Source organism: Adlercreutzia caecimuris B7, from assembly GCF_000403355.2.
In the GTDB taxonomy this organism is placed as follows: domain Bacteria; phylum Actinomycetota; class Coriobacteriia; order Coriobacteriales; family Eggerthellaceae; genus Adlercreutzia; species Adlercreutzia caecimuris.
The window spans coordinates 188,191-243,933 of the sequence record NZ_KE159646.1; the positions used below are offsets into that span (position 1 = coordinate 188,191).

The 55,743-nt window shown below is 57.1% G+C and carries 41 protein-coding genes and 2 pseudogenes; 28 read left to right on the forward strand and 15 right to left on the reverse strand.

Features of this window, described 5'->3' with window-relative positions; all coding sequences use genetic code 11:
- The first annotated feature begins 1,196 nt into the window (after positions 1–1,196).
- The 5 genes from C811_RS0102655 to C811_RS05045 all read left to right on the forward strand — a co-directional run bounded on the left by C811_RS0102655 (position 1,197) and on the right by C811_RS05045 (position 8,803).
- Positions 1,197–2,825, forward strand: coding sequence for a glycosyltransferase family A protein (locus tag C811_RS0102655; protein WP_022926365.1), 1,629 nt, complete (start codon positions 1,197–1,199; stop codon positions 2,823–2,825).
- A 48-nt stretch (positions 2,826–2,873) separates the two neighbouring features.
- A complete protein-coding gene (locus tag C811_RS05030) occupies positions 2,874–5,486 on the forward strand; it encodes a glycosyltransferase family 2 protein (RefSeq protein WP_016308405.1) in 2,613 nt (870 codons plus the stop codon).
- A 136-nt stretch (positions 5,487–5,622) separates the two neighbouring features.
- Positions 5,623–6,399 carry a UbiA prenyltransferase family protein gene (locus tag C811_RS05035; RefSeq protein ID WP_084811415.1) on the forward strand — a complete coding sequence of 259 codons (777 nt, stop codon included), beginning with the start codon at positions 5,623–5,625 and terminating at the stop codon, positions 6,397–6,399.
- Complete coding sequence (locus tag C811_RS05040) at positions 6,396–6,959, forward strand: haloacid dehalogenase-like hydrolase (protein WP_016308406.1); 564 nt, start codon at positions 6,396–6,398, stop codon at positions 6,957–6,959. Before C811_RS05035 ends, C811_RS05040 begins: the two co-directional genes overlap by 4 nt.
- 50 nt (positions 6,960–7,009) lie before the next feature.
- Positions 7,010–8,803: a hypothetical protein gene (locus tag C811_RS05045; RefSeq protein WP_016308407.1), complete on the forward strand. Its 1,794-nt coding sequence runs from the start codon at positions 7,010–7,012 to the stop codon at positions 8,801–8,803.
- A 113-nt stretch (positions 8,804–8,916) separates the two neighbouring features.
- Here C811_RS05045 and C811_RS17230 read toward each other — a convergent pair whose 3' ends face one another.
- Together C811_RS17230 and C811_RS05050 are read right to left on the reverse strand one after the other, a co-directional pair.
- Entirely contained in the window at positions 8,917–9,546 is a 630-nt protein-coding gene (locus C811_RS17230) for a DUF6270 domain-containing protein (RefSeq protein WP_425304016.1), read from the reverse strand.
- Positions 9,491–9,724, reverse strand: a complete 234-nt coding sequence (locus C811_RS05050) for a DUF6270 domain-containing protein (protein ID WP_016308408.1) — start codon at positions 9,722–9,724, stop codon at positions 9,491–9,493. Before C811_RS05050 ends, C811_RS17230 begins: the two co-directional genes overlap by 56 nt.
- A gap of 123 nt (positions 9,725–9,847) precedes the next feature.
- On the opposite strand from C811_RS05050, the gene C811_RS15625 reads away from it, so the two are divergent.
- From C811_RS15625 to C811_RS17235, 4 genes are all read left to right on the forward strand, one after another.
- On the forward strand, positions 9,848–11,062 hold the full coding sequence (locus C811_RS15625; protein WP_016308409.1) for a hypothetical protein: 1,215 nt from the start codon (positions 9,848–9,850) through the stop codon (positions 11,060–11,062).
- Positions 11,063–11,530: 468 nt separating this feature from the next.
- Complete coding sequence (locus C811_RS05055; protein WP_016308410.1) at positions 11,531–13,168, forward strand: glycosyltransferase; 1,638 nt, start codon at positions 11,531–11,533, stop codon at positions 13,166–13,168.
- 52 nt (positions 13,169–13,220) lie between these two features.
- Complete coding sequence (locus tag C811_RS05060) at positions 13,221–14,945, forward strand: glycosyltransferase family 4 protein (protein ID WP_016308411.1); 1,725 nt, start codon at positions 13,221–13,223, stop codon at positions 14,943–14,945.
- Positions 14,946–14,981: 36 nt separating this feature from the next.
- Positions 14,982–15,323, forward strand: coding sequence for a glycosyltransferase family 2 protein (locus C811_RS17235; RefSeq protein WP_156997040.1), 342 nt, complete (start codon positions 14,982–14,984; stop codon positions 15,321–15,323).
- A gap of 536 nt (positions 15,324–15,859) precedes the next feature.
- On the opposite strand, the gene C811_RS05065 is transcribed toward C811_RS17235, so the two are convergent.
- Positions 15,860–17,806, reverse strand: coding sequence for a DUF6020 family protein (locus C811_RS05065; protein ID WP_016308413.1), 1,947 nt, complete (start codon positions 17,804–17,806; stop codon positions 15,860–15,862).
- Between the two features lie 537 nt (positions 17,807–18,343).
- Here C811_RS05065 and C811_RS16425 point away from each other — a divergent pair.
- Both C811_RS16425 and C811_RS05070 read left to right on the forward strand, forming a co-directional pair.
- Positions 18,344–18,919: a hypothetical protein gene (locus C811_RS16425; protein WP_016308414.1), complete on the forward strand. Its 576-nt coding sequence runs from the start codon at positions 18,344–18,346 to the stop codon at positions 18,917–18,919.
- On the forward strand, positions 18,916–19,914 hold the full coding sequence (locus tag C811_RS05070; protein ID WP_016308415.1) for a Kiwa anti-phage protein KwaB-like domain-containing protein: 999 nt from the start codon (positions 18,916–18,918) through the stop codon (positions 19,912–19,914). The genes C811_RS16425 and C811_RS05070 overlap by 4 nt, the downstream gene beginning before the upstream one ends.
- 263 nt (positions 19,915–20,177) lie before the next feature.
- Here C811_RS05070 and C811_RS05075 read toward each other — a convergent pair.
- Both C811_RS05075 and C811_RS05080 read right to left on the reverse strand, forming a co-directional pair.
- A pseudogene (locus C811_RS05075) lies at positions 20,178–21,337 on the reverse strand (IS256 family transposase).
- A gap of 169 nt (positions 21,338–21,506) precedes the next feature.
- Positions 21,507–21,842, reverse strand: coding sequence for a hypothetical protein (locus tag C811_RS05080; RefSeq protein WP_016308418.1), 336 nt, complete (start codon positions 21,840–21,842; stop codon positions 21,507–21,509).
- 125 nt (positions 21,843–21,967) lie between these two features.
- Here C811_RS05080 and C811_RS05085 point away from each other — a divergent pair, with 125 nt between their 5' ends.
- The 5 genes and pseudogenes from C811_RS05085 to istB all read left to right on the forward strand — a co-directional run bounded on the left by C811_RS05085 (position 21,968) and on the right by istB (position 27,339).
- Complete coding sequence (locus C811_RS05085) at positions 21,968–23,377, forward strand: IS3 family transposase (RefSeq protein WP_016308419.1); 1,410 nt, start codon at positions 21,968–21,970, stop codon at positions 23,375–23,377.
- 222 nt (positions 23,378–23,599) lie between these two features.
- Positions 23,600–24,817 carry an IS110 family RNA-guided transposase gene (locus C811_RS05090; protein WP_016308420.1) on the forward strand — a complete coding sequence of 406 codons (1,218 nt, stop codon included), beginning with the start codon at positions 23,600–23,602 and terminating at the stop codon, positions 24,815–24,817.
- Between the two features lie 16 nt (positions 24,818–24,833).
- Positions 24,834–24,992, forward strand: a pseudogene (locus C811_RS16150) (IS3 family transposase); the annotation flags it as partial.
- Between the two features lie 146 nt (positions 24,993–25,138).
- Positions 25,139–26,587 carry an IS21 family transposase gene (gene istA / locus C811_RS05095; RefSeq protein ID WP_084811567.1) on the forward strand — a complete coding sequence of 483 codons (1,449 nt, stop codon included), beginning with the start codon at positions 25,139–25,141 and terminating at the stop codon, positions 26,585–26,587.
- 2 nt (positions 26,588–26,589) lie between these two features.
- The gene (istB, locus tag C811_RS05100; RefSeq protein ID WP_016308422.1) at positions 26,590–27,339 is read left to right on the forward strand and encodes an IS21-like element helper ATPase IstB; all 750 of its coding nucleotides are present in this window, start codon (positions 26,590–26,592) and stop codon (positions 27,337–27,339) included.
- Between the two features lie 208 nt (positions 27,340–27,547).
- Here istB and C811_RS15630 read toward each other — a convergent pair whose 3' ends face one another.
- The 5 genes from C811_RS15630 to C811_RS05115 all read right to left on the reverse strand — a co-directional run bounded on the left by C811_RS15630 (position 27,548) and on the right by C811_RS05115 (position 33,525).
- Positions 27,548–28,000, reverse strand: coding sequence for a hypothetical protein (locus C811_RS15630; RefSeq protein ID WP_156997041.1), 453 nt, complete (start codon positions 27,998–28,000; stop codon positions 27,548–27,550).
- 74 nt (positions 28,001–28,074) lie between these two features.
- On the reverse strand, positions 28,075–28,596 hold the full coding sequence (locus tag C811_RS16430) for an IS1/IS1595 family N-terminal zinc-binding domain-containing protein (protein WP_016308424.1): 522 nt from the start codon (positions 28,594–28,596) through the stop codon (positions 28,075–28,077).
- Between the two features lie 320 nt (positions 28,597–28,916).
- Positions 28,917–30,203 carry a UDP-glucose 4-epimerase GalE gene (galE, locus tag C811_RS05110; protein WP_016308425.1) on the reverse strand — a complete coding sequence of 429 codons (1,287 nt, stop codon included), beginning with the start codon at positions 30,201–30,203 and terminating at the stop codon, positions 28,917–28,919.
- A gap of 767 nt (positions 30,204–30,970) precedes the next feature.
- On the reverse strand, positions 30,971–31,786 hold the full coding sequence (locus tag C811_RS0102690) for a hypothetical protein (RefSeq protein ID WP_022926372.1): 816 nt from the start codon (positions 31,784–31,786) through the stop codon (positions 30,971–30,973).
- A gap of 461 nt (positions 31,787–32,247) precedes the next feature.
- The gene (locus C811_RS05115; RefSeq protein ID WP_016308427.1) at positions 32,248–33,525 is read right to left on the reverse strand and encodes an IS256 family transposase; all 1,278 of its coding nucleotides are present in this window, start codon (positions 33,523–33,525) and stop codon (positions 32,248–32,250) included.
- Between the two features lie 71 nt (positions 33,526–33,596).
- On the opposite strand from C811_RS05115, the gene C811_RS17240 reads away from it, so the two are divergent.
- A complete protein-coding gene (locus C811_RS17240; protein WP_156997043.1) occupies positions 33,597–33,863 on the forward strand; it encodes an SMEK domain-containing protein in 267 nt (88 codons plus the stop codon).
- A gap of 10 nt (positions 33,864–33,873) precedes the next feature.
- Here C811_RS17240 and C811_RS16155 read toward each other — a convergent pair whose 3' ends face one another.
- The gene (locus C811_RS16155) at positions 33,874–36,264 is read right to left on the reverse strand and encodes an HTH domain-containing protein (RefSeq protein WP_016308428.1); all 2,391 of its coding nucleotides are present in this window, start codon (positions 36,262–36,264) and stop codon (positions 33,874–33,876) included.
- A gap of 184 nt (positions 36,265–36,448) precedes the next feature.
- Between C811_RS16155 and C811_RS05120 the strand changes: the two genes are divergently transcribed.
- Entirely contained in the window at positions 36,449–37,420 is a 972-nt protein-coding gene (locus C811_RS05120; RefSeq protein ID WP_016308429.1) for an IS481 family transposase, read from the forward strand.
- Here the strand turns inward: C811_RS05120 and C811_RS16440 are convergent.
- Both C811_RS16440 and C811_RS05125 read right to left on the reverse strand, forming a co-directional pair.
- Positions 37,400–37,549, reverse strand: coding sequence for a helix-turn-helix domain-containing protein (locus C811_RS16440; RefSeq protein ID WP_156997044.1), 150 nt, complete (start codon positions 37,547–37,549; stop codon positions 37,400–37,402). The two genes, C811_RS05120 and C811_RS16440, sit on opposite strands and share 21 nt — an antisense overlap.
- A 22-nt stretch (positions 37,550–37,571) precedes the next feature.
- On the reverse strand, positions 37,572–38,087 hold the full coding sequence (locus C811_RS05125) for a DUF6680 family protein (RefSeq protein ID WP_016308430.1): 516 nt from the start codon (positions 38,085–38,087) through the stop codon (positions 37,572–37,574).
- Between the two features lie 628 nt (positions 38,088–38,715).
- Between C811_RS05125 and C811_RS05130 the strand changes: the two genes are divergently transcribed.
- Positions 38,716–39,945, forward strand: coding sequence for a hypothetical protein (locus C811_RS05130; protein ID WP_016308431.1), 1,230 nt, complete (start codon positions 38,716–38,718; stop codon positions 39,943–39,945).
- A 213-nt stretch (positions 39,946–40,158) separates the two neighbouring features.
- Positions 40,159–41,229 (forward strand): Abi family protein, encoded by a 1,071-nt coding sequence (locus C811_RS0102705; protein WP_198010013.1) that lies wholly within the window; start codon positions 40,159–40,161, stop codon positions 41,227–41,229.
- A gap of 261 nt (positions 41,230–41,490) precedes the next feature.
- Here C811_RS0102705 and C811_RS05135 read toward each other — a convergent pair whose 3' ends face one another.
- Positions 41,491–42,321: a fibronectin type III domain-containing protein gene (locus tag C811_RS05135; protein ID WP_016308433.1), complete on the reverse strand. Its 831-nt coding sequence runs from the start codon at positions 42,319–42,321 to the stop codon at positions 41,491–41,493.
- Between the two features lie 274 nt (positions 42,322–42,595).
- Between C811_RS05135 and C811_RS05140 the strand changes: the two genes are divergently transcribed.
- Positions 42,596–43,021 carry a hypothetical protein gene (locus tag C811_RS05140; protein ID WP_156997045.1) on the forward strand — a complete coding sequence of 142 codons (426 nt, stop codon included), beginning with the start codon at positions 42,596–42,598 and terminating at the stop codon, positions 43,019–43,021.
- Positions 43,022–43,116: 95 nt separating this feature from the next.
- Positions 43,117–44,208 carry a CapA family protein gene (locus C811_RS05145; protein ID WP_016308435.1) on the forward strand — a complete coding sequence of 364 codons (1,092 nt, stop codon included), beginning with the start codon at positions 43,117–43,119 and terminating at the stop codon, positions 44,206–44,208.
- Between the two features lie 118 nt (positions 44,209–44,326).
- On the opposite strand, the gene C811_RS15645 is transcribed toward C811_RS05145, so the two are convergent.
- Complete coding sequence (locus C811_RS15645) at positions 44,327–45,520, reverse strand: acyltransferase family protein (protein ID WP_016308436.1); 1,194 nt, start codon at positions 45,518–45,520, stop codon at positions 44,327–44,329.
- A gap of 303 nt (positions 45,521–45,823) precedes the next feature.
- Here C811_RS15645 and C811_RS05155 point away from each other — a divergent pair, with 303 nt between their 5' ends.
- The 6 genes from C811_RS05155 to C811_RS05175 form a co-directional block, all read left to right on the forward strand.
- Positions 45,824–46,534 carry a flavin reductase gene (locus tag C811_RS05155; protein WP_016308437.1) on the forward strand — a complete coding sequence of 237 codons (711 nt, stop codon included), beginning with the start codon at positions 45,824–45,826 and terminating at the stop codon, positions 46,532–46,534.
- 116 nt (positions 46,535–46,650) lie between these two features.
- A complete protein-coding gene (locus C811_RS05160) occupies positions 46,651–47,961 on the forward strand; it encodes an LCP family protein (protein WP_016308438.1) in 1,311 nt (436 codons plus the stop codon).
- A 133-nt stretch (positions 47,962–48,094) separates the two neighbouring features.
- Entirely contained in the window at positions 48,095–51,160 is a 3,066-nt protein-coding gene (locus tag C811_RS15650) for a fibronectin type III domain-containing protein (protein WP_022926375.1), read from the forward strand.
- Between the two features lie 87 nt (positions 51,161–51,247).
- Positions 51,248–52,627 carry a hypothetical protein gene (locus C811_RS05170; RefSeq protein WP_016308440.1) on the forward strand — a complete coding sequence of 460 codons (1,380 nt, stop codon included), beginning with the start codon at positions 51,248–51,250 and terminating at the stop codon, positions 52,625–52,627.
- A gap of 178 nt (positions 52,628–52,805) precedes the next feature.
- A complete protein-coding gene (locus C811_RS16815) occupies positions 52,806–53,993 on the forward strand; it encodes a L,D-transpeptidase family protein (protein WP_016308441.1) in 1,188 nt (395 codons plus the stop codon).
- Between the two features lie 325 nt (positions 53,994–54,318).
- Positions 54,319–55,743 (forward strand): InlB B-repeat-containing protein (locus C811_RS05175; RefSeq protein ID WP_016308442.1); only part of this gene is annotated, 1,425 nt, incomplete at its 3' end.

A 55,743-nucleotide genomic window follows, 5' to 3' on the forward strand; every position in this document is an offset into this window, starting at 1 on the left:
ATGGGGGAGTACATGGCCCGGCGCTACGGCCAGTTCATGAGGGACTGGTACATGGCCAAGCTCGCGCAGGTCGCCCCCGCTGACGCTCCCAGGGCAGCGGAGGTGGTCGGGGAGATAGCCGCGCTCTACGAGTAGGGTCCGGCCCCGGCGAAGTGGCAGGTTTCACGGAGGATTGGAAGAAGATGGGTTATCGGAATAAAAGTGCCAAAGCTGATAGTGAAGAGATCTTGCGGGAACGCGGCGGGATGCTCATGGATCGGCTTAACCAGGAGGCCCAAAAGAAGGAGCAGCGCATTTCGCGAATCAATCAGATTTCACGGCGGTTTGAAAACGAGTGGGCGGGTCTGCAGGAACACGCCCTTATCCGTTGGTGGCTGAAGGTTCGGAAGTTGCTTGGCCGCTCGACCCCTCGGGCTCTCTGCGAGCATCGCGTTTCGTTGCCTGTTTTCGGATCCAATCAGTTTCTCAATGGCTTTCTCTATAACTTCCCGCGCTACTTAAACGCTATTCACGAAAGTAACGGTAGCGGTTATTTTGCCCCTTTGGATATTAAAGTGGGCATTATCACCGATGAGTTCATGTTCGATATATACAAGGATGCATTTTCCTGCGTCTACATACCGCGCGCCAATTACAGAAAAGTGATCGACGAGCAGGATATCAGCTGCCTTCTCTACATAACAGGGTGGAGGGGCCGCGAGTGTCCTGAGTATCCTATGGGAGACTATCGCGGCGACGAGGGGCATAGGGCCGCTGCAGATGCACTGACATACGCAAGATCTAGAGGGATCAAAACGATCTTTCAGTCTATCGAGGATCCTCCGAACTACGCAGTGTTTCTTCCGATCGCGAAAGGCTGCGATTACATCTTTACTTCTGCCGAAGAGATGATTCCGCAGTATAAGAGGGACACGGGAAACCCCCATGTCTTCCTTTTGGAATATTCAGTTAATCCGCTGATGCACAATCCTATTGGGTTTTTGCGTAAAAATGACATATCGCCGAACTTCATGAAGCGGGGCGTTTTTTTCGCGGGGTCATACATGGGAAAATATCCCGAGCGATGTGCGGCGATGGAAAAAATATTCGATGGCATCATAGAGGGATCGGATCATCGCCTATTTATTGCCGATAGAAACTACGGGCTTAATCTGGGTGAATTATATGATTACCCAGAGCAGTATCGGGACTATCTTATGCCCTCGATTCCCCATGACGACCTCCAGAAGGCCCACAAGCTGTTCGACTACTCCGTCAACCTCAACAGCGTGACCACGAGCCCCACCATGTGCGCCATGCGGACCTACGAGGTCCAGGCGCTCGGGGGCCTCATGCTGTCCAACTACTCCCTGGCGGTGTCCAACCAGTTCCCCGAGATACCCATCGTGCTGGAGCCCTCCGAGGTGGGCCGCATCCTGGGCGGCCACACGCCCGGCGAGGTCCTGAACATGCAGCTCGACGGCATCCGGCGCATGTTCGGCGGCTGCACCGTCTACGACCGCCTCAACCGGATGTTCTCCCTGTGCGGCATCCCCGCCTCGTTCCCCGACCGCCCGGTCTACGTGCTCTGCGAGGACCCCGCCGCGCTGGCCGGGCCCCTGGCGGCCCAGTCCCTGGCCGGCGCCGAGGCGGTGGCCCTCTCCGAGGCGCCCGCGCGCCTGGCCGGCTCCGACGGTTTCGCGGTGGTGTGGGACGGCTCCGGCTCCAACCCGCACTTCCTCCAGGATCTGGTGAACGCCTTCAAGTTCGTGGACGTCGACTACGTGCGCTACGCCGGGGAGGGGGAGGCCGGCTACGACTACGTCGAGGGGGAGCCCCCCGCCGAGGGGGCCCTGTTCAACCTGTCCCGCGTGCCCGTGGCCGAGGTCGCCTCCGGCTCGGCGGCCGGCCGCCGCGAGGGCTTCGCCCTGGCCGAGCCCGCCCCGCCGCGCCCCGTCTCGCCGGGCCCCAAGGACCTCGCCGTCATCGTGCCCGTCCACGACAACGGCCGCTACCTGGAGGGCCGCTGCTTCCGCAGCCTGCTGCGCAGCTCGGCCTTCGACCGCATGCGCGTCTACCTCGTCGACGACGGGTCCACCGATCCGGGCACCCTCGCCGCGGTCGAGCGCCTGGCGGCCTCCTACCCCAACGTGGTGGCTCACTTCTTCGGCGACGGCGGCTCGGGGAGCGCCTCCAGGCCGCGCAACAAGGGCCTGGAGATGTGCGCCGAGCCCTACGTCACGTTCCTCGACCCTGACAACGAGGCCATAAACGACGGCTACGCGAGGCTGCTGGGGGAGGTCCGTCGCGGCGGCTGCGACTTCGCCATGGGCACCGTGCTCATGGTGGACGGGACCGGCGGCGAGGCGTTCCCCCTGCGCTTCTGCGGGTCCGACGCCGCCTTCGACGACCCCCGCGCCGCCCTCGTCGAGAGCTCCTTCAAGGCCCAGAGCATGCAGGCGTGCGTGTTCGACTCCGCCTTCCTGCGACGCTCCGGCATCTCCCTGGTCGAGGGGGGCGTGGGCCAGGACACCCTGTTCTCCTACGAGGTGATGGCCGCGGCGCGGTGCATGGTGCACCTCGACCTCCCCATCCACGTCTACTACGCCGAGCGCTCCGGCTCGGCCGTGAACGCGGTGGGGGTGCGGTTCTTCGAGAAGAGCCTCCTCGTCGAGCGCGCCCAGGCGGCCTTCCTGGAGCGCGAGGGGCTTATGGGGGAGTACATGGCCCGGCGCTACGGCCAGTTCATGAGGGACTGGTACATGGCCAAGCTCGCGCAGGTCGCCCCCGCTGACGCTCCCAGGGCGGCGGAGGTGGTCGGGGAGATAGCCGCGCTCTACGAGTAGGGTCCGGCCCTGGCGAAGTGGCAGGTTTCACGGAGGATTGGAGAAGTAATGGTGAGGAAAGATTCGGTCGACGGAAAGCCGAAGTCGTCTCCCGTTGAGAGGTCTCTTAAGATTGGGAAAAGATATAAGAAAGAATACGATCGACTTCTTCAATCGCGAGCCGTAAAAGTATGGCTCAAATCTCGTGCGCTGATGGGCAAGAAATACGCTGTCTATGACAAACAGTTTCCAGATTTGTCTCAGGAGGATCTCAAGAGCCTGCGAACAGGTGCCCCTACTCGAAAGGAACGGGCGTTGGGTGCTTTTGACTCAAATTGGCGACATCTCATAGCAGATATTTCGGACAGCAACGGCTCATCCTATTACGAAAAAGCTCCGTTTAGCGCAGGTATCATTACCGACGAGTATATGTACAACTATTACAAGGATGCGCTCGACTTCCACTATCTAAATAAAGACAACTACAAGGAAGAGATCGAGGAGGGAGATTTCCGCTTCGTTCTTTTTGTGAGCTGCTGGCGCGGTCTCGGAGATGGCCAAGATTACAACTCTCCTGGAAAGAGGAAGGTGATCGAAGAGATTTTCCGTTTTGCAAAGCAGAAGGGCATCAAGACGATCTTCCAGTCCATTGAAGATCCTACCAGCTATGATATGTTCCTCGACATTGCAAAAGAGGCTGACTATATCTTTACTTCCGATCGTAACATGGTAGAGCGCTATAAAGCCGATACGGACAACGAGGATGTGCACGTGGCTGATTATGGGATCAACCCCTCGTTTCATAATCCCATCGGGCTCTTTTCCTGCAAGGGAAAAAGGCTGAATTATCTTGATAGCAGCGTATTGTTCTCCGGTTCTTGGTATGGCACCTATCCGCAACGATGCAAAGATACTTCAATGCTCTTTGAAGGTGTTCTGAAAGAAGCATTTCGTAATTTGATTATCGTTGATCGCAACAGCAATTTGCCCGCCAACTTGAAGAAGGATTACGAATTCCCTGCTGTTTTCGAAGACTGCATAACTGATGCGATAGATCATAGAGATCTTCAGAAGGTGCACCGCTTATTCCGCTATTCAATCTGCGTTAATACCGTTAAAGACTCAGAAAGCATGTGCGCCATGCGAGTGTATGAGCTTCAAGCGCTTGGGTCGCTTATGTTCTCCAATTACGCTCTGGCAATTAGTTCTCGTTTTCCCTCGCTGTTTATGATTTTAGAGGGTCGCGAAGTAAAGAACATTGTCGATGGCTATACCGACCGAGAACTCGTGAACATGCAGATCGGCGGCATTCGGCGTATGTACTCGCGGTGCACTGTGTACGATCGTCTGAACGAGATGTTCGAGTATGTTGGTGAGGCTTTCCGATTTGAAAAGCGACGAGTGCTGATTGTCTGCGAGGGAGCCTCGCTTGTTGAATTGCAAAAAGCGTTTGATGAGGATAATTCAGTTACCGTAATCGACAAAAAGGGTGGGGACTCTGTTGCTTCGCTTGCGGCTGAATTCGACTACCTGCTTTACGCTGACGAGGCTTTCGTGCGGCAAGAGCGCTTCCTTGAGGACGCGGTCAATGCCTTTAAGTTTACCGATGTGGACTACGTCTCTTGTACAGATGAGGTAACTTCTCGGTCGTACAACTATGTGAGCGGAACGGCAGAAAGGCACAACACGCTATTTGCATTAGCGAAGGTGGACGTCGATCGGTTACAGGATTCGGGGTATCTGTCTCAGCTTGGTGGATTCGAGATCGTTTGCGAGCGATGGGGGCGCACCACGAAAGCTGATAAAACTCTCGCTGTAATTGTGCCTATTCACAACAATGGACGGTATCTTGTCGACAGGTGTTTCCAAAGCCTGCTGCGAAGTTCGATCTTTGACGACATGATGATTTACCTTGTTGATGACGGCTCGACCGACCCTGGAACACTGAAGACCATCAAGTGGCTTGAAGATCATTATGATAATGTTAAAACGTATCGATTTTCCGACACGGGAAGTGGAAGTGCGTCCCGGCCGAGGAACAAAGGCGTCGAGTTGAGCGTTGAGCCTTATGTTACGTATCTTGACCCCGACAATGAGGCCATAAACGACGGCTATGCGGTTCTTCTCGATAAACTGAAAGGCTCTGAGGCTGATTTTGCGGTGGGAACTATTCTGAAGGTTGCCGCCCCAAGCTACGAGCCAATGGTGCTTACGCCTTCCTATCGTGAGGGGTTGAGCAGCGATCCTCGCAACGAACTGATTCGCACCAACTTCCTAGGTCAGAGCGTTCAGGCCGCGGTGCTGAGGCGCGAATTTTTGGAAGCATCTCAAATACAAAATGTCGAAAGAGCTGTTGGCCAGGACACGCTCTTCTATTACGAGATGATGCTCAATGCCCGGGCTTTCATTTTTGTCAATCTGCCTATTCATGTCTATTATGCCGAGCGGGCTGGAAGCGCAGTTAACGATATTCATAAGCCCTTTTTTGACAAGTCGCTTCTTTTAGAGAAGGAGCAGGTAAAGCGTTTGCGCGAGAAGGGTGTGCTGGATATCTATAAAAAGAATCGTCTTCAAGGCTTTGTCGATGGTTGGTATCGCGAGAAATTAAAGCTTGTGGCAGATGAGGACGAAAGGCTAGCTTGTGATCGGGTTATAGAAGAGATAGTTTTGCTCTATAATTGACGGCATAGAGCAAAATTGAGTTCGATATTGTTGAAAGGATAGATGTGCAGTTTTTGAAACTTATTCGCGCTAAACACTGGGTGAAGAACGGTCTTGTCCTCTTTCCTTATCTTTTCTCAGCTGCGCCTGTTTCCGAATGGGGGGGGGTGCGTGCGCATTCCTGGCATTTAGTTTGGCAGCATCGGTCGTTTATATCGTAAACGACATAAGGGACGCTGACGCTGACAGGCTCCATCCAATCAAATGTGGTCGGCCCATTGCAAGCGGAGCTATCGATCCAAAGGTCGCGATGGTCGTTGCCAGCGTCTTTCTTGCTCTGTCCGTTGTTCTCAGTGTCGCGTTCAGCGTGGAGCCCTTGATTGCTACCGCGATCGTTCTCTGCTATCTTCTGATTAATATGGCCTATAGCTTTGGGCTAAAAAATCATCCCCTTGTTGATGTGTCGATTGTTGCAATCGGTTTTTTGCTGCGCATACTGTATGGGGGAGCCTTCGGGGGAATTGAAGTTTCGCCATGGCTGTTTCTCACCGTCACCTCCTTTTCCTTCTATCTGGCGTTAGGCAAACGGCGAGGTGAAATGAAGGAAGTGGGAACGGGCTCTCGCAAAAGTCTTGAAAAGTATACGATATCTTTTTTAGACGGCAGTATGCATGTATTTCTTTCGTGTACGCTTGTTTTTTATTCGCTTTGGGCTACATCACAATCGAAAGCGCAACCGTTTTTCGAGATCTTTTTCTTTGTGAGTATCTTACTCGTTATGTTCGTGTGTATGCGCTACAGTTTTTTGGTAGATGCTACGCCGTCTGATGGCGATCCAGTTGGAGTGCTATTAGCCGACAAAGGGTTGCTTATACTGGCCGCTGCGTGGTTGCTCTGCATGCTCATTCCGCTTTATGGTGTGCCAGCATTATGAGAGTATTTGATTTTGACGGCACTATTTACCGAGGTGACAGCACTCTAGACTTCTACTTGTTCTGTCTTGGCAGGCAGCCTTCCTTGGCTTGGCAGATTGGACGGCAGTTGCGCTATATGGCGAAAGCGCTTTGGAGAGGCAATGGGCGCACGGTTGTAAAGGAAGGTTTTTATTCCTTCATTCCCTGTGTAACGGAAATAGAGTCGTGCGTGCGTGATTTTTGGGAAAAGAACTCCAACAAGGTAAACAATGTGGTGCTTAAAAGGGTGCGGAAGGGGGATCTGGTGATATCGGCCTCGCCCGAATTTCTGTTGCGCCCCTTTTGCGACGCCCGGGGCTTTCAACTTATCGCTTCCGCCGTTGATCCTATGACGGGTGAATGCATGGGAGCCAACTGTCGAGGGGAAGAGAAGGTCAGAAGGTTTCTGGCCACATACTCTCGGGAGGCGATCGAGGAATTCTACTCGGACTCTACTTCGGATGAGCCTCTTGCCCGATGCGCGCAGCAAAGCTTCCTGGTGAGAAAAAAATCAATCGTTCCCTTTTTCGAGGGTAGCTAGGGTGTTCTGGATGCCCTCCACTTGCTGCGCGTTTATATGAAGGAGAGTGTATGAAATCTTTTCAAAACCACGATGACCAGGATATATGGAACATTCTAATTTGTTCTGGAGTACAAATAGTTGGTTTTTGGGCGGTTGTAATGGCGTTGTGCGCAATCGGTCTTTTTTTCGGTTTCCCGTTGCAGGCGGCCTATGTCATAGTTTCCTTTTGTGTGGTGGTCGCGCTCTCTGCTTTTCTTTCGGAGTGGGCGGGCAAAGTGGTGATGATTTCAGCGGCGGTTTCTCTTTGCGCCATTGCGTTGAGCTGTTTTTTGGCGGGGCAGTTCATTGATTGGTCTTGCGATGGAAACATGTATCATAAAATCGCTGTCGCGGCACTCTCAGAGGGTTGGAACCCTTTTCGTGGGTCTGTTGCAGACGCGGAGGCCTATTCTTTTGTGTATCCAGAGGGTTCAAGCGCGGTTTTGTGGGTAGATCATTATGCTCAGGGACTCTGGGAATTCTCCTCGTGTCTATACGCTTTTACCCACAATATGGAAGCTTCAAAATGCTATACTCTCCTCGCGATGCTGGCTCTCTCTTTTCTAGTGTCTGGTTATTTAGGAGTCAAAGGATTTAAGGGCTGGCAGGCTTGTGTGGCGGGGCTGGTCGCAGGGGCGAATCCCATTGCGTTGGCTCAATTCTCCACGTACTACAATGACGCCTTCCTTGTCCTCAGCCTCGGTATCCTAATTGTGGGCTTAATTATGATTGCTGATTCGGATGCGCTGGCTTTGCGCGGGATCGCGCTTTTGGCGGTTGCGTCAGCGTTTGTTGGCTGCGTGGGTACGAAGTTTACCGGATTGGCGTACGCTGGAATGTTTTCACTGGCATTTGCGTGTCTGTATATCGTGTTTGGTGTGCAGCGACGCAATGGTTTCAGTTTTAGGGAGCTTCTCAAGCTAGGTACGTTTCTGGTAGGGACGGTTCTGGTCTCGGTTCTCGTCATTGGCTTTTCTCCCTATGTAACCAATTACATCCATGAAGGCCACCCTTTCTATCCTCTTTTTGGGGAGGGCGCCGTGGATATTATGACGGGCAATTCTCCGTCTTGGATAACGGGGATGTCGTCTAGTATAGAAAAGGTGATTACCTCGCTGTTTTCTCCCGTATCTAATCCGTATTTGGGCCATGAATCGGCTGAGCCTCTTTTCAAAGTTCCATTCACCTGGGACGAATCTGAGTTGTCATGGCTCAGGTCTTGCGATTTGAGAATGAGCGGGTTCGGCGTTCTCTTTAGTGGATCGTTTATTCTGTGCCTCTTAGTTTGTCCGGTCATGCTGGTTGTCTTGTACCGGCGATGTAGACTGTTCTTTGCGTGCTTTGTAGCATATCTCATTGCGACCGTTGGATTAATGCTCGGCCTTTCTGATAGCTGGTGGGCGCGATATAGCGGTTACGCCTATTATTTTGTTGTCTTTGTACTCGTATTCCTGTTCTTTGATGCCAATTCGCGTAAGAAGGCCTGGTACAGGAGGGTGAGTGCGTTTACGAGTGTGACGCTGTTGGTGTGCCTGCTGGCAAATAGTGCCTTCTTCTTTTCGTACAACATCGTTCCTCATTGGTTGGATTCTCGCGAATGGTATGACACTATCGACTCGCTGGCCGAAGTCACCGAGCGAGACGATGTTGATTTGCATATTGGCGTAAGGGGTGCTCAGCCAGGACTGCTGTATACTCTGCGAGATTGGGGTATCCCGTTTGAGTACGAGGGGATAAACCCCGAAGGATTTGTCGCGGATGGGGAATTGCAACATCTGGAGTATAGATTTAACCCTAAGAGCGGCAATGACGGAGCGGAGTGATGATGCCCGGAGCTATCCAAGCACTGGCCAAGAAAGCAGAATGTTGCTGACCACATAAGAAGACAGAAATCGATCGGCCTCATTGCTCAATATGAGAGAGCGGGTGAATAGCTCTATCGGCGTTTCCTTATTCTGGGCGGCTCAAGGCAAGAGTGTTCCGGAGTTTTTTTTGCCGCAGCGGAGAGGCGGCCACGCCGAATCGCTGAATTTTGGGGAACGACTGCGATTTTTGTAAGCGATGAATTGGGTGGAAGTTCCCCATGACATGCTCGGCTGATGTCATCGGCAACGCGACGGTAGTATTCTGGTTGGTAGTGACAGGTATCTAGCCCCCAGCGATGGGAGCTGTCGGCACAATAGTCGAGCGTATAGTCTAGGCACGCGCACATATCGGGAAAGTGCTTCCGCGCGAGGCTGTACAAGATGGACAGCTTCTCGTTGCGCTCTTCGTTAAGGCGCAGAATACGGTCGTCGAATCGTTTGATGGTTTGGGTGTCCCGATCTACGTAATAGTCAACGAAAAGCGCGGCGTGGAGAATGACGTGGGAAGAAGGGTACAGGCTGGAGAGGCGATTGGCAAACTCATGCATCCTCTCATCGACGGGAACGTCTCGGATGGCTCGGCTTGCCCCTTTCTTTCCAGCTACTTTGTATTCGATGGTTTCGCTTTCGGGAAAAAGGCCGCTTCTAGCGTACTCGTTCGATTTGGTAAAGTAGCAGCCGTTGACTTGTTCGGCGTTCAAAATTGTTGCGGGCAGTGATGTCTTCGATGGGACAAGGGAGGGGGATGGCGTTGTCCACCGCCGACACAAACGATTGTCGCGCAATATAGGTGCTTACGTTGAAAGTATTCTCCAGATGGGCAAATGCGTCTCGCGTTACGCAAGAGCCAAAGATGCTTACATCGGTTTTCTCATCCATGTCGCTTCCTTGCAAGTCCAACGGACGACGGAGGTAGTGTGAGGAGCTAGCTTTCCCTTGACAAGCTGTTCGTATCAATACTAACGTATCTACTGCATATTCGTTCTGCCAGATTGGATTTTAATGGGTGGATTCAAGGAAATAGTTCGTAAAGTAATCCCTTTGAGGGCAAGTGTCTTTGAGGCCTATAGGAAAAAGCAAGAAAATCGTTTAGATAAAATTGCGTTGAGTACGACGCGCCTCAGCAAAAGCGTCAAGCAGATCGAGAAGCAGAACCAACAGATCATTGAACAAAATGTGGCTTTGCAAAAGGCAGTAGTGAGGTTGGCGGAAGAGCTGCGTATCCAATCCGACAGTGCGAAAGCAGAAATTGTGTCGCAGGTAGATCGGGCAACAGCTTCGATTTGCGCAACAACCACCTCCGCCTCCGAATCCGCTGTTAATCTGGAGCGTTTGCAAGGGGTGAAAATTTCAACTGGATTCAAAAGTCTGGAGGCAAAAGTCAATGGGCTGCAGAAAATGGTCGCACAAGCTGCAGCCGAGGGAAGTGGCTCCTTGCTGAGGGAGTGGGAGGAACTGTTGACCCGAGGGGAGGGTGAGGGTAGTCAAGAGGGAGGGGCTGTTGTTTCTCTCACCTCGTATCCTGCGCGAATCGGCACGGTACATAAAGCTGTCGAATCGTTAATGTGCCAGTCTGTGGTCCCATCGAGAATAGAGCTTTGGCTTGCTGTCGAGCAATTTCCTTATGGAGAGGCCGAGCTTCCCCAACCGCTTCTCGATCTTGCTGGAGGTCAGTTTGTGATTCGCTGGTGCGACGACATCAAGGCGCATAAGAAATACTTCTACGCACTGCAAGAGCATCCGAATAGCCCTATTGTCACGGTTGACGACGATCTTTGGTATGCATCGGACACAATAGAGAAGCTGCTAGAGGCTCACCGTCTCTTTCCGGGGGCTGTGTGCGCGCGAAGGGTGAAGAGGATTGGTTTCAAGCCAGATGGTTCCATCGCCCCTTATCGCGAATGGCCCCTTTGTGCTGTTCCGTTGGAGCCACGAACCGATTTGTTAGCAACGGGTGTCGGCGGCGTTCTCTACCCTCCGGGATGCATGGACGACAGGGTTTTCGACAAAGAACTTCTTATGCGTGTGTGCCCGAATAGCGATGATTTATGGTTAAAGGCGATGCAGTTTGTCAAGGGCACTCCCACAGTGTTGTCCGATTCGGGATTTGAGGCAAGGCATCTTGAAGGTACACAAGAAACGTCTCTGTATATCGTAGACGAAGTCTCCCATCGCAACGATTACGACATTCGCAGAATATGCGAGGCTCTTCGGTAGTGCCTCGAAAGTTGGTGCAGGTATCTAGAATCCGATTCGTATTCTAGCTATTCAGAAACACGTGGTGCGGCTTGAATGGGAATTAGGAGGGTTGTCGAAGAATCTCCCGGTTTTTGGTGCAACGGTTGACTGCATCAACAAGGGATGCCTCTACGCAGCAGAAAATGAGGAATCGTCGCTGGATAACGTCGTGGAATCCTCTCGGGAAAACGCCTTCAGGTTTATGGTAAGATTGATGAAACTCTTCGAAAAGTTTATGGGGCACAGGAGTTAACCAGAACCGCCTTCAGTGCGATACTCGAGCTAGCTCGCTCCAAACTGCTCGTGTTGATCGCGTTCGTATTTTAGCACGATAACCGAATCGCTTTGACTTGCGATAATCTGTTATGGAAGTTTCGCTAAAATAGAATACAAGCACAGTTTCTGACGAAGGTATCAATTGGCCTTCCTGAGAAAAGGATTATTTGGATGAACATTCTTCAGGTTTCGGAAAACTATTCGGCGGGGGGGCTCGAGAAGTTTATTGATACCATTTCTGAGGCGCTCGTGGCTTGTGGGCATAGGTCTATTTTAGCCGTTGGCAATCTCAAGGTTCGTGGGGACGGCCCTAAGTTCCAAGAGAAAGTTGCTGACGATTTCGGGTTTAAAGCAAATGCGGCAGAGACGTTGAGGCAATATGTTTCTGATATTGACCGGCTGTGCGCCCTTATCGAAGAGTTCGACATCGATGCTGTGCTGATACACCCTTATTTCTCTCTTTTTCCAGCGATAGCCGCTGCTCGCATAATGAAAGTACCTGTTGCCTATGTAGCGCATGGTATTGGGAGCTGCACTTTTACGACAACCGAAACGCATAACACCCTGTTTCGCATTGCGGTTGATTCCGATGTCGATAAGGTGTTTGTCACGCAGTCGGTCTTCAAGAGTTTCTTCCTGTCTGAGACACCCGTTTCTCTGCTAAGAAACCCCGTCGCTGAGGGAAAAACGAGGAGTTTTGGTTCCGCGCTGCTTCAGGGCAGGCGGTGGGCGCTTTGCTCTCGACTCGACGGTGACAAATTACAAGCGATAGAGCAGATCGTGTCATGGCTGCCTCTGCTGGGTATAGAGGGGCTTGACGTTTTTGGCATCGGAGCGCACGAGGAGTCATTAAGGCAATTCGCCGAGGCCCACGGCGTTGCGGAGAGGATTGCATGGCACGGCTTTCGCGAAAGCTGGCTTGAAGAGGCATTAGAGCTTGATGCCGGTGTAATCGGACTTGGACGTGTGGCTATTGAGGCATTGGCCGCCAACATGCCGGTAATCCTGCTAGGAGTCAATGGCGGCATTTGCGGGCTGGTAGATGACGACCTGTATGATTTGTCTGCGGATAATAACTTCGGCATGGCCGATATCCCGACGCTCAATTCCGCTCAGACGCTCGCCGGCCAGCTCGATGACTACTATGCGGATCCGAGTCGCTACCTATTCGGAGACCGTACGCGTGAATTATTTTCTGCTTCGCGGGCCGTCGCTCAGCTCGAAGTTTTTTACGAGAACAGCGTTCTTACTGCACAATCAAGAAGCGACAGCGGATGGGGGGGATTCGTGAATGCCTTACGAATAGCGCCAGAGCAAGAAACCCCCTATGCGCTTTCGCTGGCCTTCGTCTATCTTCTTAAGAACGAGTTCTCGTTGTCGCTGCCGTTTCCGGCGACGCGCAACTCCTTATTCATTTCGAAAAGATGGGCGGATAGTGTAAATTTTGCCAGGGAGTTAGAAGGGCAACTGTCTATCCTCATCGCCCAACACGACGATTTGTTGCAAATTATGGAGCACCAGGCGTCTTACGTCGAGTCTTGCAACGAGGGTATAGATGCGCGCATCAGGAATCTGGATATTATTTGCTACCAGCAGTCAAAACGCATAAAGGCTCTTGAGGAGACCGTCGCACAGTATCGTACTCTGTTGGATGGGCAGAGCGGGCAAATCGAGCGGAACAAGGCCAGAATCGCCCGAGTGGCCTCCCTGGCGAAGCGGAACAAGAAGGCTGTCGCGTTGCTGAAGGGGTGGTGGCCCTATCGATTCTGGATGGGCATACGAGCCAGAATAAAGCCTTCTCGGCACTAAAATAATGGAATTGTCAGCCCTTTGGCAAAAGCAGATTAAAGGAGAACAAGACGTGGAAGCAAAAGAGGTGTTTCTGGTAGGGTCTTCGGCCGAAGAACTGGCCGTGGCAATGCGGAGCGATGCTATAGACGGCATTATCAAGGATTTCGGAACGAAGATTACTTCGATTTTGCTCACCAATGGCGCAACCGGTGTATCCAATGGTCTCTGGAATTTTGCTGATTTCGAACGTGCTTTTCGGTGGCAGTCCTTCATGTATTACTCGAAAAGCCCGCGCATTGAAAAAGGTGATTACCCTTATGCGGTGTTTTGCGAAGATCTGTCGACTCTGCGAGAGACGGTCGACGCATGGTCGTCCCTGCGTCTCTTCTCGAACTATTCGGCTAAAAACACTGTGGCCGCTAAAACTACTACTTTTTTTGATTTTTACGGGTTGAACGGCTATTGCGGGGGGGCCGAGCGATACTTAGTTGACTTGGACAATATACTTCGCGAAACGGGTAGGGGCGTGTCGCTGGATATCTACCAGCAATCCCTGGTGCCCTTCTTCAGGCGCTTTGGCGCTGCCAATGTGATAGGTCTTGGAAACTTAACCAGCGACGACACGGGAGCGCCTCAGCTGTGGACTGCAGAATCAGTCAATGGGAACGCTGCTCGATTTGAGCAGATGGCCGGGGTTCGGTCTCAGGCCTACATCTATTCGTCGTTTTACGAGTGTCAAAGCGCCGATTTGCGCCCCGCGCTCGGGATTAGCCACGGAGTTTTTTGGGACAGTCCGCATACGACCGAAGAGCAGAGGAAGCGGGTTCTTGACCGGGCGCGTATGTGCGCCGAAATCGTATCTGTTGATACGAACACATGTAATTGGTTGCAGACTGTAGATTTCAATTTCGCGATAAACAACTGCACTTTTGTCCCGAACTACGTTGATACCGAAGAGTTCTACCCCCGCGACGGCTATCTAGAGCCATCAGATAGGATAAGAATTGTATTTCCTCGCCGTCTTTATGCGCCTCGCGGCCTTGATCTTGTGCTTGAGGTTCTTGACTCCGTTCTCGAAGCGCATCAAAACGTTGAGTTTCATTTTGTTGGACGCGGCGAGGCGGATGATTTGGCCCGTATTGACAAGTTCGTCAGTGAATACTCCGGGAGGGTTTTTCGCTATGAGAAGATGCCCGACGAAATGCCGGAAGTTTACAGAATGGCAGACATCAGTTTGATACCTACGGTGAATTCAGAGGGAACGTCGCTTTCGTGCCTGGAGGCGCTCTCTTCGGGCAACCTTGTTATTGCGACGCGGGTAGGCGGATTGGTCGATCTTGTGTTTAACAACTACAACGGTTTACTGGTTGACCCTCGAAGTGAAGCTTTGCTCGGTGCTCTAGAGTACGCGATCGACAATTTACCGCTGATGAGCAGAGTTCGTAAAAAGGCTGTCGAGGTTGCCGAAGCCTTCTCAAAGAGACGGTGGAAGGAAAACTGGCTTCGCGTGCTTGACGGAATGGGCTTGGGAGAGGGGCAAAACTGTGATGAGCTAGAGTTGGTCGAAGTAATTCTCCCCAGTGATTTTGTGCCGACGGAGGCGGCTTGCGACCTGATTCGCTCCGAACTTTGCAAGGGCGCCCTCGTCTACGTTAAAACCTCTTCCTTGAAAGAGTCTTTGCGGCTTCAAGAGGAGTATGGAGGCAACCTGCTTCAGTTCTTGCCGGCTGACACTCCATCGGTGGCTCCCGTGGCCAGAACGTACATCTTGAACCAAGATGGGGTGATGTCCTAGTTTCGTCTGTGCGCCATAGTCGTTTCAGGAGGTATTTTGCTTACTCCGAACAAAATCGTTGCTTGCCTTTGCGTAAAGAACGAGTCCCGTTATTTACCGGGTTTTATGCGCCACATCGATCGCTATGTCGATGCCTTCTGTGTACTGGATGATGGGTCAACAGATACGACCCTTGATATTCTGCGAGCGCATCCAAAGGTTGAGAAAATAATAGAATTACCTGTTCATGAGGATATCGGATACGACGAGAGGGGAAATCGTGAGAGGGTAGTGCGCGCGGCTGCCGACATTGGCGCGGACTGGGTACTTTGCTGTGATCCAGACGAGCGCTTTAGCAAGCGGTTTCTCAAAGATCTCCGGGGGGGGGGTCTGTCTTAGAAAGAAAAACGAGGAGGATATGCCCGAAGGTCCTTCTGCTTATGGACTGAGATTCCGTGAATTATGGGATGGTCCTAAACAATACCGAGATGATGGAATATGGGGCGAGAAACGCAAGTACATACTGTTTCCGCTCCAGAGTCAGATGACTTTCGACTTCCCTCACCAGTATCATACGTATTGGCATTACCGAGAGCTGGATGACTCTATGCGGATGTTGCCATACGATTTATATCATTTGAAGATGATACAAAAGATCGAACGAAAGAAGAGGGCGGCTTTATACAATATGCTAGATCCTGAGTTGAAGATTCAGCCCATAGGGTACGATTATCTAGTCGACGAGGGGGATCTACATTTGTCCCGAATAAAATTTAGAGATCGCTACGACCATTCCACATTGCCTGACGACCTGAAGTCTCTTTAAATCTGTCTCGAGTGAAACCAGAGATAGTTTGCCTATTTCCGCGTTGTGCGATAGCTTGAAACGGCGGGTTGCGATTTCGCGCCTCCCTTGTGGAGCGTTAAATAAAATCTTATCGCTGGTATGTTGCCCTTTGTTGGGGTTGAATTGCGCTGTACCCTGATATGTCGAATTGGGCGAATAGAGGAATTGCAGCCAAGAGGGGTAGTGCAAAGTGTATATAGGCACCATAGCGTGGCCAGTAATACATAGGCGCAGCAACGAAGAGGGTGAAGAAGAGGCCGAGGCATGGCAGCAATACGAGAATCCACTTAATCCGACTCAGGCATACAAGGTAACAAGCAAGGAAGACTACACCCCAGAAAATCCATGCAAGCGGAATTGACCATTCATCAGTAGGGAGCAAGTCACTGCGCAAATCGTCACCCAAAAAGTTTTGGAATTCGATGCCGGCATCGTTCATTTCGGTTTGATAGAGTTCGATTTCGGTGTAATTCATCGGAGTACCCCCCTTTGAAATATTAAATTGATTGTTGTTGACAATCGGTACGTTCACCGCCCAAAAGCCAAAGGTCTCAAGTTCCCACGCTTCGAAAAATGTCAGCGGATTCTTAGAGAACATACTTAACCAGTGCCCGAAAAAATCATCGTTGAGTTTTTCGGCGTTAAACGACGGATCACATTTGACCGAGTCAATCTTGGTAGGATTGTATAGTTTCGAATAGAGCTCCAGCGGTAAGAGTTCGTTTAAGTAGCTTTTGTCGTCTTCGGTCATGTCGCCGCCGGTTGCTGCAGTTCTTGCCATTTGACTTAACAGTACGCCGTAACTTTCAGCCTTGGGGCTTTCGATATTTAGACTTTTGTATATCGGTCCAGTAACAGTGCATACAATTACAGCAACAATTACGCAAGACGAGAGAAACTTTACAGATGTGCGGAGCGGCCTGTTTCTCTTCCTGTTATGGTGGAGGAGGAGAAGCAGGAAAAGCATGATTAACATACAGATGAAAACTCCATTATTTCTCGTAAAGCACGATATAAGCAAGGCCAGAAAGAATACAGGGGCGTTTGGTTTCTCTTGCGAGTGCGATGGATCGTGGCCCGCAAATTCGGCCAGTTGGATTGTTGTAACAAGCAACGCCATCGAGAAGATCGGGTCTTTCCAGCCCGCTATGCTGTAAGTAGCAAAATAAGGCATAGCTCCGAAAACGACGGCAATGAAAATTGCCCACTTGAATGGGACTAGCAAGCGGTTTGTTATCCATAAGATACTGTAGGCCAGACAAGTGGATAGCACTGCCATCTGAACAATACTGTAAATTGCCATTCCGCCGCTGGCGCCCATCCCCACGGCCTCGCCAAACTCTATGCAGGTCTGGATAAAAAGGGTGTATGCCACTGGGTGATGATTGCTAAGCGCTTCGGAGCCAAGGGCTTGCGCGATGGATCGGGCCGTATCACTTAATATGAGGCCTGGCCAGAAACTGAGGAGGTATGGAACCCATAAGAGAAAGATGAGAACGCCAAGTGCGATGATACGTTGTATAAACGGCTGACATGCTGATGCGCGAGATTCCTCGTTTTCACTTTGAAGTATTTTTTGACGGATGAACCAAACGGTTCTAACCGTCGCAGAGAATAGACCGATTGATAGCGCATAAGAGGTGAGCCAGATAGCAACAAGAGCGACAACGTCTCTCTTACCGTAAGACGAAATAAAGTCATCTTGAATTGTACCGACCTCAATAATAATTTGAATGTGATATCCAAGAACCATCGATACCGCAAAGACAAACGAGAACACACCGAACAAGAAAAAAACAAATGCACTTGATTTTGTTCTGCACGGAAGTTGGCTCGGGCGTAGGAACTTATTCGGAGCCACAACCACAACAGAAAACAGCAGCAGGAAAACCGCAAAACGGAAGAGAGGCTCTGGCTCCATCTTGAGGTATTGCGCGGTGAAAGTCGCGCAAATCCAACAAGAAATGATCGATAGCGCCTCAATAATAAAGTGCAGAATTCGGGAGCGGGGAAGATTGCGAAAATTTGACTTCACTCCAGCTTGCCTCTCTTTGGATGTTCGCGTGAATCCAGATAAATTTGATGTCGATAAGTATAATTATAGTCCATCGGTGCGTTGACATCTTTTACGTCTCTGGCGAAACGGCTCTTGCACCAACTTTGGGGGACGCGATCGGACGTCCTTCCCCCAAACACGCCGGGCGCTGGGCTGAATTACAGGGTTGGCCGTACGGGCGGGAACGCTTGCTCGTTCCCGCCCGTACGGCCAACCCTGTAATTCAGCCATTTTCAACCCACCCTTTTCTCTGCCTTACCCATTAACACGGTAGCAAAAGAACTAGCACTCCCTAATATGGAGTGCTAAAATTGAGTTTCTTAATAATTATTTAGTCGGTAACCAGCATAAAGAAATGAAAGGGGATCGTTTGTGAGTCTAAGCGGACGACGCTCATTAAAAAGCTCAACAGACCAAAGCTGTGCTCCAAATCACGGGAGCACTTCGTATAAATCATCAAAGTCGCTTTTACATTCATAGGCAAAGAATCTGGCACATTGATACTGGAGGGTTAAAGTGAAATTTCTACTTGCATTTTCATCATTTATGCCCCTGTATATTTTAGGCGTTGCATATTTGCTACCCGATGTAATCCTGTGTCCAGAAAAAGCCTCCCGCTTGGGCATCTTGTCTGCATACATGCTAGCGGCTCTGGTCGTTATCAGTATCGTTTTCTTGATAATATTCCGGGCCAGTTTCTTCTTTAAAGCAAACTGGTCAGGTGCCAAGGTAGTGTCCGCAACACTTCGAAATGGGAATGCGCTGTCGTTTTACTCGGCCATCCTTATTCCGCTGATTACTTTGTGTCAAATAACAACAGTGGGGGGTACGCTCTGTTTCTGGCTGTCACTCTTGCTTTCCCTTGCTCTAGTTATTGCAGATGGGGTTTATCTATCTAATCCAATCCTCGTTCTCTTTGGACTAAAAACATATGACGTCGAATACGAGAGGGAAAAATCAGCAAAAGAGTCGCCCACGGCTGACGCTGTCATATTAACAAGTAGATCCTTGTCAATCGGGCACGTCCTGTCAGGAAAAAGAATTAGTACGGGCAGCTATTTAGCGTTTAACGAAAGGAGCACGAGAATATGACGCCCGAAGAAATAAACGCGGCCAGGGATCATCTGAAAGAAGTTCGGACCATTATAGCGCCCCATCTGGAAAATGCGGTCTCCATGTTTACTGTGCTGAAGCCAGAATCGAACAAGCAATCCTTCACTTTAAAGTGCATCGATGTGAAGCGAGGTGATGACACCGCCGAATTTGACAGGCATCTGTTTAACAACGCGCTAGATGAGTATCTAAAGGAAGATGTTATACATGCGGATATAAGGGAAGCTCTGGAAGACAAAAACAAGATCGCGGTTGCCTCTGTCGAATTCTTCGCCTCAACCCAAAAAGAAGGGGACGTTAGTAAGGTGTCCGAATTATGCGATAAGGCAAGAGAGTTGTCCAACGATGACAAGCAGTGCGAATCTTTCACCTTGACCGACATCGATCGTGTGTTGGGAATCATATTTAGATACGCTGTTGGTCAAGACACCATTTATGCGTACCAAAAAATACCTCGTATGTGGGTAGCTAAAAAAACAGGGATGCTTATACCCAACGCAAAAGGGTTCAGACTCTACACCAAGGAATCGTTACGATTCGGCGCGCATTTTGACTTTCTAATATGCGCCGACCGTCTTTTCGCTAGAACCATTGCCACGCTAGAGCAGCAATTTGGTTTTACGGAGGTCTTCAGAAACCACGCAACAGTCGTTCGAAACGGGCTATCTTCGCTGATTTGCGACGAAAAGGATTTTTTGCAAGATCAAATCGATGCAGGAAGAATGTCCGTAGTGCGCAAACTTGTGAAGGTACAGTCATCTCCAGTTCTGGAAATGGAGAGAGCCATCCTTAGAAAACGTCTCTCTGAAATTCCCGCCTACCAAAACGCCTTTACATTTGACGAAGACGACAAAATTGTAGTCAAGTTTAAAAAAGATATTGCACCTCTCTTGAAAATGCTTAACGATGAAATAGTGCATTCGCAGTTAACGGATGTCGTATACGAAAGCCCCAATAAAACTCTGCTTCAATGATGTTGGGTTGAATTGCAGAGTCAGCTGTACAGGTGACTAGTTCCAGTCGTTTTCGCAATTAGCCGGACGGCCCCTCGCGGGGCCGTCCGCTGCCTTCCTGCCCCGAGACGGCTCCGACGCACCGCATTCGGTGCGTCCGGCTGAGTTCGGGGGCATGGCTCCGCCGGCCCGCGCGGGGTCGCTCTCGGACTCATCCGGACGGGCTTGGTACTGTCCAGACTCTTGCGCAAATTCCAGCAGCCGGCGGTCAGCCGTCGGCATGATCACTCGCCCAGCAGCGACACGTCCAGGTACCTCCTCGATCCCCACTCGCTGTCGGCCACGTACTTGAGCCTGGCCGTCACCAGCATGAGGGCGCTCTTGCCGTCGGGGAACGTGCCCACCACCCGCGTGCGGCGGCGGATCTCGCGGTTCAGCCTCTCTATGGCGTTGTTGGTGCGGATGCGACGCCAGTGCCGCATCGGAAAGCGCGTGCAGGTCAGCGTCTCCGCGATGCCGTCGCGAACGCACTTGGCCGCCGCCGCCAGCCTCATGCCGTCCAATTTGGCGGCGACGTCGCCGGCTTTCTCCATGCCGGCCCCAGCGACTCCTGGGAGTGGATGGCCTTGAGCATGGCCGCCACCTGGCTCCTCTTCGATTTCGGCACCTTGGCCGGGACGTTGCGGTAGAAGCGCGCCGTGCAGCGCTGATAGGCAGCCTCCGGGAACACCTCGGCGATGGCCCCGGTCATGGCGGCGGCCTTGTCGCCGGCGAGCATGCGCGCGCCGGAGAGGCCGCGGCCCTTCAGCCACGAGAGGAACTCCCGCCAGCACTCGGCGGACTCGGCGAGGCCCTCGGCGGCGCCTATCACCTCGCGGTAGCCGTCGTCGTTGACGCCTATGGCCACCATCACGGCCACGTTCTCGAACGAGCCGCCCCAGGAGCGCTTGAGGTAGATGCCGTCGACGAAGACGTAGGGGTAGGGGCGGGTCAGCGGCCTGCTCCTCCACTCCTCGACGGCCTCGAACGCCCTCTCGTTGAGATTGGACACGGTGGCGGCGGACGCCGACGAGCCCCGGAGTATCTCGGAGACGTCCTCGATGCGCCTGGTGGACACCCCGGCCAGGCGCATCTCGATCATGGCCTCCTCCACGGAGGTCTCCCGGCGCCTGTAGCGCTCGATGATCGCCGTTGCGAACCTCATGCCCTTGAGCTTGGGCATCTTCAGTATGACCTGCCCCGATGTGGTGGTGAGCCCCCGCTCGTAGTGGCCGGCGCGGTACGCCTCGCGGTCGGCCGTCCTCTCGTAGCGGTCTGCGCCTATGAGGTCGTCGGCCTCCTCCTCGAGAAGCGCGTTCAGGGTGTCCTCGACCGTCTGGCGGACGAGTTCTTTGAGCTCGCCGCGCATGGCGGCCTCGTCGAATGTTACGATGGGATCGGACATGGCTCAGCCTCCTAGCATGATTGAATTCGACACTCAAATCATACCGAAGGCCGGAGCCGTGTCTTTTGGTATCTAGACTATGCTGCTGTCAAAGTGCGCAAGAGATTGTACGTTACCAACGAGCTTCGGGAAGCAGGGGCCGCGGGTCGGCCGGGCTGTGTCGGCGGGGCTACAGCAGCGGGCCGAGCCCCCTCTCCGCCCGGGCGCGGTTTAGCGCCGAGACGCCGAGGTCAAGCTCGCCGTAGGGCAGGAGCTCGCAGCCGAGCGCGTCCATGAGCGCCCGGCCGTCCCCCTCGTGGGCCGCCAGCAGCATCTGCGCGGGCGACATGCCGGCCAGCGAGGGCCTGGGCTCGGAGTTCAGCTGCGACATCGCGACGGCCAGGTCGGCCGGCCCCGGGTCGTCGAAGGACGGGCCGCGCCGCTTGGGCAGGAGCTTGCGCAGCTCGGCGTGGTTGCGCTCGCACCCCGCCTTCTGCTGGGACTGGCGCACGTCGCAGTAGTACACTTTGCAGCGGGCCGCCTTGCCGGGCAGCGCCGAGCGCTCGATGGCGTGTGTTTGGCAATAGCAAAGTCGACATTTGGGGATGCCGACGAAAATCCGACCCGAATCAGAGTGATTCGGAGGTCAGCATGTACACGAGAGAAGACAAGATCAGGGCTGTCGAGCTATTCATTGAGTACGACTTCGGTCCCCAGTCCGTCATCAACGAGCTCGGATACCCCTGCAGAGGCTCACTCTACAACTGGTATCGGGAATATCCAGAGAACGGCAACGACATCCCCGATGCCAACCCCTACGAGCGCTACGGCGACGGCCTGAAGGGAGTGGCGGTCGACCATTACTTCGAGCGCGGGCGCTGCCTGTCCAGGACGTGCAGGATGCCAGGGTATCCGTCCAAGGAGCTGCTGGCCAGGTGGATAGACGAGTTGGGGCCAGGGCGCAGGGTCGTGAACCGCACCAGCCGCGGGATAGCGGATGCGGCCAAGGAGAACGCGGTGGTGCGCCTCGTCGCGAGAGCCGAGGCCGCCCAGGCAATCGCCGACGATGTTGGAGTCGAGCGCGCCGCCCCCTGCAATTGGAAGCGTGAGCTTCCAGGCAAGGAGGCGGCGACCAAGATGACCGGCAAGAAGGGGGACATGGCCGTCGAGGAGCCGGAGGCGCTGAGGGCCTCGCTGGAGGCCGACATCGACAGGCTCGAACTCAAGCGGGCGGTGCCGGAGGGGACGGTCGAGCTTCTGGGAAAAGGCCCGAGCGCCGACCCGACGACGCTCACCACCGGGGAGAAGACGATCCTTGTGGAGAGCCTCAGGCCGGCGCATAAGCTCAAGGACCTGCTCGATGCCGTCGGACTCGCAAAGGGCAGCCGCCGCTACCAGGTGGAGGCTCTCTCAAGGCCCGACAAATACGAGCATCTGCGCATCCGGATCTGCGAGATATTCCACGAAAGCCATGGGCGCTACGGCCACCGCAGAATCCATGCGACGCTGAGGGTCGAGGGCGTGAGGGTCTCAGAGAAGGTCGTGAGCAGGATCATGGCCGAGGAGGGGCTTGCCGCCTGCAGGCCGAAGAGGCGCAGGCGCAGCTCCTATAAAGGCGAGATAGGGGATGCGCCAGAAAACCTCGTGAAGAGGAGGTTCCACGCTAGCGCGCCAAATGAGCTGTGGCTTACGGACATCACCGAGCTCTCCATCCCCGCCGGAAAGGTCTGCTTGAGCCCGATTATCGACTGCCTCGACGGAAAAGCGGTGGCGCATGCGGCGTCAACCTCCCCGAATGCAGAGCTCGTGAACACCATGCTCGACGAGGCGGCGGACACGCTGGACCCGGACGACCATCCCGTTAGCCACAGCGACCGAGGGTGTCATTACCGCTGGCCCGGATGGATAGAGCGCTGCGAGAGCCATGGAATCAGGCGGTCCATGCCCGCAAAGGGCTGCTCGCCCGACAACTCGGCAATGGAGGGCTTTTTCGGCAGGCTGAAGGTCACTGATAATGGGAATCGCGCTGTCGGCGAGGACCATCGGCGAAAATGCGCATGAGCCGACGCGATGGCCCATTAAAGGATTGCCGTCGATTCCAGCGACTGGCCTCAACTCGAAGAGCCTCGCGTCGGCCCCGACCAAGGCCGGCCAATGACCTAATAGGAGCATGGGCCTGGGCACGTGGGCCTGGCAATCCGCATGGTACCGCCCCCATCAGTGTTCTGTCTAGCCAGCCTTCGGTTCGGAGCATCGTATAGGAATTGACCTGAAAGGCCGCATATGACCGAGCTGGAGAACAACCTCGTCTTTGCCGGCGTCGACACGCACAAGGACACCCACACTCTCTGCCTCCTCGACTGCATGGGGAGGGCGATCGGAACCTTCAAGTTCGACGCAGACGCAAAGGGCTACGACGCCCTTGCCGGAAAGATAGGCGATCCGGCCACGTGCGCCGGCATCGGCGTCGAGGGGACGGGCTCGTACGGGGCGGGGCTGACTCGCAGGCTCGTCGAGCTGGGATACTGCGTGTACGAGGTGATGGCGCCGGGAAGGGCGAGGCGAAATCCGGGGCGTCCGAAGAGCGACCCTGCGGACGCCGAAGTCGCGGCGCGGCAGGTTATCGCGAGGACCAACCTGTCGAAGCCCAAAGACCAATTCGGCTGGACGGAGGACCTCCGGCAGCTCATGATAGCCCGCGATCGCCTCGTGCGAGCCACATCGGCGATGATAAACGCGGCGAAATCCCTGATCGTAACAGCGCCCGAGGATCTGAGAAGGTCCCTGGCGAAGCTCTCCAGAAAGGACCTGAGGAGCGCTCTCTCGGCGCTTGACCCCGGCGCCGACGGCGTTGTTCTGGCTCTGGGGGCCTTGGGGAGGGCTTGGGATCTCCAGGATCGAGAGGCAGATGCCGTAGAGGGCAAGATGAAGGAGATCCTGGAAGCGAACGCCCCTGCGCTGCTTGCAATCTTCGGATGCGGCACCGTTTCCGCCGCGGCTCTCGCCGTCGCGGGCGGGGGAAACCTGGAAAGGCTGAACAGCGAGGCCGAGTTCGCCTCCTTATGCGGCGTCGCCCCGCTTCTGGCGAGCTCCGGAAAAACGGAGCGCCACCGCCTGAACAGAGGAGGCGACAGGAAGGCCAACAGGGCGCTTTACCAGATCGCGGTGACCAGGATGTCGTACGACCAGAGAACCAAGGACTACGTCGAGAAGCGCAAGGGCGACGGAAAGTCCAAGAAGGAGACCATAAGGTGCCTCAAGCGCTACATAGCACGCGAGGTGTTCAGGGCCCTGCGCCATCCGTTCGAGGTCAAGGGTCCTTCATGGAAGGACCTGCGCCCTGCCAGGCAGGCTTTGGGCATTACTCTGGTCGAGGTTGGCAGCGCCCTCAACGTCGGCTTCCAGAAGGTGAGCTATGCGGAAACGGGACGGCTAATGAACGTTCAGTTCTTGGAAAAGTACGATACCTGGCTGAAGTCTCAGACGAAAGAAGCGAGTTGACATACATAGGAGCTTCGAGTTCTTTTACGGGCGCGACTGGAAGGGTTGGTCCATCGGTCGCTTCATAGAAGCGCTCTGTGACTACATCGAGTGGTACAACAAGGATCGGATAAAGCTATCATTGGGAGGAATGAGTCCGGCGCAATACAGACGCTCGCTCGGGCTTGCGGCATAGGACGTTTTGGGTTGGAAAAACGTCAGCATCCCCGTTTGGCATGTAGGAATTCGACACTTTGGCAGCGAACATGCCGACCATAACCTACGTCTATTCTTGTCTTGCTTCGGTGACGACAAGAAAGGCTGGAAAGGCATATGATCAGCATGTCCAAAGTACATTCTATTAGGCAAATGCGCATGAGGGGGCACAACGTCTCCGAGATCAGCAGAACACTAGATGTCTCCCGCGACACGGTATACAAATATCTCGAAGACCCCGATCTCTCGCCGCAGCCGCCCATCAGGTGCAAGTCGACGAGCGTCATGGATCAATACCGCCCGCTCATCGTCTCTTGGCTGGAAGAAGACGCCAAGAGCTGGCACAAGCAGCGCCACACGGCCAAGCGCATATGGGAGCGCCTGGTGGAGGAGGAGAACGCGAAGGTCTCCGACTCGACCGTCAGGCACTATGTGTGCAAGCTGAAGCGGGAGCTCGGCATCGGCAAGGAGCGCTTCTTGGACTTGGTTTGGGCGCCGGGCGAGGCGCAGGCGGACTTCGGGGAGGCCGATTTCTACGTGATGGGCGCAAGGCGCCGCCTGAGCTACTTCGTGCTCACTTTCCCGTTCTCCAACGTCGGGCTGGCCCAGGTGTTCCCCGGGGAGAACGCGGAGTGCGTGTGCCAGGCTCTCAAGGACATATTCGAGTTCATCGGCGGCGTGCCCGCCAGGATCGTGTTCGACAACGCGGCGGGCGTCGGCAGGCGCATCGGCGGCAGCGTCAGGACAACGGATCTCTTCGCCGCCTTCGCTGCCCATTACGGCTTCGCCTTCTCCTTCTGCAACCCCAATGCCGGGCACGAGAAGGGATCCGTTGAGAACAAGGTGGGATTCATCAGGCGCAACCTGTTCGTTCCCGTGCCGTCCTTCGACACGGGCAGGCGCTTCAACAAGAGCCTGCTCGACCGCTGCATGGCGCTGTCCGAGAAGGACCATTGGGCAAGGGGCGAGGAGGAGCGCGCCTTGTTCGTCGAGGACGAGGTGGCGCTCATAGGCCTTCCCGGGCAACCCTTCGACGTGGTTCGCTACGAGGTTCGCAAGACCGACAAGCTCGGCCGCGTGCGGCTGGAGTCGAACCACATCTACTCGGCGGCGCCGGAGCTGGCGCTGACGGAGGTCGTCTGCGCCCTGCGCGCACGCGAGGTGTCCATCGCCGACGCGAACGGGGCCCTCATCGTCACCCACCCGCGCGCCTACGGGAGCGCCCCCACCAGCACCGCAGATCCGGCAAACCAGCTGGCCCTGCTTGCCAGGAAGCCCGGCGCGTGGGGCAACAGCCAGGTCAGGGTCGCCCTTCCGGATGGGCTGCGCGCCTACATGGACGGCTTGGACAAGGACGCCAGGGCGGAGAGGATCAGGCTCATGCGCAACGTGTCGGCCGATAGGGGGTGGTCGGCCATGGTGTCGGCTGCCGAGAGGGCGCTGGCGCACACGGGGCGCGTGGACGAGGCCGGCATCACGGTGGCGGCCCTCAGGGGCGAGAGCGCGCCGGTAGATTACGACGAGCCGGTGGACCTCGGCGTGTACGACGCGGCGTTCGGGAAGGGGGTGGCGTGACCATGGCCCCGAAGACGAAAGGGAGCACGGAGGCGTTCAAGGCGCTGGCCCGCTCGATGTATTTCTCCAATGAGTCCTGCGAGTGGTTTATACAGGAGGCCTCGGCCGGCCAGATCCAGATCGCCTGCAGGCTCATCGAGGTGGAGCAGGAGGTGAGGGCCCGGCGCAAGAAGGAGAGGCTGTTCCGCAAAGCGGCCTTTCCGCAGATGAAGTCGTTCGACGGCTACGACTTCTCCCAAGTGGGGTTCCCGGAGGGGTACGGCGCCGAGGACCTGAAGTCGCTGGAATTCATAGAGCGCGCCCAAGACTTCGTGTTCCACGGCCAGACGGGGCGCGGCAAAACGCATTTGGCGATTGCCGTCGGGCGGGCCGCCGTGGACGCGGGCAAGTCGGTGAGGTTCTTCGCCACGGCGGGGTTGGTTCTGCAGCTGGCGAAAGCGAAGCGGGAGGGCTGTCTGGACAGGCACTTTGCGGACATAGACAAAAGCGACCTGGTGATCCTCGATGAGTTCGGGTACATGCCCATCGATCCAGAGGGAGCAAGGTTGCTGTTCCAAGTGATATCGAACTGCTACGAGAGGCGAAGCCTGATACTCACGACCAACATCGAGTTCAGCAAGTGGGGAATGATCCTCGGAGACGAGAAGCTGGCCGCCGCGGCCATCGACCGCATCGTGCACCACGGTCGCCTGGTGGAATTTGGAGGTGAGAGCAAGCGCATGGGCGACTCGCTAATGTTGGGACGACAATAAAGACAGGTCGGCATTCGCTGCCGAAGCGTCGACTCCGGTCAGGCCAAAGTGTCGATTATTCTATTGCCAAACACACGCTTGAATCATACCGAAGGCCGGAGCTGCGTCTTTTTGGGGATATAGGCACAAAAGTGTGTAAAGAGCTTTAATCGACTCCATGGGGACAAGGGGTCTCGTGATGGAACTCAGACCACACCAGGCCTTCACCTCATCTTGCGGGTTCGCCGGTATCGTCGCCTTTTGCTTTGGCTGCCCGCATCCTCCATTCGCGCACTTCGTCGTCATCGGGGAACGTCTTTAGCATGTCAGCAGAGCTCTTCGGGCATTTGGAGGCCATATAGCAAAACCGGAAGACCGCTTTGATCCGGTGGTCGATGCTCATGCCGCGGTGATTCACGAGCATCCGCCGTATCCGGCCGTTCAGGTTCTCGATCCTGTTCGACATGGAGGGAGCCGCACCGTCGCGCAGGAGCTCCTCGTCCAGATAGGTGAACAGCGTCCCGGCGTTGCAGAGCGCCACGAGGCTTTTCCTGGCCTTTCTCAGCCTCTCGTGCTTGTAATGCCGTCCGTCGTCGCTCCGTTCCCTCGGAAACGTCTCGTAGTCGGTGCGCCACTTGTAGAACGAGGCCAGCCACTCCGCCGATCTTTGAGGACAATCCACATGCATGAGACCCTTCGCCAAGGCGTAAAGATCGGCTTCGGCCTGGGTTTTTGGGCGCGTGGTGGTGCATTGCCTCACCCGACAGAAGGCATGGAGGGCGCATCTTTGCACCCTGGTGCGCGGCTAATGTGCGCGCCGCGCCTTCCCGATGCCGCCCCTCCGTCGCAGACAAGCACATCGGGCGAGGCGATCCGCCGCATGAGGCACCCCCAATCCCTGGAGTTCTCGCTTCTCGAGAGGTGGCATCCGATCACGTGGCCGTCGGTGCAGGCGATCAGGACGACGCACTTTCTCGAAAGCCAGATGCCGTCCATGTAGACGACGTGGTGAACCTCGTCGCATATGGGGATGATCGGCCACAGCTTCCAGAACCCCGAGGTCTTCTTGCGAAACGTCCTCGCCGCGACCTTCAGCTCCGCCTGCGATGCCTTTCCGAGAAGCCAGCGGATAAACGCGTCGGGCCATTTCGCGGAGGAGTCGATCCTGCGAACCGACGAGGCCCCGCAGCCGGAACAGCGCCATCGCTGCTCGCCCGCCGACGTGGTCCCGTTCTTCGCCATGGGGCTTCCGCAGACCGTACAGCTGGGCTTGGGCATGGCAACTCCGCTCCTAAGACAACTCTTTCTCTGAAAAAGGTTGCCTGAACGGGCATGTCAAGAGAAATCATTACACACATTCGTGCCTATAGAGGAGTTGATCGGAGACAACTCGAACCATCGATTTTTAAGGTTCTATCTGGGGAGAATCGGGGGAATCTTACGCACTTTTGTGCCTATACCCCTCTTTTTGTATCTAGGCTATGCTGCTGTAAAAGTGCGCAATAAATTGTACGTCACCTGAAGTAACGGAAGCGGTCGCCACTTGGTTGCGGCGGCTCGCTCTTAGAAGAATCGATCGATCTTATTCGGCTTGATTGCTATTCTGCATTTCCATAGCCGTCGGGGTTCTGCGACTGCCAGCGCCAGCTGTCCTCGCACATGCGGGCCAGATCGTACTCGGCGGTCCAGTTCAGCTCGTCACGGGCCTTGCTCGCGTCGGCGTAGAACTCGGCGATATCGCCCGCGCGGCGGGGGAGCACCTCGTAGGGGATCGCGTGGCCGCACGCCTTCTCGAACGCGTGGATCGCGTCGAGCACGGAGGAGCCCGTGCCCGTCCCCAGGTTGAAGATGCCCACGCCCCGGCGGCTGCCGTCCTCGGCCGGCTCGCCGGCGATGGAGCCTGTGCCGATGGGCTCGCCTGTGCCCACGCGGCCGGCCATCCAGTCGAGCGCCGCCGCGTGCCCGCGGGCCAGGTCGACCACGTGGATGTAGTCGCGCACGCCCGTGCCGTCGTGGGTGGGGTAGTCGTCGCCGAACACGCCGACGGCCGGCCGGCGCCCGACGGCCACCTGGGCCACGTAGGGGACGAGGTTGTTCGGGATGCCCTTGGGGTCCTCGCCGATGCGGCCGGACGGATGCGCCCCGATGGGGTTGAAGTAGCGCAACAATACGATGCTCCACTCGTTGTCACCCACGTACAGGTCGGTGAGCATCTGCTCGATCATGGCCTTGCTCGTGCCGTAGGGGTTGGTGGTGGCCCCGCGGGGCAGCGACTCGGTATAGGGGATGGGGGCGTCCTGGCCGTACACGGTGGCGCTCGACGAGAACACGGTGTTCTTGCAGCCGTGCTCGCGGGCCACCTCGCACAGCACGAGCGTGCCGGCGACGTTGTTCCAGTAGTACTCCAGAGGCTTGGCCACCGACTCGCCCACGGCCTTGAAGCCGGCGAAGTGGATGATGACGTCCACGGGGTGGGCGGCGAAGATGGCCTCCAGAGCGGCGCGGTCGAGGATGTTGGCCTCGTAGAAGGTGAGCGAGGGGCCGGAGGCGGTGTTGCGCAGCTCGGCGCCGACTGCGGTTGCAGCGGGGTTGGCAGCCTCTTGAGCGCTGGCGCCAGCTTGCGCGACTGCATCGGCGCCGGCTATCGCGATTGCCGCCTCAGCCGTTTCCGCGTCGCGCACGTCGGCGAACACGGGAGCGACGCCTGAGATCTCGCTGACGCGCCGCACGGCTTCGCGGCTGGAGTTGCTCAGGTCGTCCACGATGACCACCCGGTAGCCGCGTTCGAGCAGCTCAACGACGGTGTGGCTTCCGATGAATCCGGCACCTCCGGTCACGAGCACGCAGGTATCGGCGGGGTCTTTCGCAAGCGGGGCGTTTGCCATGGGGATCTTCTTTCTCGTAATCGGTTTCTGCCCATGGTATCAAGTTCCGTCTTAGGGAGAATTCACTAGACAAGAAAACTATTTGGGAAATGACTCGTCGAGAGGTGTGGCTCCAATACGAGAACGATGTCGATCGAGATTCCGCTATATGCCACTTGCGATTCTTCGCCAGCCCATGCGTCATGGATTAGATTTGAAAACATGCAGGCACAGGGTGCCATTGCTGCTTCTGGCGAGCGTCCTGAAGATGAAAGAGCAGGGAATCGCTATCCAATGTCGCGCAGGTGCTTATGGGCAGGAGGAGGCAGATTGCGGTTCTGCCGCCCTCTATCTTGAATAGGATTTCTCTTGTGCAACGATTGTGCAGGTACCCACATCGGCGATGTCGAATTCAAGACGCTGGCCTAAGATCGCAGGGCATGTCAAGACCTCATTCAACGCGTCATGACGAACGGGCTCGCGGCCCACTTGTTCGAGGAAGCAAGATAACTCGCGCTCCAAAATCTCCTCATGGCATCCGATTTACGCCCAAAGGGTGTTTCAGGTCGCTTCTTTCTCGGCTGCTCTTCGTTTAGCTCGATTAACTCGGCAATAGCTGCACGTGCTTTCCTCGGTTGAGGATGGTGCGTGCTATGCCATCCTCAAAATCTTGAGATCAGGATTTCTCGTCGAACAGCGACCGACCGCAAGTCGGTAACCGCTCAGCGTCGGTGCTGTCGAATGTTCTCTTGCAAACCTTTTTGCACGCGCATGTCGCGGAAGAGCTTCTAGAAGAGCTGCTGCGCTACGGCTCCAATGTAAGGTGCCGCCGCGATCGCCGCATCTGCGCCTTTGTCTGCTAAAAACGTCAGTACTTTTTGAATCCCTCTTTTTCTCATGCTCGCGTCTTTTTGCTTTGCCTGTTCGAGTTCGGCGAGCAATCCTTTAAGCTTGAGCTTGTCGTTGTCGCTTAATTCGTTCTCGGGGATTTCATCGATCCTTTCGTAGGTATTGCTAAGATCACCTACGATGATGCTTGTTGCCGCGGCTTGTGCCTCTTGACTTTGGCTTTGGGTTATATTGACGGGTGCAGACTGGAACTGCGCAAGCTTAAACTTGCGCAGTTCTTCGTCACGGAAGACGCGTAGCTTCTCCGTTCTCAGCTGCGCCTGCGATTTGTCGGCTGCGTCATCACTGGAGTAATAACCGCAGAGTCCGACTGCGTAGCTCTCGTATCTGTTGGCATAGATGTTGTCAATCTTGTCAAAGAGCTTCGCGAACTGGTCTTCGGTGTAGTCTTCGGCGATAGCATTTTGCAGTTGCCGAATTGAATCGGTGGTAGCCATTAGGCCATACTCGCTATAGAGTTCGGCGTCTCTGGCCTCCTGGAAGACTCGTAGTTTCCCGATGAGATTCTTTAGGTCTGTGGCAGTATGATAATTTGGCCCACAGCCAATTGCTCTTGTCCCTCTGTAATGGGACAGATTGGGAATGCTGCTATGGAACGCTACGACTATTTCTCTAGCAATCGAATTTATTGCTTGCGGATCGCCATTTTGTAGGGTTTCGTTGGCTCTGCTGATGTATTCGTCCACCATGCTCATTGGTTTGATCTCCCTGGAGTTTTCGTTTGCTCGGTATTCCGTGGTTGGGGATGGGTTAGGATGCGAGCCCTCTTTTTCTCTGAGAAGCTTAGTATATCGTTACTCCTTACGACAAAAGCGTTATTATCTAAAGATATGGCCTAGGTCGTGCATTTTCCTTGCGGTATCTCGGCCTTTAATTAGGAAAACTAATACTTTATCTTGTTCGCCCTTCATTGCTTGCGTGGCATCTCGTTGACAGCTCTTTTTCAAAAGATTTTTCCCGACTGTACTGATTGAATCCCTTCGGATGTTTCTTTGCATGCGATACTTATTTAGTTGGAAAGAGGTCTTTTGCGTATACGTCGGGTTAGATTCGCGGCATCGAAGAGCGTCCGGTATTTCTTTGCGGTCTTGCTGTCGGTAGTGTGCCGAACGTTGGTGTAATTGCCTAGAACCTGGCCCCTATTCTAACCCATCGCCTATGCCGCCCTCCTTCCGATCGGGTTGTCGGCAACCACTACTTCTATGATGCGCTTGGCGTGCTCCTCGGCAGTGCCGTCGTAGGACGGCGCCGGCAGCGGCGTATTCGATGACGATGTCGCCAGCGCTATCGACTCCTCCGTGAACCATCTCCTGGACGCCCAGTCCTCGTCCATCTCGGAGAACACGGCGCCCAGCATCCGTATCAGCGACCTCCTGGACGGGAAGACCTGCACCACTCGGCTGCGGCGCTTGATCTCGCGGTTGGCGCGCTCCTGCACGTTGTTGGTGCGCAGCCTGCGATGATGGGCGTACGGGAAGTCGAGGTAGGCCAGGGCGTCGGCCTCGGCGTCCTCCAGTAGATCTGCCGCCCTGGGGCAGATACCGGCCATCTCCCCGCAGGCCAGGTGGTACAGCTCGCGCACCAGCGCCGGGTCCCGCTCGTCGAAGACGGCGTGCAGGATGGCCAGCACCGCGGCCCTCTTCTGCCGCGTGGGCGCGCAGGAGGCGGCGTTGCGCATGAGGTGCACGACGCAGCGCTGCCACGCGGCTCCCGGGAACACCTCCTCGATGGCGCGGCGCAGGCCCTCGTGGGCGTCGGACGTGACGCAGAGGACGCCCCCGACCCCGCGCTCGCGCAAAGAGCGCAGGAAGGCGAGCCAGCCCGCGTGCGACTCGGTGTCGATGGCGTCGAGGCCGAGCAGCCGGCGGTAGCCGTCGGATCCCGCGCCGATGGCCGTGACGAGCGCGCACGACGACACATGTCCGCCGTCCCGGCACTTGACGTAGGTGGCGTCCACCCAAACATAGGGAAAGGCCACGTCGGACAGGTCGCGGCCCTGCAGGTCGGCCACGATTTCGTCCAGCGACTCGCAGATGCGGGATACCTGGGATGCGCTCATGCGGTCTATCCCCAGGGACGCGGCCACCCGCTCCACCTTCCTCGTGGACACGCCGTTGGTCACCATCTCGGACACCGCCGCGATCACCGCCCGGTCGACCCTCGAGTAGCGCACGAGCAGGTCCTCCGGGAAGTAGCTGCCGCGGCGCAGCTTGGGGATGCGAAGGTTTATGGCACCCACACTGGTGACGAGCGTGCGCTCGCGGTAGCCGTTTCTCTGGTTGCCGTCGGCGCAGGCGTCCTCGGCCTGCGCGTCCATGATCTCGTTGACGAGCGACTCGGCCATTATCCGAATCAGCTCCTGGATGTTGACCATGCCGTCGTCGAATCTGGGAATCTCGGCCATGGCGGCCGTGCCGTGCTCTAAACTGTCCATATGCGGCTGTCGCCTTTCTGCTGAATCCGTCAATCTAGTCAATTGAAGATTCTAGGCGATGGCCGTTCCTCATGCATCAGGAGAAACGACCGTTACACCAACATTGGGCACACGATCTTGCTGTCGTGGACGGCGCATCGAATCAGCTGAACATTCATCTCACCTTAGAAGATTTCTTTGCTCAGGTGCTAAACGCTGTGCCGGGGGTGAGATCGAGAAATGCAAACTATGTTAGCTTCAACGATTCGGGCTACGACTTGGTGGGTGATGGAAGCGGACTGCTCATTCAAGCAACGGCGAATGACTCGTCCGCACCCCTGTGCCGAACAATAAGATAACTCACGACTATTAGTTAGCGCTTTTGAGTTTAAGTATATGAGTCCGAATTGTTGTTGTGCTAACTCCGTACTTATCTGCCAGCTTTTTCAAACTTGCTCCTTCTTCGTGTTCTCGAAGAATCGCTACCTCGATTTCGCCAGTAATTATCTTCGGTTTCCCCCCTGGGCGCTTTTGGATTCCACATTTCGTCAAATGGCTAGCCACCGCAGTACTGCTTACCCCATATTCATCTGCTATGTCCGCTAACGTCAAGCCAGTCTCGTATTTGGCAATCCACTCATCAACCATCTCTGCATTTACTCTTCCCGACGAATTATGTTTCCCGCCAGAACGCAAAGTGCATCCTCTGTTGCGTAAATGCTGCGAAATTGTATTGCGATCAAAACCTGACTGGGCGGCTATGTCGCTTAAATTGCTTCCGCCTTCATACATTGCAATCCATGCTGTCACCATCTCTTCATTTACTGAATGAGTGGGCACAGACTCACGCCCCATCGATTTTAGGTTCCTGCAAACAGCCGAATATGAAACACCAAGCTTTTCTGCTATTTCCTTTGAAGGGTAACCAGCCTTATTAAGGGCGACCATTTGATCTAATACATCCTCGGGCGTTTTGTTGTATGCATTTTTTCTTGGCTTAACGCCCCTTCCAAGAAGTCGAGACCTTATCGTAGTAGCGCCAATCCCATAAGCTTTAGAAAGTTCTTCAAACGTCGCCCCCGCTTTATACCTCTTTGCCCATTCGTCAATGTCCTGCTCGGTTACGACAGGCCGTTTCTTTGATTTAATACTCACGCCCATTTTCTCTAAATGAGCCCTTACCTTTCCAAGGCTAACTCCATATTTATCGGCGATGGCTGATAGTGATCTGCCACTTTCATACAATTCTTTCCATTCGAGGTCATACTCTTTTGGCCTGTAATTCGACCTATCAAAAGAAATACCTGCTGACCCTAAATAGCAATAAATAACACCTTTATCAACTTGTTCCTGTCGTGCAATATCAGGAACATCCATTCCGCTCTCGTAAAGCTCAAGCCATTTGTTTCTCTCGTCTTGGGAATAGGCAGCATGGCGTATTTGAATGCCTAGAGACTTTAATCGGGAGGTTACGGTTGTTGAAGTGGTTCCATACCGGTCGGCAATCTCATTAGAAGAAATGCCCATTTGATACAGATTTATCCATTCCTCATATTCTGCCGCCTTATTGCGAGCTGCATAGTATCGTTTGCTTATATCGGCTGCGTCCCTAAGGAGATCAACGCTAACATCGCCTTTGTTTAGGACGTTCAAAAGCGAAACAACAGCAAACCCCAAACCGATATCATTGCCCTCTCTCTGCTGCGTGCAAAAAATGCGGTGACGGTCGGAGCTTTCGTTTCGTCCCTTCGAGTTTTCAATGATTCTTACTACATAAAACCCCGCCTCTGACATCCGCTTGGTCTTTGCCTCGTCCACGCGTCTTTGCTCTGGATTGTCATGCCAATGCTCGCCATCGTATTCAACGATAAGTCCTTCTGCGCCATCGTGATCGTCAAGAAGGTTTTGAATGCTCTCTCCTGTAACCATAATATCGGGATGAACCACTCCATCATCCAATGAAAGCGATACGTTGTTTTCTACGCTGCAATCAGGAAATGCCTTCTGAAGATAATGCACAAGCACCCATTCAGGATACGATGATGCAGTTGAGGTGGATATCCTATCTCGTATTTTCACCCCTCTTGCTACAAGGCGCTTCCTTATAGTTTCCGCTGACTTTATTCCGCATGACGAAGCTATGCTGGCTAATGGCTCCCCCAATTCATATCGCTTGACCCAATCGGCGATTTCTTTCTCGTCGAATTGGTAGCCCCGTTTCTTTCGGCGAATAGCAATGTCATTCTTCTTCAGTTGATTTCTAATTGACGTGTCGCTCAGCGAATAAGCATTGGCCAAATCGTTTACGCTCTCCCCTTTTAAATGACGCTCGACGATCTCTTTTGATATGGATTCGTCAATGGCGTTGGAAATCTCGATGCCGCGTTCATGTAGATACTTCGAAACAGTAGTACTGGTAAACCCGAATTTTTTCGCTATTTGGGGTGTACTTACTCCATCTCTGTATAATTCAACCCACTCATCGACCAGTTCGCTAGTAACTTTCTGATTAGCTTCGTACCCCTTCTGCATCTCAATGCCCATATTTCGCAAATGAACCGAAACAGTAGATGCGCCAATCCTGTGCATTTCTGCAATCTGGGAAACAGATAATCCGCGGTGGTACAGATCAGCCCATTGTTTCTCCACCTCTAAAGTAACCCGCGATCGACCACCTTTCTTTCGCATCTTGATCCCGCGCTTTTTGAGATGGGTGCGAACTGTTTCATTATTCACGCCAGACTTTTCCGCAATGGTCATGACTGACGTTCCTTGTTGAAATTCTCGTACCCACTCGTCGACAATTTCATGTGTCACCATGGTTTTGCGCATCGTGACGCCTAGCTGTTTAGTGCCAAGACGTTGTTTACATCCGGGTGGTGACAAATAGGGAGGCCTCCGCCAAGCTGTGAGTTGTCTAGATTCGCAGCGAAGGGGGCCTCCCATGCCATCGCATCCTAACGCAAAGCTGACCCCGAGGGGGCGGGAAACCCTCGTTTCCCGCATAGAATCCGGCGTCGGCGTGGCCGACGCCGCCCGCCAGATGGGCGTCAGCCGCCAGACCGCGTGCAAGTGGCTGCGCCGCAGCCGGCGCGGCGAGGGGCTGGCGGACCGCAGCAGCCGGCCGCGCAGGCTCGCCAGGCTCACGCCGCCCGACGCCGAGGAGCGCGTCGCCGAGGCCCGCGCGTCCATGCTGCTCGCGCCGCTCGCGCTGGCGGCGGCCACCGGCGTCCCCGCCCGCACCTGCGCCAGGATAGTGGCCCGCCGCGGGATGCCGCGCCTCGCCGACGTCGACCGTGTGACCGGCGAGGTCCGGCGCCGCGGCCCCGCGACGCCGGTGCGCTACGAGCGCGAGGCCCCCGGCGAGCTGCTGCACGTCGACGTCAAGAAGGTGGCCCGCGTCCCCGACGGCGGGGGCTGGCGGGCGCGCGGCCGCGCCGGCCGGCCGAGGCCGGGGGCGGGCACGGCGTGCCTGCACGTCGCCGTCGACGACTTCAGCCGCGTGGCCTACGCCGAGCTGCTGCCCGACGAGCGCAAGGGCACCTGCGCGGCCTTCATGGGCCGCTGCCTGGGCTTCTTCGGGGAGATGGGCGTCTCGGTCGAGCGCGTGATGACCGACAACGGGCCGGGCTACCGCAGCGGCGAGTTCAACGCGCTGCTCGAGGGGCGCGGGGTCCGCCACGTCTACACGAGGCCCTTCAGCCCCTGGCAGAACGGCAAGGTCGAGCGCATGAACCGCACGCTCGCCCAGGAGTGGCAGTACGGCAGGGCGTGGGAGAGCGAGGCGGGGAGGGCCGCCGCCCTCCCCGCCTTCATCGAGCATTATAATTGGGACAGGCCGCACAGCGCCTGCGGGGGCCTGCCGCCCATGTCGCGCATCGTCGGCGTAAACAACCTATTGGCACACAACACCTAGCTTATTGAGATGCTTTCGTATGGCTGTTTTGCCAAAGCCAGAAACCTCTGCAATATCACCTATAGACAGCCCTTCTTCATAAAGCCGTTTCCATTCTTCTTCAATTTGAGGAGTAGCTAAGCCAGCCATTTTTACCATCCATGCAAAAGTTTTATTGTTCAGAAGTCGCACTCTGCTGATCACTCTGCGCAGCAGGTTGGCCCATGACGCTACTTAAGGTTTTCCCAATGTTTAATTGCAACTCTAAAAGCTCACTCTGCTTCATGTTGTTATCGCTAATCCATTTTGGAACATACGGATGTTGAATAGTGTCCCAATCAATCTGATTTGAGTAACCAAGGCTTTTTGCCATTGCTTCGAGTAATTTGTCTTTTGCAGTCAAAATTTTGGAATAATCTGCCAGCTCAATTTGTCCGGATGAGTATTTGTCTAATAGATCCTTCCATCTAGACACAACGTCCTTGTCGTCATAAAAAACGACTTCAATCATATTGAGAGAATTAACGCATTCCCAATTCGTCCAATCAATGCCACGATAGGTCATAAGCGTACGGAAAATTTTGCTCCTATCCTCCCGTTTCTCTGCTCGCACCTGAAGCCGTTGGGTAACCCAAACAGCCACAATCGGGCTAACAATAATGGCGATAATGTTAACGACATTAAGCATGTCTCCTCCTATTTATCCAGCAATCAGCTATGTCTTGACCATAAGATGCGTCTTTGTGTAACTATTATAAATCATGCTGTTTATATTTCAGCTTCATCTGATTACAAAAGCAGAAGAGCCGATACGGTCGGCTCTATTTTGCTAAGTTCCGAGCTTTCCCTGAAAGTTTGTAAATCGCTTGTAAGTTTGTAAGTTTTCCGATTGTCTTTACGTTGTTACACCAGTTCAGGGCGCTAAGCCTTACGCTTCGTCCTTCATGTGGGGGATGAGGGGGGGATGCTCCAGGTCAGTATGTGCTAACGGGATCTCAGAACTTCCTCATGATGAAAAACGTCAGCCAGTCGTTTGCGGGTTGCGTGGGGGATGCTGAAGTTGAGGCCATTTGCATTCTCGAAATTGCGTATGCGGACCAGGCCGCGCTCGGCGGTCCAGCCCAGCTCGTCACGGGCCTTGCTCGCGTCGGCGTAGGACTCGGCGATGTTGCCCAGTCGGAGGGAGGGCGGCTTAGACGATGGGCTAGAACGGGAGCTATATTCTAGGTGATTGCGCTAAAATTTAAGACGCTGCTGAATGAGATGTTGACCTGAATGGCATTCGGTGAATTTGACTGCGACAGGAGAGCCTGGTTATGGGGAGTGTGGGCTGCGCGATCGATGCAAGCATTTTTCCTCGGAATGGTTTCGGGAAAACTGAGGCTGCGAGACTTATGAGGGTGGGGGACTACTTTCCGAGTCGAGAGAGCCTGCATGGGGATATAGGTAACGATATCCTCTACCAACTTTGCGAAAGCCACCCCCTTCCGGCGGCCTGCATATGCAATGACGGTGTGAGTGCTGAGGAGCTCAGGGAGCAAGAGGGCATTCTTGCGGGCAAAATGTGGGTTATTGGCAGGTCGTATGCAGCTTCTCCCGAACGATATGCCTATGTGAAGTCGGGGAAGAGCAAGAAGCCGCCAGAGGGAAGCGCCGAAGGTTACGAGAGCTTTTTCAGCGATGTCGCTGCCATACTGTTCGAAGGCGAGCCCTGCTTCCGTGGATGTGGGGCCAAGGAAGAAGGCGGAGAATTCTGGGAGAGAGCTAAGGCTCACGCGAGCGAGGCAAAAGGCTGGTTTCGCGAAGCCCTTGACGTGGTTCATGAGTTGACGAGCAAGACTTATGGCCTTCGTGGAGGTTCAAACGATGTCGATATCTTGAAGAAGGTTGCAGATGCGGTCACTACGTTCGGCTCTGCTATTCAGGAAGCGCGGGCAGCCCGAGATTGGGCCATAATTGCTTGCAACAACGAGAGCGAGAACAAGAGCGACGGCGAAGAAGAAAGTGGTGAAATCAGGGTTGAGGATCAGTATTTCCCGCTTTCGTTTAGCAGCAAGTTTCTCCATTTTCACCTCCCGCGTCTCGTTTTCATATATGACAGCATTTCTGGTGACATTCTCGCTCCCAACCATCGTTACTGCTATTTCGATGGATCCGGCCAATGTGTTTCGGGCGAAGTCGGCCAATTTAAGATTGACTGCAATCATGCTATGGGCCGAAAAGTTGGCGATGACCCGAGCAGAAAGTATTTTCTTCATGCCTCAAAGGAGCTTGCCTTAGCTACTGCGATCAGCGGGTATTTTCAAGACCAAAAGGGCAACGAGGACGTTCGAGGGGCGATCGAGAAGGGGCGTATCGACGTCGATTCGGGCATACCCTGCTATATCAATATAACGAGAATGATCGATGCTCTTGTAACGAACTCAAAAAAGGAGAAAGATAAAAATAAAATATCGCACACCCCTGTCGATGCTTTTAGCGGCAGGGTGGCCTGGGAGGCCGAAGCGGACGATATTCTTCCAATCAAGGAAGCGGAATCGCAGTAAACCAGATAAGAGTGAAGCGTGGCTGGGCATTCCGGATAGTGTTCGATCCGCGATCTCTCTAGGCATCGATCTCGACCATTTGGTCGGGCTTTTTGAAGAAATCTCACGCTTCTCTCCGCTTGATCAAGAGCATGTATACTTGCGAAGCCGCCAAGAGTAGAATTCTTTCCGGTTCTGGATATTATGAGCGAAAGGGTGCAGGGCTATAGTTTTATGGTCGAGAATCAATTGGACGCAGCAGCGAGAAGCCGTAAGCCTTGGCTGACGCCGGTGCAACAGGTAGAGCACCTAAAATCGAAGGGCGTGAGGTTCGAGAAGATTTCCGAGGAGGATGCCCGTACATACCTTGAGAGAAACAACAATTTCTTCCGTATTCGCTCATATAGGACGAATTTCGAGAAGGTAGCCGAGGGCGCTCGTGCGGGTCAGTATGTCAATTTGGACTTCAAGATGCTCATCGACCTTTCGATCATCGATATGCTCCTGCGAAATGAGCTTTTGCCCATGACACTCGATATCGAGCATTTTGCGAAAGTGAATCTTCTTAGGGAAATAGAGCGGCACGGTGAGGACGGCTACGCTATTGTCGAGGACTTCCTAGCCGAGGCGGATTGGGTGAACTCAGAGGGAAGAACCTGCAATCGCACTAAGGACGAAATCGCAAGGGGGCAATCGAGCGCTTACACCTCGGGGCTTTTGGAAAAGCATCCCGAGCACGATTATCCCGTCTGGATCTTTATGGAGCTGGTGTCGTTCGGTACGTTTCTGAGGTTCATGAAATTCTGCGCGGACAGATTCGGCGACAAGCGCTTGAGGGATGACTACTACGTGCTGCAGAACGTCAAAGCGCTGCGAAATGCATGTGCTCACAACAACTGCGTCTTGAACAACATGATCGGTTGTCCGGCGCGGTACAATGCTCAGCCAGCCGTTACGCAGGGCCTCGAGTCCATCGGCATCTCCCTAAGCCAGCGGCGCTCTAAGATGAAAAACGAGGTTTTCCAGCAGATAGCGACCGTGCTCTATGCGCATCAGCGCTGGGTCTCCGAGGGTGTGCGGAGAAACCGAGGGGACAGCTTGCGCAAGTTCAGCAACCGGATGCTAAAGAACTGGGAGTTTTACAAAGACAACGGACAGGTAGTTTCGGGATTCTTCTTCATTCTACGCATGATTTCCGGCTGGTATCCTGACGGAAATCCTGTCGCGCAGGATGATAGGGCGTCTCGGGGAACGAAGGAAAAGGCCGTGGAGGAAATGGGGAATTGCGGCGCCGCTGGAGAGTAGGCCTCTTGCAGCGCTGCGAGTTTTTGCGTACCATGTGCTCATAACGAAAAGCGCTTCGCGCTTTGTAAAGGGGGGGCTTCGCGAGAGGATCCCCCTTAGTTTTTCTTCTCACCCCTCTCATGGTTTCTCGGTCTTGCTGGAGCCAAGATAGGTGGCGCTGTGTTTCGCCGCAGGTTGGCGTTGGCGTACTTGCCGAAAATGAAACGAGGCGAGATTCAACGAGCCTCGCCCCATTCTGTTAAGTGCTTTCGTCCGCACTATTTACGGTCTGCACACCTTGCAGGCGGTATACCCTTCGCGCTGGGCTTCGCTCTTGGAGATAGAATACTTACTGTAGCGCAGATAGCGGCAGGTGCCACGGTGGTATTTCTCGCCCGTATTGGTGATATACACCGTGCCGCCGCTTGACTTCTTCGCCTTGGCCTTGGTCTTCACCGACTTCTTGGCGGACCAGTCGGAGTAGTACTTCTTGCCGTCAACTGTTTTGTAGGCACGCACCTGCACGTAGTATTTCGTGTTGGCCTTGAGCCCCGAGATCTTCTTCGAGGTGGCGCTCTTGCCGGCGGTAACCGTCTTGGCACCCTTCATGCTCTTGCTTTTGGAGTACTTGATCTGGTAGCCGGACACGTCGTTTTTGCCCTTCGACCACTTGGCGGTCACGGCGCTGCTGCTTGCTGCGCTGGGCTTCTTCGCGGTCGGCTTCTTCGGATACACCTTCACGGTGACGGTTTTCGTGCCTGTGTAAGCCCCTTGGCCCGTCACCTTGATCTTGTAGGTGCCTACTTTTTTGATGGTGCCAGAAGGCTCGATCGTGAAGTTCGCATTGGATTTGACAATATTGCTGACAACTGTTTTGCCTCCGGCTTTAACGGTGATCTTCGGTTTGATGACCTTGCCGGTGTAGGTGAACTTCGCCTTGCTTATTGTTACCTTGTCGATAGCCGTGGTGGCTGGGGTGGTGGTGCCGTCGGTCACGACGTCGTCGGCGAAGGCCGGTTGGGCTGTCGCGGCTGCCCCCATCGCGCCCAAGGCGAGTGCGGCTGTTAGCAGCAGCGCCGCGGTGCGCTGTCTCAGCCTCAATGTCTCTGTCATAACGCAACTCCTTTCTTCTCTGCGAGATACCGCTATCATAGCGTAACGATGACCAGATAGATAGGCGATTGCGTACACCCGCAATGCCGCTGCGCTCCCGGTCATGTCGGGCTCGGCCGTCTTCTGGCGATGCTGATCTTGCGCGGCATTCATCGTCAGGCATATAATTTTCCACAGATGTTCATCGACGCAGGAGGCGGCTGGCACGCCGCCTTCTTCTCGGTGGCTCGTCTCCGATTCCGAACACATGCGAGCGCGAAGGGGCTTTGGGGTTATGGGAAACCGTCGCCAGGTGACGCGGAGGAGCGTTTCGGTGCCGCGGGGGCGCTGCGGACGTCCTCGCCCTTACCAGCCGGGCCGGCTGAACAGCGCCTACGTGGCCGCTTTTCGTCCGCAACGCCGCCGCAAGCCGTGGGGTGTTATCATTCTGGTCGTGCTGCTCGTTGCCCTTGCCGGTGGCGGTGTGGCCTGGGGCATTACCACAGGCGCTCTGCCGGAGGCGATCGACGGCCTGCAGGCCCTTCTGCTTGGCGGCGATGTGCCCGATGCCGATGTCGCAGACGCCGATACTCAAGCAGCTAACCCTGCAGGCGCCGACACTCAAGCCGCCGACACTGCCGGCGGCGATCTCGCCAATGCGGCAGGCATCGATGCACCCGACGTTGACACCGCAGGTGCCGACGCAGCTGATACCAAGTGATCGAGTGTCGCCGTCGTCCCGGCGCAAGTGGGGCGGGACCGGGGTGCTGAGCGATGCAAGCGGGGCGAGCAAATGCGAGAAAAGGGGAGAACGCCATGATGCGGATCGACGCCAACACAAGAACCACTCCGAAGGCTCCGGCGATGCTGGCCGCTGGGGCGATCGCCGCGGCGGTCATTGCGGTGCTGCTGGCCTTCGCGCCTGTGGCTGCCTTCGCCGACGAGCCAGCGGCGGCCGGTACCCAGGCCAAGGCCACTAAGCCTGTCGAGATCACCATCAGCGCGGTGGGGGACTGCACGCTGGGGGTCGATTCCCGCTACAACAGCGTGTTCAACAGCTACTACAAGCGCAAGGGGGCGGCGTACTTCCTGAAGAAGGTGCGGTCCGTCTTCGCGAAAGACGACCTGACTATCGTGAACTTCGAGGGCACGCTCACCACGGCGAAGAGCCGCGCGGATAAGGCGTTTACGTTCAAGGGCCCGGCCAAGTATGCCTCTATCCTCACGAAAAGCTCGGTGGAGGTGGCCAATCTCGCCAACAATCACTCCCGCGACTTCGGCGCGAAAGGCCTGGCCGACACGAAGCGTACGCTGAAGAAGCGCGGCATCGCCTACTGCCAGAACACCACCATCGCCTACAAGACCGTCAAGGGCGCCAAAGTGGCCTTCCTCGGGTTCGACGAGGTAGACGGCGTGACGAAAAAGCAAGTGAAAGCCGGTATCAAGAAGGCGAAGAAGGCGAACGCGCAGATTATCGTCGTCAGCTTCCATTGGGGCATCGAGCGCGACTACTATCCGGCCCGGGCGCAGAAGAGCCTCGGGCGCTACGCCATCGACTGCGGCGCGTCGCTCGTGCTGGGCCATCACCCCCACGTGCTCCAGGGTATCGAGGAGTACAAAGGCCGCTACATCGTGCACAGCCTGGGCAATTTCTGCTTCGGCGGAAACACGAACCCCAAGGACAAGGACACGATGATCTTCCAGCAGACCTTCACGGTGAAGGGCGGCAAGCTCGCCAAGAAGGATAACGCCCGCATCATCCCGTGCTCGCTGTCGGGCAGCAAGTCCACCAACACCTTCCAGCCGCGCATTCTGAAGGGCGCGGAAAAGCGGGCTCTCGTGAAGAAGATGAACCGTCTGAGCCGCGGCATGGGCGTGAAGGTGGCGTCGAGCGGGCGCTTGAGGTAGGCCCGACGTATCGGCGCAGCGTTCGTGCGCCAGCGCAATGTTCACGCAGTGACACAGTGCTCGCGCGCCCGCGCTCCGTTCGCAACCCGGGCCCTTCGTCGCATGGCGGAGGGCCCCGCTATTTCCCCATAGTGGCGAACCAGTGGTCGGCGCGGGCGATCTGATCGCCGAAGCGGCTGTTCAGCCAGCGGAAGAGCGGCTTTTCCAGCAGCGCGATGCGCAGGCTGTCCACGGCGGCGCCGAAGGCGTACACGCCCACAGCCGCCAGCAGGCTCGCGCCGATGATGGCTGCCGGTCCGAGTGCGTACACGGCAGCGAAGTGGGGCCAGAGCCACGCCCGCACGAAGGGGTTGTCGTGGATGAGGTACACGCCCAGGGCGCATTTCGCGAGGTTGTTGACGGTGCGCGAGGGGGCCATGGCCAGCCGCGCGAAGGCGACGAGCATCCCCGTCGAGGCCAAAAACGTGGGAATCATATACTGCCACACCGGGTACTGGGCGTTCACGCGATCGAAGCCGAACCAAGCCTCGGCGCAGCAGATGGCGGCGATAGCGGCCCACGATACCAGCACGCCCGCCACAGCCATCGGCCCGCCGCCCACGCGCAGGGTCAGCCGCGCCGGGTCGAGCCATGCCAGGGCTCCCGATGCCCCGGTCGTTTTCGCCCAGGCGGCGTCCCGGTCAGCCGCCGCGCCATCGCCGCCGTCTCGGGCGAGGGCGATCGCAAGGGTGTCGCCGCCCTCTGCGCCTTCCATCAGCTCGCGAATCCAGCCGCCCACGAGGTAGAGGTAGAAGAACCACAGCAGATCGGATCCGAGCGGGTTGAACGTGGCCAGCGTCGGCAGCACCGAGATCGTCACGAAGCCGATGGCCGCCAGGCGGCTCTTGCCCCGGTGGCTCAGGCGATCAAACAGCAAGTTCAGGAAGGGGCTGACTACCATAAGGGCCACGAAGTTCGTTATGAACCAGTACTCGCCCGACACAAGCGGCAGCGCTGCCTTTTCCAGCCGGGCTTGGGTAACGAGTTCCGGTTGGGCCACGGCGAACAGGATCAGCAGCCCCCAGGAGTAGAACCACGTCTCGAGCACTACGCGCGCCACCGACGCCACCCGCACCGACGAGCGCGTCATGAAGTAACCGGTAATGAGCACGAAGCAGTTCACCCCGAGCTTGCCGCCGAAGGCGAGCACTCCCACGGCGACATCCGTCGCCAGCACGCCGTCTGCGGGCCAGGGTCCGTGGACGCTGAAGTGGAACAGGATAATGAGCATCATGCTTACGATGCGCAAAAGCTCGATGTTGGAATCTCTCATGAAGGATCCTCGGGTTTGATCGGATGGGCTGGCTTTGGGAGGCACCGCATTCCCGATGAGACAACATGAACGACCGATCGCTCCCTGTCAAGACGCTGGCCGTCGTGCGAGCAATGACGACGGGATGCGTCGGGTGGCTATCCGGGCCGGCGCCCCGGTGGACGCCGCGCCCCCATGCGCCCTCCCGCGGGCGGCTCTATTCCACGGAATGCTGACAAGTGGGCGGCGGAGCCGCTCGGCGGGGTCGGCTGTCGTGGTATGCTGCGAGGGAACTGATTCTGCCCGCTGGTGAAAGGGAGTCCCATGATCGATCGCAAGGCATTCCGCACGTTGACGTCCGGCCTGTACCTCATTACCTCCCGCGAGAGCGACCGCAAGGTCGGCTGCGTGGTGAACACCCTCGTCCAGGTGGCCTCCGAGCCGCCCACCCTGGCCGTGGCCCTCAACAAGGACAACGTCACCACTGCCGCTATCGACGCCACGGGCCGCTTTGCCGCCACGGTGCTGTCCGAGGCTGCGCCCATAGAGCTCATCGGCGCCTTCGGCTTCCGGTCCAGCGCGGACACCGACAAATTCGCCGACTGCCCCTACTGCCTGGACGGCGCCGAGATCCCCTATGTCACTGCCTCCGGGCTCGCCCGCTTCTCGGTGCGCGTGACCGAGAAAGTGGACGTGGGCACCCACTACCTGTTCGTGGGCATCGTGGAGGAGGCCGCTGTGCTGGAGGCGGGGGAGCCGCTCACCTATGCCGACTACCACCGGGTGAAGGGCGGCAAGACCCCGCCCAAGGCCGCCACCTTCAACGGGGGAGAGGACGGGATCGACGCTGTTCCGGCCGCCGCGCCGGTAGGCGACGCCGCTGCTCCCACGACCGAAGAAGCCCCCAAGCGCGTTGCGTGGCGCTGTCCCATCTGCGGTTATGTGGAAGAAGGCTATCCCGACGGGCTGCCGGCCGACTACACCTGTCCCATCTGCGGCGTGCCGGGATCGATGTTCGAGCGTGTCGAGATCTAGCGCATCCAAAATAAAGATTCGGTAGATTCTCCCAGAAGGACTGGCGGGCGCTGGTATCCTACGACGTTGGTTAACACACGCAAAGGAGGTAGGCGCCCCGGCGCCGCAAAGAGCCTATGGGAAACAGACCAGGAAGACATTCTGCGCCGCTGCCGACGGGCGGCCGTCGTCGCGGAGCCCATTCCGCGAATTTCACCCCCGATCGACGCAATGCCGGTTTCGCGCCCGATCGCAGCGCCGCTCCGAGTGGTCGCGGCGTCTACGGGGCCGGGACGTCCGGTTTCACGCCGGCGGGCCGCCAGAGCTATGCGGCCAGCGACAGCCTGGCCCGAGCCAAGCAGGCCCGCAAGAAGAGCCGCGGCAAGAAGATCGCCCTCGGCGTGGCCATTGCCCTGGTGGTGGCCTTGGCCGGCGGCGGCACGGCCATGGCCCTGTACCTGAACGGCATCAACCAGACTATCCAGGGCGGCATGGACGAGACTGAGAAGATGCAGCTCGTCGAGCAACTGGCGCCTTCCAAGAGCGAGGATGGCTCCTACTACGTGGGCATCTTCGGCAGCGACGCCCGCAAGGGCGAGACGGCCAGCCGCTCGGATGTGACCATGCTCGCTCGCATCGACCCCGACGACGGCGTGGTCGACCTCGTCTCGGTGCCCCGCGATACCATGATCGACATGGGGGAGCACGGCACCCAGAAGATCAACGCCGCCTACGCTTTCGGCGGTCCGTCCCAGGCCGTGAAGACCTTGTCCGCCTTTGCCGGCGTGCCCATCACCCACTACGTCGAAGTGCACTTCGACGAGCTGAAGGACGTGGTGAACGAGCTCGGCGGCATTCAGGTGAACGTGCCCGAGGGCTTCTACTCCGACACGAGCGGGCTGACCATCGAAAAGGGCGAGCAGACCCTCGACGGCGATCAGGCTTTGGCCTTCGCGCGCGAGCGCCATGCCGTTTCGGGCGGCGACTTCTCCCGTGCCCAGGCCCAGCGCATGATCATCGAGGCCATTGTGGAGAAGATCCTCGCCGCCTCGCCGACCGATATTCCCGGCATCGTGGAGTCGCTGGCCCGCTGCGTCACCACCGATTACTCCGTGACCGATCTGGTGAACCTGGCCCTCACCTTCAAGGACAAGGGGCTTACCATGTACTCGGCGGCTTGTCCCAGCTACACGCTGAACCAGAACGGCGTCAGCTACGTGGGCACCCAGTACGAGGAGTGGCAGGCCATGATGCGCCGGGTGGATGCCGGCCTCGATCCCACCGACGAGAAGGCCGAGATCCCCGAGCCGCAGGCCAGCGACAGCGAGCTGGGCGCGGCCAGCAACGCCGCCAGCCCTCGGGACTACAAGGATCTCGTGGCCGACGCTATGACCACCGATGACGTGGTGTCGGCGAAGAAGGACGACAAAGCCGACAAGGACGCGTGACGCCTCGTCGAAACTCGTTTCGCTTGCGCTCGAAATCCCTCGCCTTCGGCGGGGGATTTTGCTACACTGCCGAGGATGTGATTCGACGTCCCGTCGGGGGCGCAGATCCGATGGAAGGAGCGGTGCGGGCGCCATGAAGCGGCAAGACGCTCATAAGGCTGCGGCGATGCTGATAAGCGTCGTGCTGGCCTGTGCTTTGGTGCCTGCAGTTCCGGCCCAGGCCCAGCCGACTGCCGCCGATGTCTCCGTCGCCGAGACTGCTGCCGACGGGGGTGCCGATGGTGCCGAGGCTGCCGACAGGGGCGCCGATGGTGCCGAAGCTGCCGACGCCCCTGCCGCCACCGTTCCCGATGTCGAATCGCCCCTCGTCGTGGCCGATGAGCAGACCGTGGCGACCGTCGCCGAAGCTGTTCCGCCCTCCACCGCAGGCTCCTACGACACGGCCATCGCCGACGCCAACCGCTATCAGCTCGTGATCGTCGTGCGCTTCGCCGGCGATACCACCGGGGATGGCGACACGGGCCTGAACGCGGTGGACCCCTCGGTGCTGCAGCTGACGGGACGCCGGCTCGTCGAGCGGCTCAACGGCTTCACCGACAGCCCGTTTCTGGAGCCCACCCTGTACAGCTACGTGAAGGACGTCTCGGATGGGGCCTGCCGCCTGCAGTCGATCATCCCCCAGGCCGATGAGGACTTCCGCATCCGGTATCTGACCCTGCCCCGCGCCCGCGAGGGCTACGCCTATGCCGTCAACGTGGTGGAAGACGCCCTGGCGGCTTTCAACCGCGCCTATCCCGACTTCGACGGCCGCAGCCTTGACGGGGACGGTGACGGCTATGCCGACAACGTCCTCATCGTGCCCGAGGTGAACGGCAGCGCCCCGGTCATCGATTCGCCGCTGTGGCCCCACAAGGCCGACTACACCGGCTCAGGGCGTATCGGTGCGGAGGGCCGCGCGGTGCGGGTGGGCACCTACACCATGGTGGATACCTCCCACGGGGTTTCCACGGGCACCATAGTCCACGAGACCATTCACGCCTTCGGGGCGAAGGACCTTTACCGGGCCGGCGCGAAGACCGAAGATGCGGCCAACCGCCCCGTGGGCGTGTGGGACATCATGGCCGAACACGCCGGCTCGCGCCTCATGCGGCCCTTGGCCATTACGCGCCAAGACTGCGGGTGGACGAAGCTGGAGGAGACCGGCGGCGGTTCGGTTACCCTGTTCGCGCCCGGTTCCGGCAAGCGCCAGGCGGTGAAGTTCAAGACAGACCTCAACGCCTCGGAGTACTTCGTCGCCGAGTTCCGCCGGGCTAGTGATGCCGCGGGCGGCGCTGCGGGTCTCGACATGTCCGTGGAGGGCCTCCCCTCCACCATCGGGGGCTCGGGGCTGGTGGTATACCGGGTGAATCCCGTCATGAAGGATGCGGGCAACGGGAACAAGGGGTCGAAGGACTACGTGTACATCTTCCGTCCCGGCGAGACGGGGGCGCCCCGTGGCGACGGGGCCGGCGACCTGCGCCACGCTCAGCTCTCGGTACCGGGTCGTGCGACGCTCGGCGCGGCCGATATGGCCGCGGGGCTCGCCGACGGGGCGATTACCTATTCCGATGGCCAGAACTCGGGCATCGTGGTGTCGGTAACGGAGCAGAGCGACGATGCCATCACCTTCAAGCTGGAAATGCCGGATGTGACCGCGCATGATTTGTGGAAGAGCGCGGTGGACGGCAAGGGGGCCACGGCCCTGACCGAGTCGGGCTTTTCGGACACCAGCCTGGTGAAGGCTGCCGATGGGGCGCTGTACCAGGTGTGCTCGCGACTCCAATCGGGCACGCGGGGTGCGGGCGCGACGGTGTACCGTTACGACGGCTCGTCGTGGTCGAGCCTGGGGTCCCTCGGCAGTGGCTACGGCAGCTTCAGCGGAGCAGTGTACCGCAACGAGCTGTATGTGGCCGGCGTGCGCTACGGCGCTGCGACGACCATCGGGCTGTGGCGGTGGAGCGGCCGGGCATGGAAGGAAGTCGCCACGGTGGCGGCCGCAGCCAACAAGCCCGTGCTCGGCGTGGCCGGCGGTGCCCTGTACCTGTTCGCCGACGGCAGCGGCAGCGGCGCTCAGCTGTACCGGCTGACGGGCTCGTCGCTGACGCCGGCGGGCCGCCGCTGGGGGAGCGGCACGATCGCGGGCGCGCACCTGTTCGATGTGGGTGGTCAGCCGGCCGTTATGGCAGGGAACTTCAACAGCGACCGCACCGAGCTGTGGACGCTCGCGAACGGCGCGTGGAAGGTGGCCCGGGTCCACAGCGGCTTCGCGCAGATGGTGGCCGGCTACCAGGACGGCAAGCACTCCTTCGCCCTCACGGTCACCCAGGATGGCGCCCTGCGCTTGATAGATCTGGCGGGGACGTCTGGCAGCGGCTTCGGGGAGAAGTACTCGCCGTCGCCCCTGGCGCTGCCCAAGGCCTATACGGCTTCTCTGACCCTCGGGGGCGATAGGCTGTACGTGGCCCTGGCGGAGGCGGGCAGCCAGATTGCTCGTGTCTTCGAGGCGTCGGTGGGCAACCGGGCATCCTGGCAGCAGGTGGGTGCCAACGTGGTGTCGCCCTCCACGGCCATCGACGTGGGCACCATCGGCGATGCGGTTTTCGTCGCATCGACGGCCACGCCCGATGATGTGCCCATGCTGCTCCAGCACGGCTCGGTGGGCCCCGGCGCCATCGTGCCCGCACCGCCGCTGCCCAGCGAGCCCGCAAAGCCCGCGCCCGCGCCAACCCCTGCGCCGAAGCCGACACCTGCGCCCGCGCCGAAGCCGACCCCCAAGCCTGCGCCTTCAACCCCTGCGCCCGCCCCTTCGGCTCCGACACCTGCGCCAAAGCCCTCCTCTTCCGCGAAGGCCAAGCCGGCCCCCAAGCCGCGGGCCACGGCGTTCACCAAGGTGAAGGGCGGCCGGCGGGCCATAACCCTGCGGTGGAAGAAGCAGACGAAGTCGGTGACGGGCTATCAGATCCGCTATTCCACATCGAGGAAGTTCACGAAGAAGACGACGCGGACCCGGTGGGTGAAAAGCACCAAGAAAACGTCGCTCACCGTAAAGAAGCTGAAGGCGAAGAAGACCTATTATGTTAAAGTTCGCACATATAAGAAAATCGGAGCCAAGTATTACTATTCGAAGTGGTCGAAGGTGAAGAAGGTGAAGACGAAGTAGGCGCTCGGGCGCCTGCTTGGCCCGGGCGGAGAGAAGGAGCCTGCTGTGGGGATGAACGCGCTTGCGAAACGATGCGGTTGGAGAGCAATGTCGGCAAGGTGGGCCGCGGCGCTCGTCCTCGGGTTCGCCCTGGCTTTGGCAATGCCGGCCACGGCCCTGGCCGCCGAGGGCGATAAGGCCGCGTCGGCCGACGACGGGGCCGCTGCGCCGAAAGAGTCGGTGGAACTCGTCTGCAAAACCACCCTTGCCGGCGTGAGGGGATGGCAGAGCACCGATGGCGGCAAGCTGGCCGGCCGCAAGAGCGGATCGGCGGCTGTGACGGCGCTGCGCATCGCCTACAAGGGCACGGTGGACGGCTCCATCAAGTACCAGACCTATCAGGCGACCGGCGGCTGGTCAGATTATGCCGCCGCCAACAAGACCTCGGGGACGAAGCGGGCGGCCAATCCCATCCAGGCGCTGCGGGTGAAGCTGACCGGGGACGTGGCCGACCGCTATAACGTGTACTACCGGGCGAACCTCGTCGGCTACGGCTGGACCGGCTGGGGCAAGAACGGCCAGGCGGTCGGCGCCCGCAAGCTGGCCAGCGTGCGCGGCTACCAGGTGAAGCTCGTCAAGAAGGGCAAGAAGGCCCCGGGCAGCGCCAAGAACCGCTACTTCTCGAAGGGCGCCGCCAGCGCTGAGGTGTTCTACGCCCAAGGGGGCAAGACGCGAACCCAGCTTACGCGCGCCCTCAACAAGGCCAAGGGCGCCAACTCGGGCCTGAAGGCCTTCGGCGGGAAGTACAACTTCAATTCCAAGGCGGGCAAGAAGCTGAAGGCGGCCATCAAGAACCTGAGCCGCTACAAGCTCAGCTTCACCATGATCGATCTGAAGACGGGCCGCGGCATCAGCTACAACCCCACAAAGGTGCTCTATATCGCCAGCTCCATCAAAGGGCCCTATGTGGCCGCCATCAACAAGTACCGCGCCGGCAGCGTGGGCGCCGGCACGCGGGCCACGATGAGCAGCACCATCAAGGTGTCCAGCAACGAGGGCTATTCCAGCCTGCGCCGCCGTTTCGGCCACGGTATCATGAAGAAGATGATGAACTACTGCGGCATCTCCGAGAAGGAGATGACCTCCACCCGCAACTACCCCTATATGTCGTCGCGCACGCTGGCGAAACTGTGGGTGGGCACCTACTGGTCCTACTACCGCGAGACCAACACGCGCTCGGCCTGGGCCCGCGGGTTGTATGCTCATCCGTGGAACTCGTTCATCGACCGGGGTCTTTCGACTCCCACGCGCAGCAAGCCCGGGTGGTACCCGGGCGGCGGCTATAACGTGCAGAACGACGGCGGCGTGGTGCTGTCCAGCGACGGGCACTATGTGGTTGCGGTCATGAGCTCGGCCTGCGGGCAGTACGGCAAGCTGGCCAACCTTGTGCGCGCCATCGACGGTGTGCACGCCGATATGGTGAAGTAGGGAAGGGGGCGCAACGGGTTCTCGGCCATCTCGTGCGCTCGCGCGGAAAATGGCACAACCTGTTGTGTTTTCCCTGACAACGCGGCTATAATGCCGAGTTATGAAAATTGAGCGGCGCCCGAGGGACGGAGGAGCGTCGCCGGCCGATACTCCGATATGAAAGAAGGCGAGATAACCGATGAAGAAGACGTCCTTGCGCAAGCGGGTGCTGTCGGTGGTGCTGAGCGCCACCCTGGTGGCCACGATGTGCCCGGCGACCGCCCTGGCCGACGAGCCTGCTGGCGCCACTCCGCCGGCCGCCGACCAGCCGGCCACCGACCAGCCGGCCACCCCGCCGGCCGACCAGACGCCCGCGACTCCCCCCGCCGACGAGACCCCCGAGCCGCCCAAGCCCGAGGTGAAGCCCAAGCCGAAGCCGAAGCCGAAGCCGAAGCCGAAGCCCGTGGTGTCCTGGCGCAGCGCCGGCAAGATTCCCGGCGCGAAGGTGAAGTACCAAAAGAAGGGTGCGATGGCCGGCAAGACCGCCTCCACCAAGCCCCTCACCTACATCAAGATCAAGAACGACTCCAAGAACATCAAGGGCAATATCGCCTACAAGGTGCGCATGGCCGGTAAGGGCTGGACGGGCTGGAAGAAGAACGGCCAGAAGGCCGGCAACGGCAAGACCAAGAACGCCGTGCAGGCGCTGAAGGTGCAGTTGACCGGCGAGCTCGGCAAGCAGTACAACGTGTTCTATCGCGCCTATGTGGTGGGCTACGGCTGGACCGGCTGGGGCAAGAACGGCGAGCAGGTGGGCGCTCCCAAGCTGGCCGGCATCCGCGCCTATCAGGTGAAGATCGCCCCGAAGAAGGGCACGGCCGCCAAGAAGGCCAACAAGAAGTACAACACGAAGAAGGCGCGCAAGAACCACCTGATTACCACCAAGACCGCCTCAGAGATGTCCATGCGCCTGTCCATGGCCGCCAAGGCTCAGGGTCAGTCCTCGAAGACCAAGTGGCTCATTCTGGTGGATACTCACAAGAACCGCGTCTGCGTGCTGAAGGGCAAGAAGGGCCAGTGGAACGTGCACAAGTTCTTCAAGTGCTCCAGCGGCGCTCCGGGCTCGCGCACGGTGCGCGGCAAGTTCACCATCGGCAGCCGCGGCCTCTCCTTCGGCGAGGATAAGGGCTACTCCTGCTGGTACTGGACGCAGTTCTACGGCAACTACCTGTTCCACTCGGTGCTGTACAATCCGGGCAGCAAGCGCTCGCTGCAGGACGGCCGTCTGGGCATGAACCTCTCCCACGGCTGCGTGCGCCTGGCCATCGGCAACGCGAAGTGGATCAATCGCAACATTCCCAGCGGCACCAAGGTATGGACCTACTAAGTCGTTGCTCCCTCAACGTTTCAGGCGGTCGGGTCGAAGGGCCCGACCGCTTTTTTTACCTAGGTGGATTATTTGGAGCGGGACGCCCTTGCCGGGTGGCGCTGCCCCGCTTGGGAGGACACCACCCGGCAAGGGCGTCCCGCTTCCGCTCTGCTCTGTATGGACGCTTTGTCGGTAATCTATGCTGTTACCGTCATAAGCCGACCTCAGGTGCCAAAAGTGCCCGGGTCTGCCTTGCGGACTGAAAAACAAAAATGCTATCATGCGTGAACCCTTTTAACCCCAACCGATGATGAACTGTACCCGAGAGTTGAAGGATATTTCTATGACTGCAAAGGCGCTGCGCGTTTTCCTGGCCTCGCTGCTCACCCTCGCCCTCATCCCCACGGCCGCCCTCGCCGACGACGGCGACAGCAACGAGGCGCGCGCCTCCTATGAGCCGGAAGGCTATCATGACGAGGGAGCCGGCGAGCCGGTGACCGACGGAGACAGCTGGCGCATCACCGACGGCGTTCCCAACAACGTGTGGCTGGAGGAGAACGAAGATGCCGGCATCGCCACCTTCGGCGCCTTCTCCGACGTGGGGGACAGCTACCGCGCCACGTGGTCGGCGGCTAACGGCGTGGGCACCTATATCGATCGCAAGAAGCCCACCGACAAGGGCACGGTTATCACGGTACCCAATGTTTTGGAGGTCGGCGTCGATATCTCGTACTTCAACAACGAGAAGGGCGGCAAGCACACGGCCATCGATTGGAACAAGATGAAGGCCGACGGCATCACCTTCGCCATCATTCGCATCGGCGACGGCGGCACCAACGGCAAGGGCTTCGACGACCCGTGGTTCGTGCAGAATATCCAGGGGGCGCAGGCCGCCGGCATCAAGGTGGGCGCCTACCTGTTTTCTCGCGCCACCCATCTGGGCAAGGGCGATTTCTCCGTCGACAACGAGATCAACCAGACCCTCGATCAGCTAAAGGCAGCCGGCATTCAACCGGGGGACTTGCAGCTGCCGGTCTATCTCGACCTGGAGTGCCAGGCCCAGCGCGATCTGACCAAGAAGAAGGGCGGTGCGGAGCTGCTCGGCCAGATCGCCGTGGCCTGGTGCTCGGCCATTCAGGCAGCCGGCTACAATGTGGGCATCTACGCCAACACCGACTGGTTCAACAACGTGCTCACCGACGAGGTGTTCTCGAAGGAGTCCATGGCGGCTAACAAGTGGAGCCGTTGGGTGGCCCGCTATTCGTGGGGCGGCACCTCCTCCAAAATCGAGAATACCGACATCTGGCAATTCACCTCCATCGGTTTGGTGAACGGCACCCCGCGCAAGTACTGCGACGTGAACTTCTCTTACGTCAATTTCGGCGAGGCTCCGAAGATGTACACAGTGAAATACAAGCTCAACGGCGGCAAGATGGTTGCGGCCAATCCAGTTTCCTACAATAACGTGCTCTCGCTTCCCACGCCCACGCGCGCCGGTTACAAGTTCGACGGCTGGTACACCGACAAGAACTTCAAGAACAAGGTGAAGAAGCTCACCAAGAAAAATGCGACTCTGTATGCCAAGTGGTCTCAGCCCTACACCATTAAATACGTGACGAACAAGGGCAAGAACCACAAGTCGAACCCGAAGAAGTACGGCGGCACCATCACCTTGAAGAACCCGACGCGCTCCGGCTACACCTTCAAGGGCTGGTACGCCGACAGGAAGTTCAAGAAGAAGGTGACGAAGGTCAAGAACAAGAACGTC

Coding starts and splice junctions, on each gene's coding strand:
- C811_RS0102655 (WP_022926365.1), top strand. CDS start 1,197: ATGCCCTCGATTCCCCATGACGACCTCCAGAAGGCCCACAAGCTGTTC.
- C811_RS05030 (WP_016308405.1), top strand. CDS start 2,874: ATGGTGAGGAAAGATTCGGTCGACGGAAAGCCGAAGTCGTCTCCCGTT.
- C811_RS05035 (WP_084811415.1), top strand. CDS start 5,623: ATGGGGGGGGGTGCGTGCGCATTCCTGGCATTTAGTTTGGCAGCATCG.
- C811_RS05040 (WP_016308406.1), top strand. CDS start 6,396: ATGAGAGTATTTGATTTTGACGGCACTATTTACCGAGGTGACAGCACT.
- C811_RS05045 (WP_016308407.1), top strand. CDS start 7,010: ATGAAATCTTTTCAAAACCACGATGACCAGGATATATGGAACATTCTA.
- C811_RS05050 (WP_016308408.1), bottom strand. CDS start 9,724: ATGGATGAGAAAACCGATGTAAGCATCTTTGGCTCTTGCGTAACGCGA.
- C811_RS15625 (WP_016308409.1), top strand. CDS start 9,848: ATGGGTGGATTCAAGGAAATAGTTCGTAAAGTAATCCCTTTGAGGGCA.
- C811_RS05055 (WP_016308410.1), top strand. CDS start 11,531: ATGAACATTCTTCAGGTTTCGGAAAACTATTCGGCGGGGGGGCTCGAG.
- C811_RS05070 (WP_016308415.1), top strand. CDS start 18,916: ATGACGCCCGAAGAAATAAACGCGGCCAGGGATCATCTGAAAGAAGTT.
- C811_RS05085 (WP_016308419.1), top strand. CDS start 21,968: ATGTACACGAGAGAAGACAAGATCAGGGCTGTCGAGCTATTCATTGAG.
- C811_RS05090 (WP_016308420.1), top strand. CDS start 23,600: ATGACCGAGCTGGAGAACAACCTCGTCTTTGCCGGCGTCGACACGCAC.
- istA (WP_084811567.1), top strand. CDS start 25,139: ATGTCCAAAGTACATTCTATTAGGCAAATGCGCATGAGGGGGCACAAC.
- istB (WP_016308422.1), top strand. CDS start 26,590: ATGGCCCCGAAGACGAAAGGGAGCACGGAGGCGTTCAAGGCGCTGGCC.
- C811_RS16430 (WP_016308424.1), bottom strand. CDS start 28,596: ATGCCCAAGCCCAGCTGTACGGTCTGCGGAAGCCCCATGGCGAAGAAC.
- galE (WP_016308425.1), bottom strand. CDS start 30,203: ATGGCAAACGCCCCGCTTGCGAAAGACCCCGCCGATACCTGCGTGCTC.
- C811_RS0102690 (WP_022926372.1), bottom strand. CDS start 31,786: ATGAGCATGGTGGACGAATACATCAGCAGAGCCAACGAAACCCTACAA.
- C811_RS05115 (WP_016308427.1), bottom strand. CDS start 33,525: ATGGACAGTTTAGAGCACGGCACGGCCGCCATGGCCGAGATTCCCAGA.
- C811_RS17240 (WP_156997043.1), top strand. CDS start 33,597: ATGCATCAGGAGAAACGACCGTTACACCAACATTGGGCACACGATCTT.
- C811_RS16155 (WP_016308428.1), bottom strand. CDS start 36,264: ATGACCATTGCGGAAAAGTCTGGCGTGAATAATGAAACAGTTCGCACC.
- C811_RS05120 (WP_016308429.1), top strand. CDS start 36,449: ATGCCATCGCATCCTAACGCAAAGCTGACCCCGAGGGGGCGGGAAACC.
- C811_RS16440 (WP_156997044.1), bottom strand. CDS start 37,549: ATGGCTGGCTTAGCTACTCCTCAAATTGAAGAAGAATGGAAACGGCTT.
- C811_RS05125 (WP_016308430.1), bottom strand. CDS start 38,087: ATGCTTAATGTCGTTAACATTATCGCCATTATTGTTAGCCCGATTGTG.
- C811_RS05130 (WP_016308431.1), top strand. CDS start 38,716: ATGGGGAGTGTGGGCTGCGCGATCGATGCAAGCATTTTTCCTCGGAAT.
- C811_RS0102705 (WP_198010013.1), top strand. CDS start 40,159: ATGGTCGAGAATCAATTGGACGCAGCAGCGAGAAGCCGTAAGCCTTGG.
- C811_RS05135 (WP_016308433.1), bottom strand. CDS start 42,321: ATGACAGAGACATTGAGGCTGAGACAGCGCACCGCGGCGCTGCTGCTA.
- C811_RS05140 (WP_156997045.1), top strand. CDS start 42,596: ATGGGAAACCGTCGCCAGGTGACGCGGAGGAGCGTTTCGGTGCCGCGG.
- C811_RS05145 (WP_016308435.1), top strand. CDS start 43,117: ATGATGCGGATCGACGCCAACACAAGAACCACTCCGAAGGCTCCGGCG.
- C811_RS15645 (WP_016308436.1), bottom strand. CDS start 45,520: ATGAGAGATTCCAACATCGAGCTTTTGCGCATCGTAAGCATGATGCTC.
- C811_RS05155 (WP_016308437.1), top strand. CDS start 45,824: ATGATCGATCGCAAGGCATTCCGCACGTTGACGTCCGGCCTGTACCTC.
- C811_RS05160 (WP_016308438.1), top strand. CDS start 46,651: ATGGGAAACAGACCAGGAAGACATTCTGCGCCGCTGCCGACGGGCGGC.
- C811_RS15650 (WP_022926375.1), top strand. CDS start 48,095: ATGAAGCGGCAAGACGCTCATAAGGCTGCGGCGATGCTGATAAGCGTC.
- C811_RS05170 (WP_016308440.1), top strand. CDS start 51,248: ATGTCGGCAAGGTGGGCCGCGGCGCTCGTCCTCGGGTTCGCCCTGGCT.
- C811_RS16815 (WP_016308441.1), top strand. CDS start 52,806: ATGAAGAAGACGTCCTTGCGCAAGCGGGTGCTGTCGGTGGTGCTGAGC.